This window comes from Nitrospina gracilis 3/211 (assembly GCF_000341545.2).
Lineage (GTDB): Bacteria > Nitrospinota > Nitrospinia > Nitrospinales > Nitrospinaceae > Nitrospina > Nitrospina gracilis.
On record NZ_HG422173.1, the window covers coordinates 1 to 50,323 of the forward strand.

Below are 50,323 nucleotides of genomic sequence, written 5' to 3' on the forward strand. Positions count from 1 at the left end.
ACCATAGAGATTCGAGTCGCCTCCCTCAAACCGGATAGGGTCCTTAATGGTCCATCTGCCCGTCTCCGGATCATAGTCCCGCGCTCCAAATCGCACTAATTTCGTGTCCTGGTCATACAAGCCACCCGCGAACCCAAACGGTTGAAACCCGGGATTCGTGTCTACAGTCACATTTCCCCATTCATCAAAGTCCATTTGTTGGGCAACGGTTCCATCACCCGTGTTTATGACTTGCCGAGGGGAACCAAGATGATCGGAAATCACTCTATATGTGACGCCTCCTTTAATAATATAATCCGGCACGTTTGCTTTGGAGGCATAGACATACCGGGCCGTCACATTGCCCGCACCATCTAGTTCCGCAATGGGATTCAAGGCATCCTTGTACAGCCAACCCTGCTCTAGAGTTCCATTGACTTTCTTTCCAATCCTTCTATTCCTGCCATCGATGACATATTCGACCAATGTACCATCCGGCAAAGTCACGGATATCAGGTTGCCCAAGACATCGTAGCTATATGTAGTTGCTTGACCACCTTCCGTTTTCGACAACAATTCACCGTTATCAGTGTAAGTATAAGTTGCGGTGTTTGTCGAGATCAGACGATCTTGAGCATCGTACATCGCTCCATTATTCAAACGATTTCCATTATCGTCATAGGAATAGCTTGCTGTTACAACAGAATCTTTTTTCACCTCTTTCAGCTTGCCACGTAGATCATAATCATATTCAAAAACATGGGTAACTCCGTTGACCGTTTCCGTCTTTTGAGTGATGCGTCCGATTTTATCCCGGATGAATCCGGTCGTGAAACAGGTGTTGATCGAAAGATGGAGAAAGGAATAGAACGGGTTTCGACCGCACAGTGCCTTGGATTACCGCCCTCCGGCACCGGAGGTCCTTAAACCCAAAACTGAAACTCTAACTTAAAAAGTGGTACAACTTAGAGGGGCGGGTCACCTGTTGATTTTGGAAGGGGCATCGCATGAAGTACGGAACCAAAACCGGAAGCTCATCCTTGAAAACCTTTGCTCTCCAGGCCACCCCTGGACGCTGGTTATCGTCACCGCCGATCCCAACATAAAGGACTTCACTGAAAATCAAATGTCTCTTCCGGAACTCCAGCCACTAAAAACTACCAACCTATGGGGCAAAGCAAACTTGCGACTGAAAAGGAGGGGATAGGGTGCCAGGGTGCCTCTCGGTGGAGAACCCTCAGAAGGTAATAATCGGGAAAGTCCAATTTCCGGCTACAAGCAACGGCTCGAACGCATTCCCGGGCGGGACCGGATTTTCTCGTTGTTGTTTAAAAAATTCGCTATGAATCCTTGGGCGCGAAATGATCCCTTCGAAGCACGCTGGCCTCCAGCACGAAAACCCCTCCGGAGTGACGCTCCAGAAACGGCTTGAGTGCGGAGAGAATGGGATCCAGTTTTTCTTCCGGCACGATGGTGAGGACCATCTGCAAGCTGCTTGTGTCATTGAACATCAGGTGGCCCTCATGAAAGCCGTGATGCCCTTTTCCTGAAATGTTGCTGAAAATCGTATAGCCGCTGGCTTTGATCCGATCCAGGATATCCGTCACAAAATGCAGATGCTCTCCCTCGACAATGATTTTTATTTCTTTCATTGGATGAAGTTCAATACCACTCATGTGCATCAATCCTCCCAAACAAATTAGTTTTTATTGAATTGGCTCCCAATCGTCAGGCGATTGAAAGAGAAAAAACTCCATGCTATCGGGATCCAGAGCAACAAGATGAATCCATTGATTTCTTAACATTTCCTGGAGGAATTCATGTCTCGCCATGACGTCCGTAATTTTTTTCGGAGGAGCCTCAATAATTGCGAACAACCGCATGGGCTCATGGAAAGGTTTGTCTCCATCATATACCGTTTGGATGGGAAGTCCAATACATAGATCACTCTGGGTCCCATACATGACACCCAGACGGCCGACCACGTTGTGATACACCTTGCTTCCGCTCCCATAGACTTCAGGGTCAACGGTGGAAAAGTAATGCTCCATGTTAATCCAGTTTCCGACGACCATCGGAGCGGTCATGATGATCTCCAGATACTTCCCATTTGGGTCCTGACTGGAATCGTAGGAATGCAAAAACGCCCGGCCTTCCAGATTGATTCCCTGAGTCAACAACCGCCGCCCTGCAATGAAAGTGGTATGCTTGGACAGTCCCCATTCCGGCCGGACCTGTGACCAGTCCACGCTCCGTTTTTTGGTGAGCGGCAGGGCCTCGAAATCCCCTTTCCTTTTGGGTTCGTCCGGAAAGCGGGACAGGCGTTCCTTGCTATTGTTTTCACCCGCCGTCTTCAGGTCCTGTTGAAGGCGGAGCAAGTCCTTTCGATGGGTCGCTGGAACATCTTCCAGGTCAAAAAGTTTCACCTCATCCGTGGTCGTGTCGTGCTGACCCGGCAGGAAATGCGTATCGGCCGGGATTATCAGGCCCTTTTGGGCCAGCATTTGCCGGACCTGGGGTTTGTTGGCCATGACCGCCAGAGTCCTCGCGTTGGAGACCCCGTGGTTACCGCCGCAAGCCCCGCAATCCAGGGCGGATTCGTAGGGATTGTTGTCGGAAGTGCTGCCATGCGCACAAAGCAGGACGAGACGGGCAAACGATTTGGTGAATCCCATTATCCGGAGAGCGGTTTCCACAAAATGGGCTTGCTCTGTGACTGTAAAACCGGTCTGGGTGATTCGGTGCATCCGGTGGGCCTCATCCCGCTCCGTAATATCGAAGTCTTTCCTGAGCACTTTAATAAACTGGTCCAGATCGGTTTCGGTCCAACGCAACAACCGGAGCAATTCGGAATTCCCGTTGGATTGAGCTGGGTTTTCCTGCATTGCCAGTTGGCGCAACCGTTCGATCTGGTCATGAGGAACGGCGGCACCCTTGCGACCATACCGCTTTATCAATAATTTGTAGATGGCTGCCCGATGCTGGGACGCGACCATTTCCTGGGCTTCTTCGCGGCTGATTTTGTCAACGGTCAATGTGGTGTTTAAGGGGACGTCAAACGGGTCCTTCACCAGGGAGATAAAAGACTTGAACAGCTTGGGATGCAACGTCTGGCCAAAAAGCTTGAATCCATAAAACCAGCCAATTGCCTCGACCATGACATAAGGCGTGATCACGTTTTCCTTTAATTCCTCGAGAAGTGCATTCCCGGTCTTGGCGAGTTTCTGGCGGACTATATATTTTTCAGCATCCCAGCCTTGATAGGCACGGGGGATTTCCCTGACGATGTGCTTGGGCTTCAGAAGGACCGGGCATTGGTCCGTTTGCTGCTCGCTGGAAAACCCCTGATAACAGATCGGAACCCCAAAAAAGCCGGCGAAACCAAACGTTTCGTTTCCACCCACCTCCTCCAGGTGTCTTCGAAAGCCTTCGGAACGAACATCTATGCAAAAGACCGCCTGGGCCAGCGGGCGCGACTCCGGAGGTTTTTCTTCCGAAGAATCGTCCTTGCGCAATTTCTGAAAGTTGGGGGAAACCTGTTTGACAAACTCCTTGATGTAACTGGATTCAAAAGCCTGGAGCCAGATGGGTCCATGCTGCGATTCCGGAAACTCCTCAACCCAATCGAGCAACGTGGTCAAGGCCTCCGGTGTGCTTTTCAAAAAGTCCTGAACCGGAAGAGCCAGAGATCGTGCCAGGTGCAAAATGACGAGGGCTTGAACATCCGTCTCCTGCTGTTGCCGGATTCGTTCCCATTTTGCAATCAGTTCCGGATCACACCGGTCCAAGGCATCGATTCTCAGTGGATTTTGAATGAACAAGGACGCATTCAGGCTGCCTTCCAATTCATCCGGCAGGCCTCGCAATTGATATTCTTTATAGAGACCGTACCCAATGGAATGATTTTTCAGGTAGGATTGTATCGCTGTATAGTTTCCGGGAATCCCCAGTTTATCTTCACACGCCCGCGCCACAAATTCCCGCTCATAAAACATGCGGACAGCCATGTACTGGACCAGGTCGATGGGATAGGAGCTCTGCCACTCGTAGTCGGTCTGGTCCGCACGCCATTTGATGAACCCGGTCCAGCCGGACATGCGTGTCAACTTCAATGTAAAATAGTTGCTCCACAATTCCTTGGGAAGCTTCATTAAAGACAGGCTTTCCAAAATGGAATCTTCGGGCCGGTCCGGCAGCTCCCGGATTTTGGTCTGCCAGTTTGAAATTCCCAGCATGGCTCCCGCTGATTCCTCCTGAGCCAATTCCTTCCATCCGCCATAAAAAGTTTTTTCGCGACACGGCATGTGCCAGGAAGCATGCCCTTCATCGAGAAACCCCGCGCACCATTTGATGAACTCATTGTTCAACTGATCCTGCACGGTGGTCCCCAAAGATTGATCGCACCATTCTCCCATGGTGTACTTTGTTCCCAGATCCTCCTGCTCCTGACATCCATGCTCTGTGAGGAACGATCCCCGCTGGTTGTTATTCGTCAACTCCTGAATTTTATCTACCAGATTCCTCACCCCCGGCTGGCTCAGGGAAGGCTTTAAAACCGCCGAACTGACATCCGGGGCGATTTTTCCAGTTCCATGAACGAGGATGGCCCTTAAAATTTCCTGATGGGAGAGTTTGCGGTCGCCAATCGCGATCACCGCATCCTGGGACACGTCCTTCAAAGCATCCTTTACCGCCTTCTCAGAAATCCGGCCCTGTTGGAAGTAACTCCGGTACTCTTCATTGCAAAGATAACCGCGACCTCCAAAAACCCGCTCACCTTCTTTTATGGCCTTCTCAAAGGACATTTCCTCCAATCCATGAAGCGGATTGTGGTGGATGAAGGTTTTCATCGGCCAGAAATACGAGATCGTTTCACCCGCCAGATTAACGAGTGAACGCAATTCCATCCGCTGCAATTCACTTGGCGGAACCATTTCTTTGACTTCGAGACGATTCATGGCTTTGCCTTCCTGACCTTCAAATATTCATTTATGAAGAAGAGCACACTAATGGATCAATCCACTGTATGCTGCAAAAATTAACAATGCCGATACCGCGAAAAACTCTCCTTTTCGCAGGTCCGTATAGGGCACGTCCGAACGCACCTGGCCAAAAGCGGTTTGATGAAGCATCCGTGAGAAATACCATCCCCCTCCCAACCAGACCACAAGGAATGTGATCAACAGCATGACCATTCCCCCGCCATGCGTTGCCGTTGTTTCCATGAACCTCAATCCGGAAAAAGTTGAAAACAGCGGGAGAAACATGGCGAAACTCACGAGAAAAACCATGACCATGCCAAACCGGGGCATGGGGGAGGCCAAGCCTGGAAGTTTTCCCAGGATATTCCAGCCGTAACGCTGGCGGACAAAAGAAAACGCGAGGATGACGCCCCCCATCAAAAGGGCCACAGCCACCCCAAAGGAGACTCCCCATTCAGGGAAACTGGAAAACACGTCCAGCAACCCCCAGACCAGAGCCACATGAGCCACGGTTGCGGAGGCCACAAACAAGTTGCTTTTCGGCTGACCAAGACAGGCCATGGAAGCATAAACCGCACTTGCCAAAGCAAGCAGGCCGATCCCGGAAAGCATTTCAGAAGTGAGGAGGGAATGGATTCCGTTCAATTCTGAAAGTCCGATGGCCAGCCACAAGACTATCCAAAAGCTGGACAGGGTCCCTTTCGCATTCTCAATCACTGCGACGAATGGAAGATGAAATGGGGCCAGCGGCAGGAAGGTCACCGCAAGGAAAAGACCCGCAAACAAACCCAGGGGTTCCCCAATAAAGATAGAACTGATAGCCAGGATGATCGCAACGACAAGGTGGGGAAAGACCAGCTTTTCCCTGATCGAATTGCTTTTCCCACGATTGAACGTGGTGAGGACGTATCCCAAAAGGCCGATCAAAAAAAGCCTGCCCAGCAACCCCTGGTGAAACAGGACACCCAGGCCCAGTCCCAAAACAATCAGGATCGAAGCACTCACGTTGGCAGGCTCGGTCGTGTCACCCTGACCCAGAATGGAACAAAATCCGGAGAGCAGCACCGCGCCTGTCAAAAGGAGAACCGGCCGTTCCAGGCCAAATGCAGACTGCATCATGACCATTCCGCCAGCCAGAAAAACAACCACTGCCAGCCCCAGGGTCTTCAGCCTGACGGGTGAAATTCGCGAAACCTGCCACACCGCCCCCAGAATCACCGGGGCCAGTGCCAGTATAATTGAAATGAAATTTTCTAAAATCATCTTGATTTCCGGTTCTATTTTAAAAACGGTGAGCTACCTTTTGAGCCCATCGCAACAGGTTACTGCCACACCGCACATAGAAAAGGTCCAGATAAAACCGATTGACCAAAAGGATGTACATATGATTGCGGATGGAAACCACCCAGCTCTTCATGAAAACAGACTGGCCCCGGGAATTGGTATAGATGACAACCCAGCCAAAAATGATGAGGAGCGTGGCCAGCAATACGAGCATGTCAAAAACTTTTGGATTGAAAGCCGCTGCCTTGAAAAACCCGGCAGCCACACCCGGCTCATGATAAATAAAATGGGTGAACGCCTCGCCGGCCCAAAGATAAACGAACACAATGAAAAACAGGGAGCCGATCATCGCACTGACAACCGCCCATGAACCCACCGGGTGAAGACGATACAAGCTGAACATTGCCTGGGAGGCCGTCACCCATGCGAAAAAGAGGAAGATGACGGCTCCATTGGCATCCTTTAAAGGAACATCCAAAACGTCGTGGGCCACCATCAGAATGATCAGCGGCATGATCAGGGTAAGGATCAAACCCGTATACCAGGACAACTGGTTGGGGGCCCTCACCGGTTCATGCTCCGATTCATGCGGAAACTCGGGTTCATCCCGCGCGTCATGAATGCCCTGCCCTGCCCGTAAAAACAGGGTCGCTTTAAAGAGCCCATGGGCGATCAAATGAAAGATTGCCAGCGCAAAGGCCCCCAGCCCGCATTCCATGATCATGTAGCCCATTTGCCCCATGGTCGAAAAACCCAGAGTTTTCTTGATATCATTTTGAACCAGCATCATGGAAGCCCCGAGCAACACCGTCAGGACCCCAATCAGAAAAACCACATGAAGCGTTGTTGGCGAGAGAGCGTAAAAAGGAGCAAGCCGGTTCAATAAAAATCCGCCCGCATTGACGATACCCGCATGCATGAGGGCGGAAACCGGTGTGGGTGAATCCATGGTATCCGGCAACCATACATGCAGGGGAAACTGCGCCGACTTCGCCATGGCGCCCACAAAAATGAGCAAACTGATTACAGAGACCGCGTTGACATCGAGAATATTTCCGGGCAGCAGGGAAATCGTTTGGGTCTGCCTGGCGGCCCGGAATAACTCGGAAAACTCAAGAGTCCCGAAATACCTGTAGGCCAGAAAGATGCCGAAAAGAAAGCATACGTCGCCGACTCGATGCACGATAAAAGTCTTAAACGCGTTTTTCCTCGCATCCGGATGAGAATAATTAAATACAAGAATAAGGTAGAGCGCCCAGCTCAACAGAGACCAGAACACAAACAACATGAACAGGTTTGAACTGGAAACAAGGGAAAGGATTACAAAAGTTATAAAACTCAACAGGGCGAAAAACCGGATGTAACCGGAGTCGCCTTCCAGATAACGGATCGAGTAAACATGAATGACAGTGCTGACACTGGTGATCAACACCATCATGACAGCCGTCAGGCGATCGATCAGTAGACCCAACTTAAATACCGAGGCTCCACCGGAATCCAAAGGCCACAACATGATATGAACAGGCCCCTGAGTACTCACCTGATAAAGAGTCGAAACTGAGATAAAGAATGCGCTCGCCGTTGCGACAACCCCCACCCTGGCCACATGCGATTTCATGCGCTCGCCGAAGAAACCGATGAGGACTGCCGCCAGAAGCGGGAAGATAATAATAAATAATGGAATTGTCATTGGGTAATTATTGTCCTTGCCCGGTAAAGCCTTCAAATCATGAAAAGCTTTTCAGGTTCAATAATTAATATTATTTGAGCAGGATCCTGCCCTTGTCGACCTCACTAAAAGGATCAGCTACCGGATTAATAATTCGCGTCATGTCATTTATTAATCAACCGGATCAGGTCCTGGACCTTCCGATGCTTTTCTATTGAATGCCGCAAGGGCTTGCGACTGAAAACCTTGTATACGTTCCTTCTTCCATCTCGACGGTGCTCCAGGTATCCGTCCGCCTCCAGTTCCACAATAATGCGTTGAACTGCACGTTCCGTGATTCCAACTTCATCCGCCAGGTCCCGTATGCGTTCAGACGGGTTTTTGGCAAGGCACAATAGAACATGCGCATGATTCGTTAAGAACGTCCACGACGGGGTAGCTATTTTTCTTGTGCTCATCCACCTTCCTATTAGAAATAATCAAATTTTCTAATATTTTAACCTGCGACCATCCGCTAGAGAGATTTCGATTTTACAATAGAGGAAGTACGATACACGAAATTAAATTCGTTAGTCAACACCTAATTGAAAAAATAATTTTCAATTCGTTTTTTCTGATTTGAGTTGTAGGAGAAAGGAGGAACGCGTTGTGGTTTCACCAACTACATGGATGCATGATCAATGATTTTTCTTTCCAGGTCATACAGGGCAAAAGGAATTCCGAGGAGGGACCACCACAAATAAACAAAAAAAGCCGCTGAACCCGAGCATGATTCTCATGCCGGGTCCAGCGGCACTCCTTGCAGGGGGACGGAATTCATCCCCCGCCTTTCAGAAATAAAAAAGCGGCTGGAACACAACTTTCCTAAACATTGCGTCCAGCCGCAGGCTGGTGGAGCTGAGGGGGATCGAACCCCTGACCTCTTGAATGCCATTCAAGCGCGCTCCCAGCTGCGCCACAGCCCCAAATTCCAGTTTTTGCGTTCTTTTTCCCCGATCTTACCAGAACTTTCCTTTCCTGCAAGCCCAATTTTTTCGGGACCTTGCCCCCTTCTCCTTCCCGCTTGCCAAGCCACTCGCCGCCTCTATATAATGAAGACCGTACCGCCTTCCGGATTCCACCCTCCGGGGGAACGTCATCCCGGCCCGCCGGCCGTCCGATATTTTTCAGGAATTCCGTGATTACCGACTTCAAACGGCGACTTCGCAACATCTTCATCACCGGGCTGCTCGTCACACTGCCCATCGCGTTCACCGTCTTCATCCTGAACTTCCTGTTCAAGACGCTGGACAACTGGCTGTCGCCGATGTTCACCAAACTGCTCATCTTCGCCGGCGCGCCCATTCCGCCGGACTTCCGCCTGCCCGGCCTCGGCGTCATCATGACGCTGTTGTTTATTTTCCTGATCGGCATCTTCACCAAAAACATCTTCGGCGCGAAACTCGTGCAGGTGTGGGAAACCATCGTCGAGAAAATTCCCGTCGTGCGCAGCATCTACACCGGCGCCAAACAGGTGGTGACCACCATCGCGCAGACCGACACCAAAGCCTTCAGCAAGGTGGTGATGGTCGAGTTCCCGCGCAAGGGCATCTATTCGCTGGGCTTCGTCACCAACGAAACCCGCGGCGAGGTGCAGGCGCTCACCGACGAAGACCTCATCAACGTGTTCGTGCCCACCACGCCCAATCCCACCTCCGGCTTCCTCGTCTTCGTGCCGAAGGAGGACGTCACCGTGCTCTCCATGACCGTCGAGGAAGGCCTGAAATTCATCATATCCTGCGGCATCGTCACCCCGCCGTACATTCCGGGTAAGGAAGCGGAAGCAAAACGGAACCTGCCGGTGTGAAGGATTCCGCCACGCCCGGCCTCACCATCCTTTACGTGGACAACCACCTCATCGCCGTGGACAAACCGGCAGGCGTACTGACGCAATCGGATGCCCCCGGCGCGCCCAACCTGCTCGATCAAACCCGCGACTGGATCAAAAACGAATACGGCAAACCGGGTAAGGTGTACCTGGGACTGGTGCACCGGCTGGACCGGCCCGTCTCCGGCGTCGTCCTGTTCGCGCGCACCTCGAAAGGCGCATCGCGCCTGTCGGAACAGTTCCGCAACCACACCGCGCGCAAGTTTTATCTGGCCCGGGTCGAAGGCGCGCCGGAAAAAGAATCCGACCGCCTCGTGCATTATTTAAGGAAAGAGAGATCGATGAAAGCCACGGTGTTCCCGCGCCCCACGCCGGAAGCGAAACAAGCCGAACTCACTTATACCGTGCTGGAGAAACGGGGCGAGACCTCTTTAGTCGAGGTGGAGTTGCACACCGGACGCTTCCACCAGATCCGCGCGCAGTTGGCGTTTCTCGGCCATCCGCTGGTGGGCGACGCCAAGTACCGCGCCCAATCGACTTTGCCGGAAGGCCGCATCGCCCTCCACGCTCACAAACTAATCGTCACCCACCCCACCACCGGCGAAACCATCGCTCTCGAAAGTCCCGCCCCCGAAGACTGGCCGCTCGCCTCTGCCTGAATTGACAACCCCGGCGCAGGCCTTATACTTTTTATAAGCCCTGAAACTTGGAGAGTCACCGGCCATGCATTCCCGAAACGGCACCCCCCAGCCTGACCGCTCAATCCCCCGCTGCCTTTCGCCGCGTCTGTTTTTTAAATCCTTTCTCATTTTCCTTTTGGTTGGCTTTCTTGCGGCCTGCGGCGGCACCATCGACTCCGAACTCACCCATCACAAATACCCGGCTGAAAAAACGCTCCCCGAAACCCGGTACGTTCTCACCGCCCTGCTTCTCATTCCCCCGGAGATGGAGTCCAAGGTGTTCAATGAACTGGAAATCGGCGACGGTCTCACCCACCTGCTCCGGGAAACGCTGGAGGAGGTATTCATGGAAGTGAGCGTGCAGGATGCGGAGCAGGAATTCACGGCTTCGGGTTACGGCATCCTGCTCTATCCCGAATTCGTGGGCGAAACCCAATATTTCAAACTCAAGCTGACGGGCAAGGACCCTTTAACGCAGGAAACCATCTTTCAGGTCGAAACCCATGGGCGCTCGACGCTCAATGAACGCACCCTGAACCCGGCGATGGACGTTGCCGCCGCGCTCCGCACGCTGGGACTTTCCACGCCGTCGAGCATCGACGACTACCGCGAGGCCAAGTACCGCACCAAGATCAGCCTGGAGCGATCCATCATCGCCGCCGCCATCAAGCTCGCCAACGCTGTCTCGACGCACCCCAGCCTGGCGCAAAACACACGCGTCCAACCGGAGGACACGCAGGTCGTGTCCCAACAGAAAAACAAAACGCATATTGCACCCGGAAATCTTTCCCACGCCGGTCGCTTTTCGAACGATCCCCGCGAGCAGATCCCCATCGGCAAATCGGCGGGGCGGGATGACATCGCCCTCCTCATCGGCAACCGGACGTATCTGAAAAAAGGAATCCCGAAGGTGGAGCACGCGCACCGCGACCTGGAGATGGTCAAGACCTATCTCATCCGCACCATGGGGTTTTACCCGGACAACATCATCACCTATGAAGACGCCACCAAGGGCGATTTCGCCACGCTGTTCGGCACGGCGCGCGACCATCGCGGCAAACTGTTCCGCTGGGTGAACCCCGGCGTGAGCCGCGTGTTCATTTACTATACGGGGCATGGCATCCCCGGTGTAACGGGCGAGGAGTTGTACTTCGTGCCGGTGGACGCCGACCTCGACTACATTTCGCAGTCCGGCTTTTCGGTTTCGCTGTTCTACGAGAACCTGAAAAAGATACCGGCGCAGGAAACGGTGATCGTGCTCGACACCTGTTTCTCCGGCAGGACCCCCGGCGGCGTTTTGTTCAGTCGGGCAAGCGCCATCGTCCCCGTTCCGCAATCCCACCCTCTGCCGCTTTCCAACACGGCGGTGCTCACCAGTGCGCAGAACGACCAGGTCAGCACCTGGCTGGACAAGGAAGGCCACAGTCTGTTCACGTATTTTTTTCTGCTGGGATTGAAGGGGCAGGCCGATCTCAATCAGGACCGCATCATCACCACCGGCGAGATGAACGAATACCTCGTTCAGGAAGTGCCGTACATGGCCCGCCGGGTGGCGGACAAGGAACAGCTTCCCAAGCTCGAAGGCCGCAAAGACCTTGTGCTGGCCATTTTGGAAGATTGAAGAGGGGGGTGGACCCTCGCCGCAATCACTGCGCCGGTTGCTGGGCGGTGGGGGGAGTCGAGTCTTCCAGCGAATCTTTGACGAGGTCTTCTTTACGCGTATGGATGCCGAGGTCGGCCATCAGTGAAATGAGCACGGGCACGAGGAACAGCGTGAAGAACGTCGAGAACACCAGCCCGCCGATGAGCGCCGTGCCCATGCCGCGGTAGAGTTCCGTCCCCGCGCCTTCCCCGAACGCCAGCGGCATCATGCCCGACACGGAGGAGATGACCGTCATCATGATGGGCCTGAGGCGCGTCTGGCACGAGGTCGCCAGCGCTTCGCGTTCGTCCATCCCGGCGCGCACGTTGTTCAGCATTTGGTGCACGATGAGAATCGCGTTGTTCACCACGATGCCGGCGAGGATGATCACGCCCAACTGCGTCAGGATGTCAAAGGTGATCCAGTTCCAATCCTCCAGCATGGCCGCCGGGTTTTCCACGTTGAACTCTTTTAAATATTCGCGGATGTTGGTTTTCTGGTATTCGTTGTTCAAGACGATGCCGAAGAACGACCCCGACACCGCCAGCACCACGGTGAGCAGAACGATGAACGGACGGATGAACGATTTGAACAGCGCCACCAGCAGTAAATAAATGAACCCCACCGCGTAATAGAAACTGTTGAGCAGGGAGGACTCCGTCGCCGCGAGGTCGTCCGCCGAACCGCCGACGCGCAGGCCGTAATCCGAAGACAACGTCTGCCGTGTCGGTTTCAGTACTTCGTTTTCGATGCTGTCGATGACCTGTTGCATGGGCGAGGATTTTTTCACCTGCACCATCAGTTTGATGGAACGTTCCTTTTCGATGTGGTCGATGCGTGCAGGTCCTGCGGCGACGTCGATGTCCGCCAGATGCCCGAGATTGGTCATCAGGCCGTTTTTGGTCCACACCGGCAGGGCCTTGTAGTCGTTCAGCCCCAGCGTGCCCTGATCGCGTTGCACCAGGACGAAATCGATGGGCTCGCCCTGGTCGTTGAATTCGCCCAGGTACGTTCCCGCATTCAGCGATTCGATGATATCGCCGATTTCCGGCACGCCCATGTCCAGCCGCGCGTCGTTGGCGCGGCGCGGGATGAAGCGCAACTCCGGGTTGCCGAATTTAAATTCCGGTCGCACCGAATGCACACCGGTCATGCCGGAGATTTTGCCGATCATCTGCAGGGCCACGTCTTTCAGCTTGAACATGTCGGGACCGGTGATTTCCAGATCGAACTGCTTCGACGCCGACTGAAAGATGGGCCGCTGGACGGCGAAGGCGAACCGGTACCCCGGAATGGCGAAGATGCGTTTTCCCATTTCATCCGATTTCACCGCCATCTTCACCTCGCCGCGCTGACCGCGCGCAAGCTCTTCCTTGATGATGGCGCCACCGCCGTTGAATCCGGTGGAAAACACGAGGAAGTTGTTTTCCACGTCGTCCATCTGCACGATTTCCTTTTCGTAGTCGGCGATGTATTTCATGTTTTCATCCACTCGCGTCCCCGCCACCGGTTCAATGAACATGAACACCATGTTGTTGTTGCCGTACGGCATGTAGTCGCGTTGCGGCAGGATGGTGACACTCCAGATGAGAAGCACGACGACCCCGGCCACGACGCCGAACTTCAGCACCGTCTTTCCCGGACCGTAAGCCAGCAGTCGGTGCATGATGCGTCCGTACGACCAGTGCACGCCTTTACCGAACTGCACCACCGGCCACAACACCTTGCGGTGAAAAAATCCCGGTTTGTATTCCTCACCCGGTTTGAGGCGGATGAGGAGCGTGGTCAACGTCGGGATGACGGTGATCGAAACCAGGAGCGACAACGCAATGCTGGCGCTGATGGTGATGGCGATGTCGCGGAACAACTGGCCCGCCTCTTCCTCGATGAACACGATCGGCAGGAACACCGCGAGCGTCGTCAGCGTCGATGACAGCACCGCGCCCCACACCTCCACCGTGCCGTCGTACGCCGCTTTCAACACGCCCTTTTTCATCGTGAGGTGACGGTAGATGTTTTCCAGCACGACGATGGAGTTGTCCACCACCATGCCCACAGCGAACGCCATGCCCGCAAGGGAAATGATGTTGATACTGCGGTCCAGCAGTTTGAGGATGATGAACACGGCCACCAGGCTGGTGGGAATGCTGATGGCGACGATCAGCACCGAGCGGAGCGATCCCAGGAACAGCAGCAGAACCACCACCGCCAGAGTCGCGCCCAATGCGAGATTGGACTTCACCAGGTACATCGCCTCATTGATATAGGTGACGTCCTGGTACACGATTTTGAGCCGCATGGGAATACCGCGGTTGAGCAATTCCTGATTCAGTTCCTCAACCGCCTCGGCGGACAGGTTGCAGGTCTGCACCACATTCGCCCCCGGCTGGCGGATGATTCCGAAGGCGTTGGACAGCCGGCCGTTGATACGCACCAGCGAGGTGGTCCTCTTGAACCCGTCCACCACCGTGGCGAAGTCGCTCACCTTGATGGTTTTGTCGCCGTCGCGCTTGATGACGGTTTTCATGATGTCGTCTGGGCTGGTGAACTCGCCCAGCGTGCGCACCGTGTATTCGCGGTGCGTCTCATCGTGGAACCCGGCGCGGGTGTTCTGGTTTTCGTCGGAGAGACGCTTGATGATGTCGTCGTACGTCAGGTGCAGGCGCGCCACCGCGTAGGGATCGAACTCGACACGCATCTCCCGCTCTTCGCCGCCGAAATGCCACACCTCGGACACCCCGTCCACCCGTTGCAGGAAAGGCACGATGATGTCCTCACCCACTTTGTACATGTAGTTCTGGCTGATGTCCGGCATGGCGGGATCCGGTTTCTCGACGATGATCCACATGATGGGATTGGAATTGTCCGTCGAAACCGATTTCATCACCGGTTTTTCGGCGAGCACCGGCAGGTCTTTCACCTGTTGCAGTTTGTTGTTGACGTCGATGGTCGCGGTGTTTTTGTCCACCCCCCAGTCGAACTCAAGCGTGATGGTGCTCTCGCCGTGCTTGCTGACGGAGGTCATTTTCTTGAGACCTTCGACGTTTTCCAGTTCGTCTTCGATGCGGCGGGTGATGTTGCGTTCCACTTCATTGGGAGACAGGCCGCGGTATTCGGTCGTCACCTCGATCAGCGGCTTGTCCACGGTGGGGGTCAGCTGGCGCGGCAGGATGTTGTAACAGATGGCGCCAATCACCGCCACCAGGGCCACGGCGACGGTCACCGTGTGGTAGTTGCGTATGGAATGGTCGACCAGCTTCATCAGGTTTCCGAGTCCTGGGAAGGTTTCGGCGCCTTGTTGGTCTCCGCAGAATTAAAGGGCGGCTCCGCCTTCGGTTCCGGATTGGTGAGGAACACCTTTGCACCCGGGAACACAGCACCGGAACCGCGCATGATCAAATCCGCCTGCGGCGTCAACTGGTGAGTGAAGTCATCAATTTCGACCAATCCCTCGTGCTCCTTGAAGGCGCGCACGGGAACCAGCTTGGCTTTCCCTTCCTCCACGATGTACACCACCGTCCCCTGCTCTCCGATGACCAGTGAAATGGACGGCACGTGCTTGATGTTTTTGCGCGTATCGAAACGTATCATCGCCTCCAGCGTGAGACCGGGAAACAGCGCGGGGTTGGCATCGGGCAGGTCGATCTGCACCTGGATGTTGCCCGAAAAAATGTTGGCGTCGGGGATCACGCGCACCGTATTGCGAAGGTTGCGATTGAGCTCAAAACGGAGACCGAGGTCCACCACATGAAACTCGGCGGAAGAAATGTTCCGCAATTTGTTGCGGTAGCTTTGCGGCAACTCCAAAACGGCTTTCAACTTGGACGACCCGATCATCTCGATCACAGCCGTGCCAGGCGAGGCGAACGCACCGACCTCGATGCGCTTGGCGATCACCACGCCGTCGAACGGAGCAAGAATTTTCGTTTTCGACAAATCCAGTTTGGCCAGCCGCAACTGCTGGGTGACGCTGTCGAGATTCGACTTCGCCTGCAGGATGTCCTCATCGCGGGAACGCGTACCCGCCTTCAACGCCGCACCGCTGGACCGGAGTTGTTCCCGCGCGCGCTGGACTCGGTCCACCGCCTCGTCCAGAGACGACTGCGGCACCACGCCGTCTTCCACCAGCTTGCGGAAACGCCTTTCTTCTTTAATGGCAAGCTCAAGCGCGCTTTCATCGGCTTTTAACTGCGCTCCCAGCTTTTCTTTATCTTCCGGACGCGCACCCGTGAGCGTCTTTTCGTATTCCTTCTGCGCTGTGCGCTGCTCCGCCTCCAGCCGCTGGACTTCCAGCTCGTACTGGCGGGAATCGATCGACGCGATCAAATTGCCGGCGCGGATGGTCTGCCCTTCTTCAACAGGCAGGCGACGGACCCGTCCCTCCACTTCGGCGGTGATGAGCACCCGCTGCTCGGCGGCGATGTTCCCAACGGTGCGGATTTCATCAACCACATCCTTGATGATCACATGGCCCACCTGCACCGGCAGTTGCAACTCCCGCCGTTGCGGACGGACCTCTTCCGATTGAGGTTGCGGGCAGGCGGAGACAAACAGAACACCCCCAGCACGGCAACCAGAAAAAGAAGGGGAATCCAGCGCTTCGGCTTTTGGTTGTCGTCGTCCAATTCAAATCCTGAACAATAAGTGATTGATTTTATTATTAGCTACTGGAACACCAAATACAAAAATTTCGCCGCAACCGCACCCTGAAATGTTTGTGTTGCCATTCAAAAATGCGGAGTTGATGTGTTAAATCGGGATGGACCGGTAATGAGACGCGGGAAAACCTGGTTCGGGCACCCTGAAATCTTATCGGAGCCACCGCACCTTTCTTTACCGCGCGCCTTTTCCGTTTTTTGGATCGACACCTGGCCACATGAAGGGCGCTCCGATCAGACTATCCTGCTAATAATTTAGCATTCGTTAAAAATATATGCTACCCTTCTCCTGAAGTCAATTCATATATTTCTAATAACCGATCAAGAATCACCATGACACGGGGACGTCCCAGAAATTTCGATAAGACCCAGGCGCTGGACACCGCCCTGCACCTGTTCTGGCGGCACGGCTACGAAGGCACCTCCATTGCCCTGCTGGCGGAGGCCATCGGCGTGAAAGCTCCCAGCCTCTATGCCGCTTTCGGAAACAAGGAGGATTTGTTTCTTCAGGCGATCGAGCGTTACGCGGAGGTCAACGGCCACATTTACCACGACGCTCTTCAAAAAGAGACCGTCCATGAGGTGGTAGAAAGCATTCTGGCGGGAGAAGTGGAATTGATCACCCGCCGCGGGTCGCCAAACGGGTGTCTCATGATCCAGGGAGCCCTGGTGACGAGTCCGGAATCGGAAAAAATCTGCAAGATGATGGCCAAGATGCGCGGCATGGCGGAGGGATGGATTGCAAAACGCTTCGAGCGGGCAAAACAGGAGGGCGACCTCCCGCCCGACTGCGATCCCAAATCGCTGGCGTGTTACCTGATGACCATCAACTCCGGCTTGGCCGTACAGGCAAAAAGCGGCGCAAGCAAGAAACAGCTTTTGAAAGTGGTGGACCTCATATTGAAAAGCTGGCCTGAGCCCGGAAAAAAAATTCCCTCCACCGTTCGGCAGGCGTCCTGATTGACCGCAGTTCCCTTCCCTTTCGTTTGATGTGATATCATTCTCCGCATGAACCGCCTGTCATCCACTCTCCTTTCCTACACGGAACGCTATCCCATTGACGGATTCGATTACCGTCTCCTCGATTCCGGCAACGGGCGCAAGCTGGAACAGTTCGGCGAACACCGCTTCATTCGGCCCGCACCGCAGGCCATCTGGCCCGCCACCCTGCCGAAAGGAGAATGGAACGAAGCCGTCTCCGAGTACACCTATTCCAAGGGAAAGGACTACGGCGGAGAATGGCACAACCGGCCCGGCCTGCCGAAAGACGCGTGGCGGTTGACCTGCCAGGACCTGATCTTCGAAATCAAGCCCACAGGGTTCGGCCACATGGGATTGTTCCCGGAACAGGCGGCGCACTGGTTGTGGATTCGCGATTTTCTCAAATCCCTGCCGGACGACAGCCCCAAAAACGTGCTCAACATTTTCGGTTACACAGGAGCCAGCACACTGGCCGCCGCCGCGGGCGGCGCAAGCGTGGCGCATGTGGATTCGTCCAAAGCCTCCGTCAATTGGGCGCGCAAGAACCTGGAGTTGTCCGGACTGGGCGACCGCACGGTGCGCTGGTACGTGGACGATGTGCTGAAGTTTTTAAAACGGGAACACAACCGCGAACGGTTTTACGAGGGGATCATTCTGGACCCGCCCACATTCGGGCGCGGCGCCAAGGGGGAAGTCTGGAAAATCGAAAAGGACCTGCCGCAACTTTTGCAACGGTGCCGCAACGTGCTGAGCCGCGAACCGCGCTTCATCCTGTTCACCACGCACTCGCCGGGTTTCTCCGCGCTCACGCTCAAGAACATGATGTTGAATTATCTCGTGGAGCCGAACCGGGGACAGTTCGACGCGGGCGAGATGTACCTGCATAACGAAGAGCAGGGCTACCACATCCCGAGCGGATTCTACAGCCTGTGGTGGCGGGACTGAGCCCGCCCCACACCCGGCTTCATTTCATTGGCTTTACACAGCGGAAGCCAACACCCGGATTGCGGAAGTCCGGCAGGAACGCCGCGCGGTTGGAACTGCGCAGGAACCCTGCCGTGGTGTTCCATGCGCCGCCGCGCACCACCTTGTTGTCCAGCGGACGCGGGCCTTTCGGGTTGTCCTTGGGGCTCGACCGGTAGTAGTTTTCGTCCATCCAGTCGGCGGTCCATTCCGCGACGTTGCCCGCCATGTCGTGCAGGCCGTAGGAATTCGGTTTGAACTGGCCGACCGGTGCGGTGGTGCGAAAGCCGTCGTCGATGGCCGCGACCCGGATGTTGAGCTCGCAGGCCTTGTCGCAGAAGTTCGCTTCGTTGCCCTTCACCGTGTCGCCCCAGTAAAAATGCGTCTGCGTGCCGCCGCGCGCGGCGTATTCCCATTCCGCTTCCGTCGGCAGGCGCTTGCCCTGCTTCTCGCAATACTGGCTGGCTTCATTCCAGGTGATGCTCTCCACTGGCAGGTTGGCGCCGATGTGATCTGAAGGATTCCGATCCATCACCGCCTGAAACCGGGCCTGCGTCACCTCATACTTGTCCATCTGGAAGGAATCCACGCACACCTCGTGAACCGGCTGCTCGGCGGGCGTTCCCTGCTTGCTTCCCATCTGGAAACACCCCCCTTTAATGGTCACCATTTCTCCTTCACCGGAAGAACCTGCCTTTGCAATCATGGCTTTCTGGACCTGAGTCTTGAGCAGCGCCACCTGCTGGTACACCGCACGCAGGACCCCTTTGTACTTGAGGGTCACCACCGACTGCGGCACCAGCTCCATGCGGTTCTTTTCCTTGAAGAACAGGCGGTAGTGCGGAATGGGGTCATTGCCCTTGATGTCCACGTAATTACGCATATTGCTGTTGGTGCGTTGCGGGGGAAGCACGATTTCATCCACCAGTTCCGCTTCCTCTCCCTCCGACGATCCCTTGCGGTACACAACCACCGTGCGGCCGCCGGAGATGGGCATGGCCAGCACCTTATTCACCAGTTGGAGCGCCTCGTCGTACTTCTTGAAAATGGTTTTGACCTGGGCCAGCGAGTGCATGACCCGCGGGTTGTCCGGGTCCAGCTCAAGCGCCTGGGTATAGAGCTTTTCCGCCACCGGGTATTCTTTTTTGTCAAAGGCCGCATCGCCCTCCCGGATCAACGCTTCCACGCTATCCGTGGAAGCCTGAGACACAATAGGAAAACCCAGAAGCCACAGCGCGGCTCCAGCTAACATCAGACATCGCAAAAAGGAGAATGAACAGTCTTTCCTGTTGAACCACATGGGAGGCTCCAAAGCTTGTGAATGGATATTCGGTTTTTGAGTTCAGAGAAGTATATACCATCGCCATAACAGCGACAACCAAGACAGGGTAAAAAACAACCGCCAGATGGAACAAAACTCATTGATTCAGCTTGGATTATTTCTCCGGCGGGGAGTCCGGGGTGGCGGGGGGAGGATTTTTTTTCAGACTTTTTTGCGCGCGTCCTGCCGGGCCCGTTTTTTTTTCAACTCGTTCCAGTCGTCTTCCGGCTTTTTCTTTTTCTGAAAACGGTCGCGCTTGGGAAAGTAATTGATTTCGTCGATCATAACAAAGGCCTCCGGGATTCCTTCCCGTTTTAACCACGGTGCGTGGTACAATTTTCGGCTTGAATAACCATTGTGCCATGTCCACGGCACATCCACAAACCCTTTACCAGGCACTTCTCGCCATGCAATTTCTTCTGTTCGACGATTACGTCATTCACGCGGTGCAAAATCAGGACACCCAGGTGCTGGAGCGGTGCAACCGGCGCGACATGCAGGCCTGGGTGATGGCTTCTTCCGTGCCGCTCATCCTGGAACGGCTGTCGGCCACCGGCAAGGCGGATGAATCGCGAAAAGCCCTGGGCGATTTCCTCTCCGCCGTCACCCTGATGCCCGTGACCGGGGAAGAATTGAAGTCCGGCCTGAAATCCGACGCCCCGGCCTATTCCCACGCGCTTGCGTTGGAACTCGCCGCACGTCACAAATTGCAGGGCATCGTCACCACGCAACCGGCGGCGTTCCCAAAATCGGACATTCCCGTAGTCACGCCAGAACAACTGGATGGCGTTCTCGCCCAGGCTCAGCAACCTGAACCGGCGGTGCCGCTCCTCAACATCCTCGCTACCTACCCGCAGATCATGGAAGGCGCGGAGGCGGCATGGATGTCAGTCATCCGGTCGGGATATTTCATCCTCGGCCCGCAGGTGGAACAACTGGAAAAGGAAATGGCGGCCTACTGCGGCGTGACCAATGCGGTGGGAGTGTCTTCAGGAACCGACGCTCTTCTGCTCGCGCTGATGACAGCCGATATCGGCGAAGGCGACGAGGTCATCACCACTCCCTTCACCTTCTTCGCCACGGCGGGGTCGATCTCCCGCACCGGTGCGAAACCGGTGTTCGTGGACATCGAGCCGGACTCGTTCAACATCGATCCGAAAAAAATCGAATCGGCGATCACGCCAAACACGCGCGCCATCATGCCGGTACACCTGTACGGTCAGTGCGCGGACATGGATGCCATCAATGCCATCGCCCAAAAGCACAACCTGCTGGTCTTCGAGGACGCGGCGCAAGCGAGCGGCGCGACGTATAAAGGAAAACAGGCCGGATCGATGGGCGACTTCGGTTGCTACAGCTTCTTCCCGACGAAGAACCTGGGCAGTTTCGGCGACGGCGGCATGGTGACGGTGCGCGATGCGGATTTGTTCGAAAAATGCAAGATCCTGCGCGTCCACGGTGGCGCACCCAAGTACTACCACAAACTGATCGGCGGCAACTTCCGCATCGACGCCCTGCAGGCGGCGGTGCTTCGAGCCAAACTTCCCTTCCTCGACACCTGGCTGGGATTCCGCCGCGCCAACGCCCAGCGTTACACAAAACTGTTCACGGAAGCGGGGCTGGATTCGGTCATCGGCCTCCCGCCGGAAGTGGTGCCGGGCCACACGTTCAACCAGTACTGCATCCGCGTGAAGGACGGCAAACGCGACGCCCTGCGCGCAGCCCTGGCCGAAAAGAAAATCATGACGGAGATTTACTACCCCGTGCCCCTGCACCTGCAGGAATGCTTCGCCGATCTCGGTCACAAGAAAGGCGACTTCCCCGTCTCGGAACAGGCGGCCGACGAGGTGCTGGCGCTCCCCGCCGCCAACGAGGTCACGGAGACCCAGCAGAAACACGTGGTCGCCACCATCCGCGCCTTCTTCAAATAGTCATAATATAAGGAATCAAACTCATTCGCCGGGGCGGTACCGCTGGGCGATGGGCAGGCGGCGTCCACTGCCGAAGGCTTTGGACGTGACGCGCAGGCCCGGTGCGGCCTGCTTGCGTTTGTACTCATTGTTGTCCACCTTGCGGATGATCTCCCGCACCAACTCCGCGTCGAACCCTTTCTTCACCAATTCCTGCAGCGACAGGTAGCCTTCTATGTACCCTTCGAGGATGGGGTCGAGGACCTCGTACGGCGGCAGGCTGTCCTGATCGGTCTGGTTGGGGCGCAGCTCCGCTGTCGGCGGACGCTCCAGAATGTTCGCCGGAATCACCTCGCGGTTGCGGTTGATCCACCGCGCCAGTTGATACACCTTCATCTTGGGCACATCTGAGATCACAGCAAGCCCTCCCGCCATATCGCCGTACAACGTGCAGTAACCGACCGCCATCTCGCTTTTATTGCCGGTGGAAAGCACCATGCTTCCCGTGCGGTTCGACACGGCCATCAGGATGTTGCCGCGAATGCGCGCCTGGATGTTCTCTTCCGTGACGTCCTCCGGACCTTCTCCCAACAACGGCGCGAGGATATTCTTGTAGGTGTCGAACAATTCGCGGATCGGCACCACCGAATACGCGATGCCAAGGTTGGCCGCCAGTTGTTCGGCGTCGGTCACACTCACCGGGGCGGTGTAATGCGACGGCATGCTCACGCCCTGAACGTTGTCCGCACCCAGCGCGTGCACGGCCAGCACGGCGACCACGGCGGAGTCGATGCCGCCAGACAGACCGATCACCGCTTTCGCGTAGCCGCACTTGTTCAGGTAATCGCGCACGCCGAGCACCAGCGCGTGGAACATCTCTTCCTCTTCCGACTCGTACGCCGGATGCACCGTGCCTTCGCCCGTCTTCCAATCCACCGTGACCAGGTCCTCCTCAAAACCCTTGGCCTGCGCGAGGACGTTGCCCCTGTTGTCGAGGGCGAAGCTGTGTCCGTCGAACACCAGGTCGTCGTTGCCGCCGACCTGGTTGACCAGCACCAGCGGCACACCGGTTTCCTTCACAATGTGCCGGGCGAGTTCCCGCCGCGTGTGCCAGCGCCTGGTGCGGTAAGGCGATGCGGAAATGTTGATCAACGCCTGCATGCCCGCATCGGCCAGCTCCTGCACCGGGTTGCGGTGGTAGGGGCCGTGATCGTAGAAGCCCGCGTAGTTCCACATGTCTTCGCACACGGTGATGCCAACCTTCGTACCGTTCCAGTCGAGAAGCTGAACGCACTCGCCGCGCGAGAAGTACCGCGACTCGTCGAACACGTCGTAGTCGGGAAGCAACAGCTTGTCGGTACGCAAAAGTGTTTTTCCATTCTGAAACACCGTGGCGGTGTTGGTCAGGCGTTTACCGACGGCGCCGTTGTTCTCGCCGACGTGACCCAGCACTACGGCAGGTCCGGTGAGCGTCTGCACCAGCGCGTCCAGCGCACGCCGGTTCTGGATGAGGAAATCGGTTTTGTTGAGCAGGTCCTTAGGCGGGTAGCCGGAGAGCACCAGCTCGGAGAACACCACCATCTCCGCTCCTGTTTCCTTCGCCCGTTCGTGCGCCTGGCGGATATTGCGCACGTTTCCCTCGAGGTCGCCAATGGTGGGATTGATTTGCGCCAGCGCGATTTTCAAAAAAGCTTTCCTTATATAGGGGGAGGCCCAGCCATGTCCGGCCTGCCTGATTCAGACCATATATAGCTTTGTTTATCATAACTTGCCCCGTGGTACAATGTGACCGGGAATTCCGGGTTTTGGCTTCACAAATCTAATGTAGAAACCAATATTTTCCGAAAAGAAACATATCGGGTGCACTCACTGGGAATTTCATGAAAACCTACCTCATCACCGGCGGCGCGGGCTTCATCGGCGGCAACTTCGTGCTGGGATTGCTGCGCCGCGACGACGTGAAGGTGGTCAACCTCGACGCGCTGACCTACGCCGGCAACCTGGACACGCTGGTGGAAGTGATGGACCATCCCCGCCATGTATTCGTTCACGGCGACATCCGCGACCGCGCGCTCCTCAATCAACTGTTCGCCGAGCATCGGCCGCAGGCCGTGGTGAACTTTGCCGCCGAGTCACACGTGGACCGCTCCATCGACGCCCCCGGCGATTTCATCCAGACCAACGTCGTCGGCGCCTTCGAACTGCTGGAGGCGGCGCGTGGCTATTGGAACGCACTGTCCGCACCGAATCAGAACGCATTCCGCTTTCTGCACGTCTCCACCGACGAGGTGTACGGATCGCTCGGCCCGACAGGTGCGTTCACCGAAACCACGCCCTACACGCCGAACTCGCCCTACTCGGCATCCAAGGCGGCGGCGGACCACCTGGTGCGCGCATACTGCCATACCTACAACCTGCCGACGCTCACCACCAATTGTTCGAACAACTACGGCCCGTACCAGTTTCCAGAAAAACTGATCCCGCTCGCCATGCAGAAAGCTTTGCGAGGCGAACCAATCCCCGTGTACGGCGACGGCAAACAGGTGCGCGACTGGCTGTACGTGGAGGATCATTGCAAGGCAGTGGAGTGCGTCCTGCAAAAAGGCAAACCCGGCGAGGTGTACAACATCGGCGGCCAAGGCGAAAAAACAAATCTCGAAGTGGTGCAGACGCTCTGCCGTCTGCTGGACGATATGGTTCCCGGTTCACCGCACACACCACACGCGAAGCTCATTACCTTCGTCGAAGACCGGCCGGGTCACGACCGGCGTTACGCCATCGATCCCACGAAGGTTCAAACCGAACTCGGCTGGAAGCCGGACGAGAGTTTCGATTCCGGCCTGCGCAAAACCGTGCAGTGGTACCTGGACCACACCGAATGGGTCGAACGCGTGACCAGCGGTGCTTATCGCGGCGAACGGCTCGGACTCTCCAAATCCTGAGGTTCAAAAGATGATCACCAAAGGCATCATCCTGGCGGGCGGAACGGGATCCCGGCTGTATCCCCTGACCCTCGCAGTCAGCAAACAACTGCTTCCGCTCTACGACAAGCCGATGATCTATTACCCGCTGTCCACCCTCATGCTGGCGGGCATCCGCGACATCCTCGTCATCACCACGCCGCACGACCAGCCCCAGTTTCAGAATCTCCTGAAAGACGGCAGTCAGTGGGGACTCAATCTCCAATACGCGGTGCAACCGGAACCGAAAGGACTGGCGCAGGCGTTCGTCATCGGCAAGGATTTCATCGGCAAAGACGGATGCAGTCTCATCCTCGGCGATAATTTTTATTACGGACATGGTTTCAGCGAGACCGTACGGCAGGCCGCAAGGCAGAAAACCGGGGCGACCATATTCGGCTATTGGGTTCGCAACCCGCAGGATTACGGCGTCGTGGAATTCGACCCAGACGGTTGTGCGGTGAGCCTGGAGGAAAAGCCGAACCAGCCGCGCTCGAATTACGCCGTCACCGGCCTTTATTTTTACGACAACGAAGTGGTGAACATTGCCCAGAACCTCAAACCCTCGGCGCGCGGCGAGTTGGAGATCACCGATATCAACAAACATTACCTAAAACGGCAGGCGCTTCAGGTACAGATCATGGGACGCGGTTTCGCGTGGCTCGACACGGGTTCGCACGACGCTCTCCTCGAAGCCAACACGTTTGTCGAGACCATCGAACGGCGGCAGGGATTGAAAATCGCCTGTCCGGAAGAAATCGCCTACAAAATGAAATACATTGACAAAAGACAACTGGAGACTCTGGCCCGGCAATACAACAACAATGATTACGGAAAATACCTGTTCAACCTTCTCGATGAAAGCAATCTTCCCATATACGTAGACGGTCTGTCCCCTGTTGATCCCTTGATGCCATGACTGCTTCCAGCGCAAATCTCCCGCGACGCATTCTCTTGACCGGGAAAACCGGGCAGATCGGACGCGAGTTGTGGTCCTTTCTGGATACCTTCGGTGACGTGCGTGCCCCTTCTTCCGCGGAACTCGACCTCGCCTTTCCCGATGCCTTGAAGCAATACCTGACGGAGTGGCGGCCGCACCTCATCGTCAACGCCGCCGCCTACACGCAGGTGGACCGTGCCGAGGAGGAGCGCGACCGCGCCATGGCCATCAACGGCACTGGGCCGAAAGTCATGGCCGAATGCGCGGCCGAACTGGGCGCAGCGATGGTGCACTTCTCCACCGACTACGTGTTCGACGGAAGCAAACACGGTTTTTACAAGGAAGCCGACGAACCCAATCCCAAAAACGTATACGGCATCACCAAGGCCGCGGGCGACGCCGCCATCCAGAAGGCTGGCATCCCGCATTTGATTTTCCGCACCAGCTGGGTGTACGGTCTCAATGGCCGCAATTTTCTTCTGACCATGCAGCGCCTCGCCCGCGAGACGGATGAAATCCGCGTCGTGAACGACCAGGTGGGCTCCCCCACATGGAGCCGCCTGATCGCGCAAACCACCGCAAACATCCTCGGCCATGTGTTGAGTGACCGCGAGGCGGAAGACATGAGCGGAATCGAAAAGGCTTCCGGCATTTACAATCTCACCTGCACCGGCTGGACAAGCTGGTACGGTTTTGCCAAAGCCATCTTCGACATTCTTCCCGAGGACGAGCGGCCGCGGCTGAGGCCCATCCCGACCAGCGACTACCCCACCCCCGCCCCGCGCCCGGCCAATTCCGTGCTGTCCGTCGAAAAACTGCGCCAGCAGTTCGGCATCACCCTGCCCGACTGGCAGGGTGCGCTGACCTTTTGCCTGAACAACCAGACCACGCCCGACCCCGCCGCCTGAGCTGCCACTTCAAGAATCATTTGTCAGATGGCCGATCCGCCGTTAACCTGTTTTTATGGAATATCAAACCCGTACACCCGCAACCGCATAAAGAAATATGGCGCGCATCCTTGTGTTCACCGCCACCTACAACGAGGCGGACAACATTGAAGAGTTGATCAAGAGCATTCACCGCTACGTCACCGATGCCGAAATCCTGGTGGTGGACGACGCCTCGCCCGACGGCACCGGCGACCTGCTGGACCGGATCGCTGAACGCGAGAAAGGCCTGCACATCGTACATCGTCCGGGAAAGCTCGGTCTCGGTACGGCGCACTTGTTCGCCATGCAGTTTGCGATCCAGCATAATTACGACATCCTCATCACGATGGACGCCGACTTCTCGCATAATCCGCAATACCTGCCGACGCTGTTGAAGCTGATGGAGGAAAACGACTTCGTCATTGGTTCGCGTTACATGCCGGGCGGCCGGTGCGATTACGGGTTCGTGCGCACCTTTGTAAGCAGAACCGCCAACACGCTGGTGCGCCTGCTTCTCAACATTCCCACGCACGAAACCACCACCTCTTACCGCGGTTTTCATGTGACCCTGCTGAAACGCATGAACCTGAATTCACTGCGATCCGAAGGCTATTCGTTCTTCATGGAAACGATATTCCTCGTCCACCGGGCAACCAAAAAATGACGGAGTTCCCAATTCATTTCGAAGACCGGCGGGCGGGTCAATCCAAGATTTCGAAACGAGAAATCCTGAAAGCCATGTTGAACCTGCTGCGGGTGGCATTCCGCCGGTGTTTCGTTCTGCCGTGGTCCGGGAAATACCGCCAGATCGTGAATCCCCTTGCCGCCGCCGAGTGCAAGCATTGCCAGTCACTCCACTCCATGGAACTGGCACGGAATGACACCCTCACCCGGCGAAAATGTCTGCACTGCGGGTACCAGTTTGACCAAAAGCTGGAGGCGGCATGAAGACGGCGTTCATCACCGGCATTTCCGGCCAGGATGGCAGCTATCTAGCGGAGTACCTGCTGGATAGAGGTTATGCTGTGCAGGGACTGGTACGCCCCGGCCCAGCGGAAGAAGTAGAACCGTCATTGTGGCGATTGCACGCCGTGCGAAACCGCATCACCCTGCACGCCTCCCCCCTTCTCAACACGCAGGCTTTGACCGAAATTTTGAGGGAAGTGAATCCCGATGAGTGTTATCACCTCGCCGCGCAGAGTTTCGCCGGAGACTCACCGCATTCGGAAATGGAAACCATCCAGACCAACGTGGATGGGACGCACAGCGTATTGCTCGCCATCCGCAATGCCGCACCCCATTGCCGCGTTTTTTTCGCCGGGTCGGCGCAGATGTTCGGCGATGCGCCGCACTCGCCGCAGACGGAGGCGACCCCGTTTCGCCCCATCAATCTTTACGGCGTCTCCAAGGTCGCGGCATACGACCTGGTGAAGTATTACATGCGGCATCACAACCTCTTCGTCAGCACCGGGTTGCTGTACAACCACGAATCGCCGCGTCGCAGTTTCGAGTTCGTGACCCGCAAGATCACCGCTTCCGCGGCGCGCATCAAGCTCGGTTTGCAGAAGGAGCTCCGCCTGGGAAACCTGGACAGCGTGCGAGACTGGGGCTACGCTGGCGACTATGTTGTCGCCATGCACGCCGCACTCAATGTGGATGCGCCAGATGATTATGTCATCGCGACCGGCGAGACCCACCGCATCCGCGATTTCCTCGAACGCGTGTTTGCCGAGCTGGAACTGGAAGTCGAGCCCTACGTCGTACAGGATGAAGAGTTTTTCCGCCCCACTGAAAAAGTTCCTCTGGTTGGCAACGCCGCGCTTGCGCGCGAGCGGTTGGGTTGGGAACCGAAGATGCCGTTCGAGGACTGGGTGCGGCAGATGGTGTGGGCGGACATGGACTACTTTCAGAAGCTGGCGGCAGGCGGAAAACTCTCCGAAAAATAAAATTCGCCTTTATACTGAAATCATCAAAAATATTTGGAATGAGACCATGAAACAGGCCCTCATCACCGGCATCACGGGACAGGACGGCAGTTACCTGGCAGAGTTCCTGCTGGAAAAGGGTTACCACGTGCACGGCATCGTGCGCCGCTCCAGCACGTTCAACCGCGGGCGCATCGAACACCTGCGGGAAGGGCGGATCGGTGCAGGTAAACTGTCATTGCATTATGCCGACCTAACCGACTCCTCCAGCCTGAACAAGCTGATGGTGCAGATCCGCCCGGACGAGGTTTACAATCTGGCCGCACAGAGCCACGTCGGTATCAGTTTCCAGATGCCGGAATATACAAGTGAAGTGGTGGGAATCGGCGCCATGCGCCTTCTCGACGCCATTCACGGCACCGGACAAACCGACCGGGTCCGCTTTTACCAGGCCTCGACCAGCGAGCTCTACGGCCACGCACTGGAGACGCCGCAGACGGAGTCCACTCCCTTTTACCCGCGCAGTCCCTACGGATGCGCCAAGCTGTACGCACACTGGATCACCGTCAACTACCGCGAAGCCTACGGCATGTACGCGTGTTGCGGCATCCTGTTCAACCACGAATCCCCGCGGCGCGGCGAGAACTTCGTGACACGCAAGATCACGTTGTCCCTGGCGCAGATGCTGGCGGGCAAACTGGACGTGTTGTCGCTCGGCAACCTGGACGCGAAACGCGACTGGGGGTTTGCAGGCGATTACGTGGAAGGCATGTGGAGGATGCTCCAGCAGGACAAGCCGGACGACTACATCCTTGCCACCGGGCAACAACACAGCGTGCGCGATTTCGTGGAAACGGCGTTCGCGCACTGTGGCATGGAGCTGAAATGGGAGGGAGAGGGAACGGAAGAAGTCGGGCTCGACAAAGCAAGCGGCCGGGTGAAGGTAAAAATCGATCCCAAATTTTACCGCCCCGCGGAAGTGCACTCCCTGATCGGTGACGCCACCAAGGCCAAAACCCGGCTGGGATGGAAAACCAATACTCCGTTCGAGCAGTTGGTGCGGGATATGGTGGAAAGCGATCTCGCTCACTACGGCTTGAAGCGGGCGGATATTCTCAGCCCCACCAAGGCGTGATCCGCATCACCCCAGCCAAGCCCGTTCCACTTTCACCAGAATGCGATTGACCCCGGCGCGGCCGAGTACCCAACCGGCAACCACCCCCAGCACGTTCGCGCCCATGTCCCAGAGATCAAACATGCGGTAACCGATCATCCCCTGCACCACCTCAAGAGCCAAGCCCAACTTGATGAACATTCGCATCCAGAACCCGTAGCGGTCCGGCGGATTGATCTGCACGAACCACAGCATCAGGACAAAATAAGCGGCGAAGTGAAGGAACTTGTCGAGCCAGTCGATACCGAGGTCCGGCAGCTCCGGTGCGGGTATCAACGATACGACCACGATCAGGCCGATTTGCAGATAGCCCAGTCCCCACCAAAGGCGTGATCGTTGCAACGGTTCCATGAAACGGAAACCTCAAGCAGATTGCATGAAGTGGAACCCGGACAGCAAATCGGGCCAACCGGCCCACCGGGGCCCGGAACCACGGGGTTTTGGGGTCGCACCCTTCCCATTGCCCAATTTAACTCAAATCCCATTACAGGAACAGGCCTTAATCCGAATAGACAGCGCTTTCTTTAAGACGCCAAACTCAACTCTTTTTAATCAATCCTTTTGGCATGGTTTTAATCAGAAACCCCTTAAAAATAAGGGATTGCTCCCTTTTTTTGGTTGGCTTCATACTAAAACCTGTTAAACTTTAAAAACACTCAACAATTCTAACGGATGGGATTTCTATGACCCCCAGTGTGCCTGCGTTCCGGGCCGCAGAGGAAAAGAAACTTTTCCTCAAGCGCATTGATTTGATGACCTTCTTTTCGGAGGACACCCTCGATGAGCTGGCCGCCGATTGCAGTGAGATTGTGCTGGACGCCAACACCGTCCTGTTTGAAAAGGGCGACACGGGAAAGTCCATGTACATCCTGCTCGAAGGCGAGGTGTTGATCTATATCGAGAAAAAAAACCTCGCCACGCTGAAACCCGGGGCGTATTTCGGCGAGATGTCGCTGATCGAATCCCAGCCACGCACGGCCAGCGCCAAAACGCTGGTGCCTTCCACCCTGATCGAAATCAATGAAGAGTTGTTCGAACGCTACTTTGCCAACCAGCCTCGCGCGCTGATGGCGATGATGCGGAACCTGTCCGCGCGCTCGCGGAAAATTTCCTCGGACCTGGCGGCGTCCTTGCCGTCGATGGACGAGGAATCCGGCGTGGATCCCATCGCATTCATGAACGACACTTATCTGGATGTGCTGCTGTTCGATCTGGAAACGTTCAAATTCACCCAGGCCAATGCCCCCGCCTGCCGGGAGGTGGGTTACTCACCTGAAGATCTTTTCAAAATGCATTTTCTCGATCTGGCCATCAGCCTGGACCAGGAAGACATCGACCGTCTGTTCGAGCCGCTCATCCAGAACATCCGCCCGATGACGGTCTTCGAAGCCGTGTATCGCAGGAAAAACGGGTCCACCTATCCGGTGGAGTGCCGCTGCCAGCTGGTGAAGAATCTCGGCACCCATCCGCAGGTGATGGTGTGGTCGCAGGACATCACCGAGCGCAAGCAACTGGAGGAACAAATCCGGCAGATGGCCTACTACGACCCCCTGACGGGCCTGTCGAACCGCAACCTGTTGAATGACCGGCTGGAGGTGGCCCTGACCGCGGCGTCCGTAGCGAATGAAAAGGTAGGGATCCTGTTTCTCGACCTGGATCATTTTCAAAACCATCAACGACACACTGGGTCACGACCTGGGGGACCTGCTTCTCAAGCAGGTGGCGGACCGGCTGAAAAAGGTGGTGCGGCAGGAAGACACGGTGGCCCGCATGGGGGGGGACGAGTTCGTCATCGTGGTGCCCAACCTCACAAAAGAAGATGAAATTGTCGACCGCGCACAGAAGGTGCTTGAAGTCCTCGCGCCCATTTACCGTATCCAGAACCACGAGTTGTACATCACATGCAGTATCGGCATCTCCGTGTTTCCGGATGACGGGCAGGAGATCGACACCCTTCTCAAGCACTCCGACCTCGCCATGTACCGCGCCAAGGAACGCGGGCGCAACACGTTCCAGTTCTTCGCGCAGTCCATGAACACCCTCGCCGTCGAACGCATGGTCATCGAGAAAAACATGCGCAAGGCGATGGGCGGCACGGAGTTCCAACTGTATTATCAGCCCAAGGTCTGCCTGCGCTCCGGCAAGGTGGTGGGTATGGAAGCGCTGTTGAGATGGGATAATCCTGAGCTCGGCTTCGTCAACCCGCAAAAAAGCATCCCCATCGCGGAGGAGACACGGCTCATCATTCAGATCGGTCACTGGATCATCGAAAGCGCCTGCCAGCAGATCAAGCGGTTGGAAAAGATCAACCCGGATATCAATATCGCCGTCAACCTGTCGGTCATCCAGTTCAACTCGCCGGACCTCGTTTCCGAGATCAAGGGCGTCATCCGCGACACCGGCATCGACCCGCAGAAGCTCCAGGTGGAGGTGACGGAGTCGATCCTCATTCAGGACAGCACGCTGGCCATCAACATCCTGAAGAATCTCAACGATCTCGGCATCAAAATCTGCATCGACGATTTCGGCACCGGTTACTCGTCATTGAGCTACCTCAAAAACATGCCGATCGATTACCTCAAGGTCGATCAATCCTTCATCCGCGATCTGACCGATCCCACAAACGAGGCCATCACACGGGCGGTGGTCGCGCTGGCACAAAGCCTGGGAATGAAAACCATTGCGGAAGGCGTGGAAACAATAGAACAGAAAAGTTTTCTTGAGACGATCGACTGCGATGAAGGGCAGGGTTACCTGTTCAGCAAACCGCTGGAAGCCCACCGGGCGGAAGAATTGTTGCTGAAGGGATTGCAGGTCACTTGAAGCGGGAAGTCAACTGCTTGATGACTTTGTCCCAATCCGTACTGTCAGCCTCGCTACCGGTAATGGGACCCATGTGCTGAAACTTTTCGCGCTCATCCCCGGTCAACTCCAGATCCTCCTCGAACAACGCCACATCCTCCTCCTGCAACATTTCTTCGGCGTCGTCCATTTCCAGAAGGGACTCGAATTCTTCCTGTGACAGGGTTTCGTGGTTGACCGATTCCATTTCCTCTTTTCGGTGGCGGGCTCCTTCGTGCAGGGCATCCAGGTACTCCCGCCGCACGTTGTAATGCGCGAAGCGATAAGTACTGATTTCACTCGCCTGTACGAAGTCTTCCGAAGCGAGGCGGAACTGCTTTTCGCGCAGGTAAATCCGGCCGCGATACACGCGTGCCAGGAAATGGTCCGGTTTGAGGCTGAGGACCATGTTCAGGTTCATCAGGCCCCCGGCCAGGTTGTGCCGTTCCAGGTTCTTGATGGCCTGCTCGAAGTGCCGGCGGACCTGCGGGCGCAGGTTTTCCATCAGGATGCAGATCGGCTCCACCACCGGAAACACCCACCTTCCCAGGTGAAACCGAACGGCTCTCACGAATTCCAGGGTCCTTTCCATGTGCGACCTCTGCGGACCCTCTGCCTTCCAGAGTCCGGGGGACATACGGGCATTGTCTGCCCTCAAATTTTTCTCAAACGGATACTCAATCATAACCAAATTCCCCCATACCGTCAAACACAAAGCCCGTTCGCGGTTCTCCGTGAAAACCCCGTGCAAATACCAATAATTAAAGGTCTTATCCGAAACGCGTCAAAGCGCCCGGAAGCCCGCTGGCAAACGCCTTTCTTGACCTCTTGAGTGTAAGTCTTTATCGTTAACTTTTTTCAATACTTGAGCCTCAGGCCGCAGGCTTTTACAGGCCCCGGCGGAGGGCTCCTTCAACCGGAGGAAACGAGCGCATGGCCCGATTCATCGACAAACCCACCCTGGTGGAAGCCGCCGGCACCAAGCCGAAAGTCATCAAGGAATACATCGGCAACGTCAATTCGAAGACATCGGATGTGAGCATCGCCTACATGACCAGTCCCGAGGGCTGGGAAGAGCCGGGGCAGACGCCGGAGTTCGACGAATACACCCTCGTCCTGCAGGGCATGCTGAAGGTGGAAACCAAAGAAGAGACATTTGAGGTGAGCGCAGGCCAGGCGGTCATCACCCCGAAAGGCGAATGGGTGCGTTACAGCACGCCGCGTTCCGGCGGAGCCCAGTACATCGCCGTGTGCCTTCCCGCATTTTCTCCGGACACCGTACACCGCGACGAGTGAGGATTTATCTGCCTGCCTTGCGATTCCGGCGGAGAAGGCGGTTCCCACACAAAATAAAAAAGGGCGGGGCGAAACGCCCCACCCTCTTTCGTATCTGAGTCCGGTTCCAGCACTCAACGCTTTTTGGAAAACGCATCCGAAGCCTGATCGAAGGCTTTGCCCAGCCGCGAGGTGGCGTCGGAGAAACCGTCGGTGATGTCTCCCCACGCGTCCTTGGAACTGCGTTTCATCTCACCCAGCCACTTCTGCACCTCGTCGCGTTCGCGTTTCAGCGCCTTCAGCTTTTCATTCAATTCCTTTTTCGCCTCGGCGCTCATCGATCCCATTTTGCGGTCCGCTTTGTTCTGCAGGGCGTCGATGCGGCGGTCGAGATAATCGAGATTGCTCTCCACCTCAGCGACCGCTTCGTCTTTCTCCTGTGCGGAGTAGTTTTTGATCGACTCCGTCAGCGCGTCGAACCTTTTGCCGATGTCCTCGGTGGTGGTTTTGTCTTTCGCTTTGGACTCAGCAAGCGAGGGCGCGGCGACACCCAGCGCAAGAAACAGAACGGAGAGAATGGCTATATAGGAAATGCGGGTTGCAAACAGCTTGGACATGAATTGCTCCTTTCTCTTTTACGGGTTCCGCGTTGCACGAGACAGAACCCTCGATTCAAAAGAAGTCCCCTTCGATATTAAGAATCGCTCTTTATATTGAGACAGGAGAAAAACGGAATCGATTCATTATCCGGCGCATAAAAATCGGGCACTGCCTGTAAGTGGGGAGCTGGGAGGGGTTTTTAAGATGAACGAAAAAATAAGAGGAGGGAGAAAACTTGGCGTCCCCAGGGGGATTCGAACCCCCGTCGCCGGCGTGAAAGGCCGGTGTCCTGGGCCTGGCTAGACGATGGGGACGCCCTGTTTATTCTTTGTGGACAAAAAGTGAGCCGCGAAGGGCTCGAACCTTCGACCCACGGCTTAAAAGGCCGTTGCTCTACCAACTGAGCTAGCGGCTCCCGTTCACAAAGCGTTAAGATGTATCAAATGCATTGTATCATGTCAATTGATTTTATTAGGCTTGATTTTGAACGGGGGCCTACATACAATTACTTCCTTTATTCATCCCCCTTTATCAGGCAGGCAAGACGTGGAAAAATCGGAACAAATCTGGATGGACGGCAGGCTGGTCCCGTGGGCGGAGGCCAATGTTCACGTCCTCACGCACACGCTCCACTACGGCTATGGCGTCTTCGAAGGCATCCGCTGTTACCGTTCGGGCAAAAAAAATCCGCCATCTTCCGTCTGCCGGAACACGTGAAACGGCTGTTTGACGGCGCGAAAATCCTCGGCATCGAAATCCCGTACAGCGAGAAACAGATCACGCAGGCCATTGTCCAGACGGTACAGGCCAACAAGCTCGAGGAATGCTACATCCGCCCCATCGTCTTTCTGGGCGACAACAAGATGGGATTGAACCCGACCGGCGTTCACGTTCGCGTCGCCATCGCCGCCTGGCCGTGGGGCACGTACCTGGGCGACGACGGCCTGGAAAAGGGGATCCGCGTCCGCGTTTCGTCGTTCAACCGCCACCACGTCAATGTCACCATGACCAAGGCCAAGGCCTGCGGCTACTACATCAATTCCATCTTCGCCAAGGCGGAGGCGGTGCGCGACGGTTACGACGAAGCCATCATGCTGGACACCAACGGGTATGTCACCGAAGGTTCCGGCGAGAACATCTTCCTCTACCACAAAGGCACGCTGATGACGCCGCCGCTATCGACGGGCATCCTCGACGGCATCACGCGCAACGCCGTGGTGCAGATCGCGAAACATCTCAAGATCCCCCTGGAGGAGGCCGTCCTCACCCGCGACGAGTTGTACATTGCCGACGAAATCTTCCTCACCGGCACCGCGGCGGAGATCACCCCGGTGCGCGAGGTGGACAACCGCACCATCGGCGACGGCAAACGCGGCAAGATCACCCACCAGATCCAGGACCTGTTCTTCCAGATCGTCGGCGGCAAGCAGGCCAAGTTCCAACACTGGCTCACCGAAGTCTAGCTCACCACGTGAGCAGGGAACTGGGTACTGCTCTCCCGGCGAATCGAGGGTCCCCGGGCCCAATTCCAGAGCCACTCCATTGCTTCCGGTGTATGCCCAGTGAGCGCACGGTGGTCCATGGACCCCATTCTGAATCCACGACATTGCCCCCGGGCTCAACCCGGACCGAAATCGACGAAAAAATCACGGACGAAAACCCATTAAACAAATTGGATTTACCGGAAAAATGCATTAAAATGCGGCATACAACTTGCCAAGCGCAAACGGGCATCTTATTCCTGAACAGGTTTTGCCGCCACGGCGGCGGGGAGGCGGCCTCCCCCATCCGGTCAGGCTTAGATCCCATATATTTCAAGGAGTTAGGATAAATGCCCATTTACGAATACGAATGTGAATCCTGTGGCACCACGTTTGAGTTGATGCAGTCCATAAACGCCAAGGCACCCAAACAGTGCGAGACGCCGAAATGCCAAGGCAAGCCCCGGCGCAAAATTTCCGCTTCGGGCTTCATTTTGAAAGGCAGTGGCTGGTACGCAACAGACTACCCGTCCGAATCCCGCAAAAAGGGTTGGGAAGCGGAAAGCAAACAGGGGAATGGAAACGGCGCGGCGGCTCCGTCCGGCGAAAGCTGTTCGAGTCCCGGTTGCTCCAACCCGGCCACCACCACCGCGCCCAAACCCAAGTCCAACCCGATCGCGGAAGCCAATAAAAATCCGTACTCCGGGAGCAAGAAAAAAGCTAAAAAGTCCGGGGCCAAATCCACAAACTGAGGTCCCGCGTTTTTATGGGGGAAGCAAACCCTGTTTTTAAAAACATCATCGCGTCCATCGTCGACGGCATCATCCTGATATCCCGGGAGGGAACCATCCTCCACGCCAACCTGGCCACGGAGGAGATGTTCCAGCAATCCCGGGATCATTTTTTGAACCGGCCGGCGGGCGACCTGTTTCCCGGCCAGCCGGAATTGCAGAACAAGATTGAAGACACCCTGCAAAACGGGGTGGCCTATCACCAGATTGAAGGACAAGGTCACCGACGCGCCCATTCCACGACGTTTCCCGTGAGCATCACCGTATCGCCTTACATCAACGACCAGAACCAGCCGGAAGGGGCGGTGCTGTACGTTCGCGACTGCACGCTGGCCCAGGAACTGGAGGAGATCAGCCGCCCCTTCGACGCCATCTCCCACCTGGGCACGTTGTCGCTCGGCATGGCGCACGAAATCAAGAACCCGCTCGTGTCCATTTCGGGTTCCGCACAGTTGCTCCGCAGAAAGCTACCGGAAGAACACCACAAGTTTCTCGACGTGGTCATCAAGGAATCGGAGCGCATCAACCGCATGATCGACCGCATGCTGAATTTCGCGCGCCCCCTGGACCTCGATCTCGAGACCATCAACATCCACCAGATTCTGGAAGAAATCCTCCTGCTGGAAAAGCAGTCGCATGAAGCGGCCATCCAGTTCGAGTCCGTCTACGATCCCAGCCTGCCACAGATAGAAGGCGACGGCGACCGGTTGAAGCAGGTGTTCCTGAACCTCATCCAGAATGCCATCGAAGCCATGCCGGACGGCGGCACATTGAAAGTCCTGACGCGTTATCACACGGATTATGCCGTGCGCTCCCAGGTTCACCCCGACCGGCGGAAGACCATCCTGGTCGAGATCGTGGACACGGGTCTGGGGATCACGCCTGAAAACATGAAGCACCTGTTCACGCCCTTTCACACCACCAAAAGTCAGGGAAACGGGTTGGGGCTTCCGCTTTCCCTCAAGATTGTCGAAAACCACCACGGTAAGATAAAAGTCATTTCCCAACCCGGTTCCGGCACCCGGGTGCAGGTGTACCTGCCGGTCAAACAGGAGAATGCATGAACGGTTCGAAAGACATTCTGATCGTGGACGACGAGGAGAACATCCGCTGGCTGTTCACCCAGGCGCTGGAGGATTCGCCTTACAGAGTGGACACGGCCTGCAGTGGCGAGGAAGCACTGCAAAAGATCCGCAGCCAGTCCTACTTCATGGTGTTCACCGACATCTTCATGGAGGGCATCAGTGGCCTCGAACTTTTACAGAAAGTGCGGGACACGGATCACCGCCCGCACATCGTCGTCATGACGGCGCAGGACACGATGAACAACACCATCGAGGCCATGCGCCACGGAGCGTACGATTACATCAGCAAACCGTTTGACTTCGACGAGATATTCAAACTCATCGACCGGGTGGAAAAAAGCCGCGGGGTCGAGGCGCCGGAACCGAGGGCAGAGCAAAAACAGGATGACTTTTCGCTGGAAGCCATCATTGGCAAGAACCGGCGCATGCAGGATATCTTCAAGGTCATCGGCAAGGCCGCATCCACCCAGTTTCCCGTGCTCATCACCGGCGAGAGCGGCACCGGCAAGGAACTTGTCGCACGCGCCCTGCATCACTATTCCGACCGTTCGCACAAGCCGTTCATCTTCATAAACTGCGCTGCCATCTCCCGCGAATTGCTGGAAAGCGAACTGTTCGGCCATGAAAAAGGATCGTTCACCGGCGCGGTGGAATCCAAAAAGGGAAAATTCGAACTCGCCGACGGCGGTACGCTGATGCTCGACGAAATCGGCGATATGGAACTGCCGCTTCAGGCAAAAATCCTGCGGGTCCTGCAGAACAACGAATTTTACCGTGTCGGCGGTAAGGACTCGATCCGGGTGGATGTGCGCATCATCGCCGCCACCAACCAGCGCCTTCCCGACCTCATGAAAGCCGACCGGTTCCGGGAAGACCTGTACCACCGCCTGAACGTCATCAACATCCACCTGCCCCCGCTGCGCGACCGCGCGGAGGACATTCCCCTGCTTGCCGAATTCTTCCTGAAAAAATACGGCAAGGTATCGACGCAGGACCGCATTTACCTCGCGCCGGAGACGGCGGAGCTTCTTATGCTCTACCCGTGGCCGGGCAACATCCGCGAACTGGAAAACATCATAAAGCGCTGCCTGGTGCTGGTGAACCGGGGCCCGGTGTTGCCGGAACATCTGCCCGACCCGCTCCTCACAGAAGCACGCCAAACGCCGAAGTCCAGTAAATCATGGGAAACGCACCTGGACAACGTGGTGCGCGACTTCCTCGCCAAAAACCAGGAAAACGCCGACGGCCAGCTTTATGACCTGCTCATACAGGCGGTGGAAAAGCACCTCTTCGAACAACTCTTGGAAAGCAAGCGCGGAAACCAGGTGGCCACGTCGAAATCGCTGGGGATCAACCGCAATACCCTCAAGCGCAAGATCGACGCCATGGGCATCGAGCCCAAAAAGAAAAACAACGACTCCAACCCACATTCCAACTAGGAAGTCCGCGCCGTGAATACGGAAGCCATCGTATCCATAAAAAATGCCATGGGCGGGCGTCTGGAAATCGTCCGTCAAACCTTCCCGGCGCACAACGGCAAACCCACCCGGCGTATTTCGTTCGTCGCGGGGCTGCACGGTGACGAACTGGCGGGGCTCTACCTGTGTCACCGGCTCATACGCGCGCTCCGCGAATTGCAGGACACGCGGCCGGAGGTGTTTCTCGGCCAGATCAATATTTATCCCGCAGCCAACCCGGCAGGCATCCACAGTTCCAACCGTCTGTGGCCGTATTACGGACTGGACATGAACCGGGTCATCGGCCAGGAAAACGGTCATACCGTGGGGACCCGTGCCGCCTCCCTGCTTTACAAGGACATCCTGAACCACAGCGAGTATGCGGTGGATATTCACGCCAGCAACCTGCACCTTTTGGAGTTGCCGCAGATCCGGGTCATCGAGGAATTCGCAGTCGACCTTTTACCCCTGGCAAGCGAGGCAAACGCCGACCTGGTCTGGGTGCACCCGATGGCGGGATTGTTCGAGTCGACACTCGGTTACAACCTCAACCAGGAAAAAATCCCGACCCTCGTCATTGAAACCGGCATCTGCCAGAGAATCCATGCCCATCTTATCGACCCCCTGTTCGAGGGAATGATGCACTACCTGCTCCACCTGGGGATTCTCGACGCCAACTACCTGTCACCGGAAAAGGTCCGGCCCCCACGCGTGCTGTACCCGAAACAGGTCATGCAGGCGACGGCAAAAAACTCCGGACTGTTCGTCGGTTCGGTACAGCCGGGGGAGACCGTCTGTCGGGGCCAGCGTCTGGGACAGGTGTTGGACGTGGTGGAAGGAGAAGTGCTGGAAGACGTCAACGCTCCCGCCGCGGGGCTGCTGTTCACCCTGCGCGAGCATCCGCTGGTCCACTCCGGCGCTTTGCTGGCGCGCATTGCGCTGGATCCGGAATCGTGAAGCAGGCAATCTATTCCACCACCACGCCGCTCGGCGACACGCTCGCCCTCTACAAAAACATGTGGGAGGGATCGGAGAGCGGACAGAAGCTGTCCATCGTTGCGGGTATCCAGGGCGACCGGTTGAACGGCCTTCTCGCCGCGGGCCGGATTGCGAACTTTCTCCAGAACGTCGCCGACGGCAACGAGCCCGGCCTGAAGCTTTCCGGCACCGTGCAGGTGTTCCCGGTCGTCAACCACCGCGCTCTGGAATCCGGAACCGCTACATGGTGGTACGACAACCTGGACGCCGACCTCGCCTTCCCCGGCAGCGAGGAAGGCGACCTCACCGAAACGTTGTGCAACCGTCTGCTTCACGAGACCGCCGGGTCGGACTTCGGGATCATTCTTCAAACCGGATCGGCCCATTTTGAGGATGCACCGCATGTGAGGGTCTACCGTCCGAGCCTCGCCATGCGCAAGGCCAGCCGCCAGTTCAACCTGTCGGTGATCCGCGAGGTTCCGGATATCCCATCGGTCAACCTGCAACTTAGCCGCCAATGGCACGAAATGGACATCCAGACCTTCACCCTGTCCGCCGGGCGCCCGCAGGTGTGCGATCCCTCTGCCATCGACGCCTTATTCGGAGCGATGATGCATTTCCTGCGCGAGATGGAATTCCTTTCCTGTGATGAACCGGACGGGGAAACGGTCGGGACGGAGGCAATGTTCTACAAATCCAAAAATGAAGTGTGGGTGAATACCGAAGGGGCAGGATTGTATCTGCCCTGCGGCAGAGTGGGAGAAACGGTGGCGGCAGGCCAGAAACTGGGAGAGGTGTTCGAGTTGTATGGAGGACAGTTGCTGGAAACAGTGGTCGCACCGCAGGGGGGGGTTCTCGTAAGCCAGCGTGTTCACCCATTGGCCCATGAAAAAGAGGCGGTGGCGATCCTTCTCACCGGAGGCCATTCCAAGTGGTTCTGGCCTTTCTAAATCGAGGTCACTCCAATGAGGAGAAGTGGATGACCAGAATGACGAATCCCCAAAGTGAAAATCCCGCTCCCGCCAGGGCCATGAGTGTGCCGCGGATCGAGCGCTTTTTCATCTCATCTTTTTTTTGACCATCCAGGAACCCCCATTTTTCGCGGGGATCGGTGCGGGCCATGTATTCCTTGTGTTCAATCCGGTTGCACAAGTTCAACAAGCCGATTCCCAGAAGCATGATGACCGCGCCCATGATCGACTGCTCAGTAATGATGCCGTCCAAGGGTCCCCCTCCTTATATAAAGAGAATCCGTTTTCTTTGATTTACAACAAATGTGTAAATAAAGTATAACAGATTGTACTTTAAAAAACAATAAGATCGATCTGAATTAAGGTCTCGGAACCTTGCCGGGAAGGCCCCTTTGGGATAGACTGGAACCGTTTTAAAAACGACTTGGGTGGCGGAGTCCGATGTCCCATTCCTTATCAATCGAGCAAAACCCAACAGGTTACCGCTATTCGGTGGAACCGTTCCTGCTGGCGCATTTCGTAGAACCTGAACCGGCCCAGCGGGTGCTGGAAGTGGGAACCGGATGCGGCATTCTGCCTCTGCTCCTCACCTCACGCGAACCGAAATTAGACATCTCCGCCGTCGAAATTCAGGAATCCCTGGTCCGTATCGCCATCCGCAATGTGGCGCAGAGCGGCCGGACGGGCATCTGCATTCACCACGCGGATTTTCTGGAAATGGCGCGGGATCTGCCACCGTCTTCGTTCGACTGGATAATCAGCAACCCGCCCTACCGCAAGCGCAAGAGCGGCCGTATCAACCCGGATCCGGAAAAAGCCATCGCACGCCATGAGTTGAAACTCTCTTTGCCCACACTCATCGCCGCCGCCGCGCCGCTATTGAAACCGCATGGCAAACTGGTGCTGGCCTACCCGCCCCTTCGGCGGGAGGAATGGGCGACAGAATTGAAATGCAACGGACTCGCCCCGCGGCGGCGCCTCATCATTCACGGACATCACGACACCGAGCCGCGCATACTTATTATGGAGGCGATGCGGGCGGAACTCTGCGGCCGGTGCGAAGACCAGACACTGGTCATGTACAACCCCGACGGCTCGTACACCGAGCCGATGCAGGCCATTTATGAACGCTTTGATTATTCTGGCCGGTCCCACCGCCTCCGGGAAAAGTGATACGGCGCTCGCTCTGGCCGGTCACATGGATGTGGAAATCGTCAGTGCCGACTCCATGCAGGTGTACCGCCACTTCGACATCGGCACCGCCAAGCCGTCCCATGAAGTCCGCGCCCAAGTGCCGCATCATTTGATCGACATTCTCGACCCGCACGAGCCATTCACCGCATTCGACTTCAAACAGCGGGCGCAGGAAGTCGTGCGGGATATCCTCGCGCGTAACAGAATCCCCGTCATGGTGGGCGGCACCGGGTTGTACCTCAAAACATTCATCGAAAACTACGAGTGCGCCGTGGAGCCGGATCCGGAAATCCGCGAACAGGTTCAACGCGAAATTGAAGAACGCGGCCCGGCGGCCCTGCACGATGAGTTAAAAAAGGTCGATCCCGAATACGCAGCCCAGATCGAACCCAACGACCCCATCCGGATCGAACGCGCACTCACCGTTTTCCGCCAAAGCGGGCGGGGCCTGTCCTCCTTTCACCAGACCGACATGGATAATAGAGAAACCGGATACAATTTCGACATCCACCTGTTTCTTCTCGAACGGGAGAGGCAGGATCTCTACACCCACATCAATCGCCGGGTCGAAAGAATGATCGACGACGGGTTGAAAGAAGAGGTCGAACGGCTCATGGAGCGGGGTTACAAAAAGGAATGGAAACCGTTTTCCTCCATCGGCTACGCGCAGATGGTGCGTCACCTCGAAGGCGAGATTTCTCTCGACCGCGCGTGTTACGAAATCCAACGCGAAACCCGCCACTTCGCCAAAAGGCAGATCACCTGGTTCAAAAAAATGGAGGCCACCCGCCCCGTCCCGGTCCACGCTGCGGACACGGGTTCCACCCTGGCGGAAAAAGTTCTGCGCCTCCTGCCCAGCACCGTGGCCCTGCTCCTGGCTTTCTGTTTGACCCTGTTGCCCGGGAACGTGAAGGCCGGCGAGGTACAGGAGGAGTACCGCCAGGCGGTGGAAATGATGCAATCCGGAAAGTGGGACCAGGCGCTCCAGCTCCTCCAGCCGCTCGAACAGCAAACGCTGGAAACCGCCACCCGCAAACGCCTCACGTATCTCCTCGCCCGCGTTCATTCAAACCGGCAGGACCACAAACAGGCGCTCAAGTTTTTTGATAAAAGCCTCACCCTGTACCCGGAGGTGGAAGACGACATCCGCTACCAACGCGCCCGCTCCCAGACCGCGCTGGGCCAATACGCGGAAGCGCTGGCGGAACTGGACCGCCTGGCGGTGCGTATTCCCTCCTCACTCTTGTTGCCACGCGTGCATCTGTTGAAAGCGGACATCCATCGTTTGCAGAATCATCCGGAGCCCGCGCTGCGCCACCTGAAGGAAGCCTACCGGCTGATCCACTTCCGCGTCAGTATGGAAGATTACATGGAAACCCTTCCGGAAATCGTGACTCAACAGATCGCGTTGTACGAAAAGACCGGTGACCTGCAAGGTGAATACGATGCCTGGCGCACGCTGTATGCGGTCTATCCCGACCACCCCAAAGCCGAGGAGGCCGAGGCTGCGCTGACCCGGCTCGCCTCGCAGGACGGGGTCACACCAAAACCATTGTCGCTCCGTGAACGCTCGCGCCGGCTGCGCAAGCTTCTCGGTCAGGCGCGGTTCGAAACTGTCATTCAGGAAGTGCGGTCCCTGATGAACACTTCCAACCGCATTCTGCCCGGCCGTTTTTACTTCATTCTGGCCGACGCGCACCAGGGACTGCGCGACCGCGCCGCGGCCAACGAAGTATTGAACGAATTCATGCGTCGTTATCCCCTTCACGACAAGGTACCGAAGGCGGCGTTCATTGTCGGGCGCAACCTGTGGAACCTGGGCGACCGCGACAGCGCGCTGGAACATTTCCAAAAAGTGGTGGAGGTTGCCAAGCGGCGGGACCTGAAAACCGAGGCGGCATTCATCGTCGGGAAAATTCATGAAGAAGCAAAAAATGAAGAGGCCGCGTTGACCGCTTACCGCACGCTCGTGAAGGACCACGAAAAAACAGAGTTCGGTCAGCAGGCGGCGTGGCAGATCGGCTGGGTCCATTACCGCGCCGAACGCTGGGATGCGGCGGCAGACCAGTTCCGCACCAACCTCCAGCGGCTGCCGCAAGGAGACTTTGCCGACAAGAATGCCTTCTGGCTGGCAAAATCCCTGGGGAAACAGAACAAAACCGACGAGGTCCGGCAGGTGTACGAGGAACTGGCACGTCAGTATCCCTACACCTATTACGGCCTGCAGGCACAAAACAAGCTGGACGCGGCGGACGATCCCCACACCCTCACTCCCATCGCCACCACTGCCGTCGTCAAAACCAGCCTGCCTTCGGAGACCGAATCTCCCACTGACCCCGGCCGTCCACTGAACGACAGCGAATGGTTTCATTTTTCCCGCGCGGTGGAATTGATCGAACTGGGGCTCCACCGCCGCGCCCGCGAGGAAATGCGCCAGGTCACCGGGACGGTACGCAAGGACTACGACGGGGTGATGTGGTTGTCGCACTGGTTCAACCGCGCGCACGCCTTCTCCGATTCTCAACGCGTGCTGGGTTTGTACCGCAGTTTCAAATCACTCCACGGTGAAAAGGAACTGCCGGAAGCGTTTTGGAAAAATTATTATCCACCGGCGTATTTTCAAAAAGTGCGCAACTGGGCCGAGACGTTTGATGTGGACCCGTTTCTTGTTATCAGCCTCATGCGGCAGGAAAGCCTGTACGACCGGTGGTCAGTTTCCCCGGCTGGGGCACGGGGGCTCATGCAATTGATGCCGAAGACGGCCTCACTCATGCACCGGCAGACGGGGAATGCCGAGGACCTGGACATCGAGGAACTGTTCGATCCCAACCTGAACATTCGCCTCGGCGTGCGTTACTTGAGCCACCTCATGCAGGAACACGCAGGAAACCGCATTCACATCCTCATCGCATACAATGCCGGGCCTCACGTGCTGGATGCCTGGAGGAGACGGTTTGGAAACCTGGACGATCCCGACGCATTCATCGAATCCATTCCCTACCCCGAAACACGCAAATATGTCAAGCGCGTGTCGCGAAACCACGACCTGTACAAACGTCTGTATGCGGGAGCGACCCAAACCGAAACGGAAAGCAACAAGACCTTTTAGGTTTGGCTCATGAGCATGCAGGCGGGTATAATGCGTATTCCTGCTGTAAAAGCGGCAAGGGAATCCTATTCGAAGGTGATCGAACAGCATCCCAGGTCCAGCCCCAATTCATTTTTTTTCAGCATGGAACGGACTTCGGGATCGATGAAATTGATGATGCGGTTGCCTTCCCTGCGGGTGCTCACCAGGCCGCACCCGCGCAGGATGGCAAGGTGATGCGAGACCTGGGGTTGGGCCATGTTGAGCGACTGCACCACCTTCGAAACATTGCATTCTCCCTGCAACAGCAACTGGACGATTTTAAGGCGGGATTCGTCGCCCAGGGATTTCAGAATGCGCGCGCATTCGGCTGTATCGAGGGTCTTGTCCATACCGGCAGTATAGGGAATCCGGCGGAACGAAGTCAACTTGGAGCGTAAACGGAAGCATGGGGTGGCGTGGATAGCAAACCGAATATCGACAGCGAGCAATGGGTGGACAGGTACGGCGATACCATGTACCGATATACCCTTGTCCGGGTAAAAGACCCGATGGTCGCTCATGACATCATCCAGACCACCCTGCTCGCGGCCCTGCAGGCACAACATACTTTTGCCGGAAAATCGTCGGAAAAAGCTGGCTGTTCGGTATTCTCAAGCACAAGATCATGGACCATTTCCGCAGTCAGAAAAGTCAACGGACGTACGAGTTGACCCCCGATGACGATGCCGATCCGTATGAAAATGCATATAATGAAACTGGCCATTGGATTTCCCCGCCGCGAAACTGGGAAATCAACCCGGAAAAAGCGGTGGAGAACACCCAGCTGCTGGAAGCACTCAACCACTGCATGGACGGGCTGTCCGACAAGTTCCGTGACATCTTTGTAATGAAAGAAATTGAGGGGATGTCGTCAGAGGATATCTGCAAGGAAATGGGGATCAAACCGACCAACCTGTGGGTGATTCTGCACCGGGCCCGGAACCAGTTGAAAAAGTGCCTGGAAACCCACTTTGGGCGGTAAACCCGGCAGCAGGATGACGGTCTTTTTTTGGAATGCCATTGAATGAGTACCTTGATGCGATTCATGAAAATTCGGTGTGAAGACACCTCTCCGCTCATTTCGGAGATGATGGACCATACCCTGCCCCTGTCCAAGCGGCTGCGTGTGGCCCTGCACCTGGCTCTTTGCAGGATGTGCCGCGCTTACCAGCGCCAACTGAAAACGGTGCGCGTGCTGGCGCAGGGGTTGGGACGGGAGGACACACCTTTGGGCCCGCAGGTCACGATGTCCGAAGACTGCCGGGAAAGCCTCAAGGCTGCACTACAAAAACACCAGGGACTGTGAGCGAAGGCGAAAACCCCGGCTCAATTTGGAAAGGATGATGCGAATGAACGAACGGCGATCGGAAATGGACACGGAAGCGAAAGTCTCCCACGACGATGTGCGGGAGTTTTACTCCAAAGCCGCGGCGGCCACCCAGGAAAACCTGTGCTGCCCGGTCAAGTACGACCCCGGCGACCTCTCCCACATTCCCGAAGAGGTGCTGGGCATTTCCTACGGGTGCGGCAGCCCGGTGAGCCGCGCCGATATCCAGCCCGGTGAAACCATGGTGGACCTTGGCTGCGGCGGCGGCATCGACTGCTTCATCGCCGCCCGGGGCGTCGGCGAAACGGGCCGCGTCATCGGCGTGGACATGACCGAAGAGATGCTGAACGTCGCCCGCAAAAACGCCGGTCGCGTGGCGGAAAACCTGGGCTACAAAAACCTGGAATTCCACCACGGCTTTCTGGAAGCGATACCGGTGGAGGACGACCGCGCCGACGTGATCACTTCCAACTGCGTGGTCAACCTGTCGCCCAGCAAGCGCGAGGTGTTTCAGGAAATCCGCCGTATCCTCAAACCGGGAGGACGCTTCGTCATCGCCGACATTGTCTCCGACCAGCCGGTCCCGGCCGCCATGCGCGAGAACCGCGAGCTGTGGGGAGAGTGCGTCTCCGGCGCGCTCACCCTCGACGAGTTTCTCGACTATGCCCGCCAGGCGGGGTTCCACGGATTTCGGGTCACCAAGGACTATCTGTGGAAAGAGGTCGAAGGCATCCGGTTTTATTCATACCTGCTCGCCGGCTACAAGCCATTGAACATCGAGGAGTCCTGTTGCAGCGGCAATGTGCTTGCCATTTACGCGGGCCCCTTCAACGAAGTCACCTGCGAAGGCGTCACGTTTCCTGTTGGCCGCGCGGTGGAAATCAAGGAAGAACTGGGTGAGATCTTGAACCACGGGCCCTACCGCGGTCTGTTCAACATCATCGACCCGGAAACCGAACAGGTGGAGGACAGCGGCGACGATTCCTGTTGCGGTTGACCCGGTCCGATTAGAAATCGTCCCGCCGGGACCTTTCCTGCCCCGGTCCCATTTGCAAAGGGGCGCAGGAGTTTTTCTCCTAGGAGGAATCATGCGGAATCCAAGCCCGTCCACCTCATTTCCAGCACGGTTAATGGGAATGAGCCTGTTGCTCCTTATCGCCTTCACGTCCACCGCACAGGCGGAAAACTGGAAGACCTTCAAGCATCCTGCCGGAATCCAGTTCGACTACCCCGGCGACTGGCTGCTGAAAGAAGACGAGTCCGGCATCTACGTCATCCCGCAGCCGGTCCAGTTCAACCAACAGGGCATTCCGGAAGAGTTCCTTCTCTTCCAGAGCGTTGCCGCGGAAGGCATCACCGACCCTAAGGACCCGCGCGTGGCGCAGTTCTTTGACCAGATCTGGACGGCCAATTTCCCCGGCATGAAACGCTCCGGCCAGCCGAAGGCGTTCACCACCAAACTCGGCGCGGCGACGGTGATGACCTTCGAGGGCAAGCTCCCCGCCGGCGTGACGCACAGGCACGTGGTGTTCCTCACCATTCATCAGGACCAGGGCATCTACATGATCCACCTCGCGCCGAAAAACAGCAAACGGGTTCTGGAGAACACAGCGCAGAAGGTGTTCGCCAGCCTCGCCTCCACGCCGCCATCCATCGACTCCGCCCTGCTCCGCAGCTGGTCGAAAAGCACAACCGAAGGCAGTGTGGGCGTTGGAGCCTCGGTGTTTGCCAATTCGACAATCACGTGGACGTTCAAGCAGGACGGTACGGTGTTGTATGGATCGAAAACGCGCGTGGACGGACACACCACAGGACTCGGCGTGAACGCGCATTCGGAAGGAAGCCCGAATGTAACGACCGGACGCTACTCCGCCGCCAACGGCCAGTTGTTCATTTACTGGGAAGGTGGGGCCACCGAGCGATATACGTACAAAGTCTTTCTCGACCACGAAGGCACGCCTTCTCTCAAGCTGGTACCCTTCGGCGAAAAGAAAGCGCAGTACTACCAGTAACCCGCCGGGATGACTTTCGCGCCATGACCCGCAGTGCTTTTTTACGAATCATGTTGGCGTCGCTCACGCTGTGCCTGGTTGCGCCCTTTAGCTCGCTGGCGCGTCCCTGGAAATCCACGCACTCTCAAGCGCGTCGAGGATCGGTCCTGCACGTCTCCGGAATGACGCCGGACATCGCCCGCCCTCCCGGCAAATTGCCGCCCATCACGCCCGTCACACAGTTTTACGTGGAGGACATCTCCGGTCCCCCGGACTCGCTCCCGCGCGAGGCCTCATCGTGGACCCTCCGCATCGCGGGCGACATCGCCAGACCGCAGTCCCTGGATTATGACGATATCGTGAAACGGCCGTCGGTCACGCGCATCATCACGCTCAACTGCATCGGCAATCCCATCGGCGGTTACGCGATAGGAAATGCGAAATGGACGGGATTGCCGCTGGCGCAACTGATTGAAGAAGCCGACCCGGATTTCCTCGCCGACACGATGGTGTTGAAAGGCGCAGACGGTTACCACGACAGCCTTCCCTTGCGTGCGGCCAAACATCCCGGTGCACTTCTGGTGCACGGCATGAACGGAAAACCGCTGACACGCGATCACGGGTTTCCCCTGCGCGTGCTGGTTCCGGGATATTACGGGATCAAACAGGTGAAATGGCTGAAGGAAATCCGCATCCAGAACGGACCGCACAAGGGATACTGGCAGAAACTCAACTGGACCCAAAGCGGCAAGGTAAAGATCTTCAGCCGCATCGACCACCCACAACAGGGGCAGTGGCTGGAAGCCCGGCGCACCACCCTGCGCGGCGTGGCGTTTGCAGGTGACCGCGGCATCCAGTACGTGCAGGTGTCGCTGGACGGAGAAAAAAGCTGGTCGCTGGCGAAACTCGACAAACCGTTGTCGCCTTACTCCTGGGTGTTCTGGTCGTATCCCGTCACCTTTCCGCGCTCCGGACGCTACCGTATTGCCGTGCGCGCGGCGGACCAGTTCAGCGGTATCCAACGCGACGATCACCGCAACCCGTTTCCCGCCGGCGTTTCGGGTATTCACCGGGTCGATGTCAACGTGATGTGATCGGATGCGGCAGGTTCCCCCGTAAAGGATTGCTATCCCACCCCCCTGACGGCAGCGGAATCCACCCACCACTCGACCCGCTCCGGGTCCACACGCGCGGCGGGGTAACGTTCCTTTCGGTCGGGGGCGTGGTGCACCGACGCCAGTCGTTCCGCTTTACTTTCGCCCGTCACCAGAAACGACACGCACGCGGCGGCATTCAACACCGGAAACGTCAACGTGATGCGCGCCTGTTTGCTCTCCG

General features: G+C 56.6%; 45 protein-coding genes, 3 tRNA genes and 2 pseudogenes. 30 read left to right on the plus strand and 20 right to left on the minus strand.

Going from position 1 to position 50,323, the window contains the following annotated elements; all coding sequences use genetic code 11:
• Positions 1-825 (minus strand): RHS repeat domain-containing protein (locus TX82_RS00005; RefSeq protein WP_442939870.1); only part of this gene is annotated, 825 nt, incomplete at its 3' end.
• Here TX82_RS00005 and TX82_RS17290 point away from each other — a divergent pair.
• Positions 815-931 (plus strand): annotated as a pseudogene (locus tag TX82_RS17290) (integrase core domain-containing protein); the annotation flags it as partial. The gene TX82_RS00005 and the pseudogene TX82_RS17290 overlap by 11 nt on opposite strands.
• Positions 932-1,319: 388 nt before the next feature.
• Here the strand turns inward: TX82_RS17290 and TX82_RS00015 are convergent.
• The 6 genes from TX82_RS00015 to TX82_RS00040 form a co-directional block, all read right to left on the minus strand.
• On the minus strand, positions 1,320-1,655 hold the full coding sequence (locus TX82_RS00015; protein WP_042250145.1) for a P-II family nitrogen regulator: 336 nt from the start codon (positions 1,653-1,655) through the stop codon (positions 1,320-1,322).
• A 30-nt stretch (positions 1,656-1,685) separates the two neighbouring features.
• Positions 1,686-4,937 carry a DUF2309 domain-containing protein gene (locus TX82_RS00020; protein WP_005005277.1) on the minus strand — a complete coding sequence of 1,084 codons (3,252 nt, stop codon included), beginning with the start codon at positions 4,935-4,937 and terminating at the stop codon, positions 1,686-1,688.
• Between the two features lie 48 nt (positions 4,938-4,985).
• A complete protein-coding gene (locus TX82_RS00025) occupies positions 4,986-6,110 on the minus strand; it encodes a hypothetical protein (RefSeq protein WP_187291873.1) in 1,125 nt (374 codons plus the stop codon).
• A 133-nt stretch (positions 6,111-6,243) separates the two neighbouring features.
• Positions 6,244-7,971, minus strand: a complete 1,728-nt coding sequence (locus tag TX82_RS00030) for an NADH-quinone oxidoreductase subunit 5 family protein (protein WP_222822904.1) — start codon at positions 7,969-7,971, stop codon at positions 6,244-6,246.
• 107 nt (positions 7,972-8,078) lie between these two features.
• A complete protein-coding gene (locus TX82_RS00035) occupies positions 8,079-8,372 on the minus strand; it encodes a helix-turn-helix transcriptional regulator (RefSeq protein WP_005005280.1) in 294 nt (97 codons plus the stop codon).
• A gap of 431 nt (positions 8,373-8,803) precedes the next feature.
• Positions 8,804-8,879, minus strand: a tRNA-Ala gene (locus TX82_RS00040).
• Between the two features lie 212 nt (positions 8,880-9,091).
• On the opposite strand from TX82_RS00040, the gene TX82_RS00045 reads away from it, so the two are divergent.
• From TX82_RS00045 to TX82_RS00055, 3 genes are all read left to right on the plus strand, one after another.
• Entirely contained in the window at positions 9,092-9,760 is a 669-nt protein-coding gene (locus tag TX82_RS00045; RefSeq protein WP_005005281.1) for a DUF502 domain-containing protein, read from the plus strand.
• Positions 9,757-10,440 carry an RluA family pseudouridine synthase gene (locus TX82_RS00050; protein ID WP_005005282.1) on the plus strand — a complete coding sequence of 228 codons (684 nt, stop codon included), beginning with the start codon at positions 9,757-9,759 and terminating at the stop codon, positions 10,438-10,440. Before TX82_RS00045 ends, TX82_RS00050 begins: the two co-directional genes overlap by 4 nt.
• A 64-nt stretch (positions 10,441-10,504) precedes the next feature.
• Positions 10,505-12,082, plus strand: a complete 1,578-nt coding sequence (locus TX82_RS00055) for a caspase family protein (RefSeq protein WP_005005283.1) — start codon at positions 10,505-10,507, stop codon at positions 12,080-12,082.
• A gap of 25 nt (positions 12,083-12,107) precedes the next feature.
• On the opposite strand, the gene TX82_RS00060 is transcribed toward TX82_RS00055, so the two are convergent.
• Positions 12,108-15,365: an efflux RND transporter permease subunit gene (locus TX82_RS00060; protein ID WP_005005284.1), complete on the minus strand. Its 3,258-nt coding sequence runs from the start codon at positions 15,363-15,365 to the stop codon at positions 12,108-12,110.
• A complete protein-coding gene (locus TX82_RS00065) occupies positions 15,365-16,570 on the minus strand; it encodes an efflux RND transporter periplasmic adaptor subunit (RefSeq protein ID WP_187291874.1) in 1,206 nt (401 codons plus the stop codon). The genes TX82_RS00060 and TX82_RS00065 overlap by 1 nt, the downstream gene beginning before the upstream one ends.
• Before the next feature lie 524 nt (positions 16,571-17,094).
• Here TX82_RS00065 and TX82_RS00070 point away from each other — a divergent pair.
• Together TX82_RS00070 and TX82_RS00075 are read left to right on the plus strand one after the other, a co-directional pair.
• Positions 17,095-17,721: a TetR/AcrR family transcriptional regulator gene (locus TX82_RS00070; RefSeq protein WP_005005286.1), complete on the plus strand. Its 627-nt coding sequence runs from the start codon at positions 17,095-17,097 to the stop codon at positions 17,719-17,721.
• A 48-nt stretch (positions 17,722-17,769) separates the two neighbouring features.
• Positions 17,770-18,687, plus strand: a complete 918-nt coding sequence (locus TX82_RS00075) for a class I SAM-dependent methyltransferase (protein WP_005005288.1) — start codon at positions 17,770-17,772, stop codon at positions 18,685-18,687.
• A 19-nt stretch (positions 18,688-18,706) separates the two neighbouring features.
• Here TX82_RS00075 and TX82_RS14835 read toward each other — a convergent pair whose 3' ends face one another.
• Both TX82_RS14835 and TX82_RS16935 read right to left on the minus strand, forming a co-directional pair.
• Complete coding sequence (locus tag TX82_RS14835) at positions 18,707-19,915, minus strand: formylglycine-generating enzyme family protein (RefSeq protein WP_222822914.1); 1,209 nt, start codon at positions 19,913-19,915, stop codon at positions 18,707-18,709.
• A 273-nt stretch (positions 19,916-20,188) separates the two neighbouring features.
• Positions 20,189-20,311 carry a hypothetical protein gene (locus TX82_RS16935; protein WP_005005293.1) on the minus strand — a complete coding sequence of 41 codons (123 nt, stop codon included), beginning with the start codon at positions 20,309-20,311 and terminating at the stop codon, positions 20,189-20,191.
• Positions 20,312-20,388: 77 nt separating this feature from the next.
• Here TX82_RS16935 and TX82_RS00085 point away from each other — a divergent pair, with 77 nt between their 5' ends.
• On the plus strand, positions 20,389-21,957 hold the full coding sequence (locus tag TX82_RS00085) for a DegT/DnrJ/EryC1/StrS family aminotransferase (RefSeq protein ID WP_005005295.1): 1,569 nt from the start codon (positions 20,389-20,391) through the stop codon (positions 21,955-21,957).
• A gap of 21 nt (positions 21,958-21,978) precedes the next feature.
• Here the strand turns inward: TX82_RS00085 and TX82_RS00090 are convergent, their stop codons facing one another.
• Entirely contained in the window at positions 21,979-23,622 is a 1,644-nt protein-coding gene (locus TX82_RS00090; RefSeq protein ID WP_005005297.1) for an NAD+ synthase, read from the minus strand.
• A 194-nt stretch (positions 23,623-23,816) separates the two neighbouring features.
• Between TX82_RS00090 and rfbB the strand changes: the two genes are divergently transcribed.
• The 7 genes from rfbB (at position 23,817) to gmd (ending at position 29,825) form a co-directional block, all read left to right on the plus strand.
• Positions 23,817-24,878, plus strand: coding sequence for a dTDP-glucose 4,6-dehydratase (gene rfbB, locus TX82_RS00095; RefSeq protein ID WP_005005298.1), 1,062 nt, complete (start codon positions 23,817-23,819; stop codon positions 24,876-24,878).
• 10 nt (positions 24,879-24,888) lie between these two features.
• Entirely contained in the window at positions 24,889-25,815 is a 927-nt protein-coding gene (rfbA, locus tag TX82_RS00100; RefSeq protein WP_005005299.1) for a glucose-1-phosphate thymidylyltransferase RfbA, read from the plus strand.
• Complete coding sequence (rfbD, locus tag TX82_RS00105) at positions 25,812-26,744, plus strand: dTDP-4-dehydrorhamnose reductase (RefSeq protein WP_005005300.1); 933 nt, start codon at positions 25,812-25,814, stop codon at positions 26,742-26,744. Before rfbA ends, rfbD begins: the two co-directional genes overlap by 4 nt.
• A gap of 97 nt (positions 26,745-26,841) precedes the next feature.
• Positions 26,842-27,429, plus strand: a complete 588-nt coding sequence (locus tag TX82_RS00110; protein WP_052338148.1) for a glycosyltransferase — start codon at positions 26,842-26,844, stop codon at positions 27,427-27,429.
• A complete protein-coding gene (locus TX82_RS14840; protein ID WP_052338149.1) occupies positions 27,426-27,713 on the plus strand; it encodes a hypothetical protein in 288 nt (95 codons plus the stop codon). The genes TX82_RS00110 and TX82_RS14840 overlap by 4 nt, the downstream gene beginning before the upstream one ends.
• On the plus strand, positions 27,710-28,711 hold the full coding sequence (locus TX82_RS00115; RefSeq protein ID WP_005005303.1) for a GDP-mannose 4,6-dehydratase: 1,002 nt from the start codon (positions 27,710-27,712) through the stop codon (positions 28,709-28,711). Before TX82_RS14840 ends, TX82_RS00115 begins: the two co-directional genes overlap by 4 nt.
• Before the next feature lie 46 nt (positions 28,712-28,757).
• On the plus strand, positions 28,758-29,825 hold the full coding sequence (gene gmd, locus TX82_RS00120; protein ID WP_005005305.1) for a GDP-mannose 4,6-dehydratase: 1,068 nt from the start codon (positions 28,758-28,760) through the stop codon (positions 29,823-29,825).
• A 6-nt stretch (positions 29,826-29,831) separates the two neighbouring features.
• On the opposite strand, the gene TX82_RS00125 is transcribed toward gmd, so the two are convergent.
• On the minus strand, positions 29,832-30,215 hold the full coding sequence (locus TX82_RS00125; protein ID WP_005005309.1) for a VanZ family protein: 384 nt from the start codon (positions 30,213-30,215) through the stop codon (positions 29,832-29,834).
• A 332-nt stretch (positions 30,216-30,547) separates the two neighbouring features.
• Here TX82_RS00125 and TX82_RS14845 point away from each other — a divergent pair, with 332 nt between their 5' ends.
• Positions 30,548-31,687 carry a cyclic nucleotide-binding domain-containing protein gene (locus TX82_RS14845; RefSeq protein ID WP_005005312.1) on the plus strand — a complete coding sequence of 380 codons (1,140 nt, stop codon included), beginning with the start codon at positions 30,548-30,550 and terminating at the stop codon, positions 31,685-31,687.
• Positions 31,584-32,687, plus strand: a complete 1,104-nt coding sequence (locus TX82_RS00130) for a putative bifunctional diguanylate cyclase/phosphodiesterase (RefSeq protein ID WP_084603869.1) — start codon at positions 31,584-31,586, stop codon at positions 32,685-32,687. Before TX82_RS14845 ends, TX82_RS00130 begins: the two co-directional genes overlap by 104 nt.
• Here TX82_RS00130 and TX82_RS00135 read toward each other — a convergent pair.
• Positions 32,680-33,297, minus strand: coding sequence for a tetratricopeptide repeat protein (locus tag TX82_RS00135; protein WP_042250151.1), 618 nt, complete (start codon positions 33,295-33,297; stop codon positions 32,680-32,682). The genes TX82_RS00130 and TX82_RS00135 overlap by 8 nt on opposite strands.
• A 341-nt stretch (positions 33,298-33,638) precedes the next feature.
• Here TX82_RS00135 and TX82_RS00140 point away from each other — a divergent pair, with 341 nt between their 5' ends.
• Positions 33,639-34,001: a cupin domain-containing protein gene (locus tag TX82_RS00140; RefSeq protein ID WP_005005318.1), complete on the plus strand. Its 363-nt coding sequence runs from the start codon at positions 33,639-33,641 to the stop codon at positions 33,999-34,001.
• 113 nt (positions 34,002-34,114) lie between these two features.
• On the opposite strand, the gene TX82_RS00145 is transcribed toward TX82_RS00140, so the two are convergent.
• The 3 genes from TX82_RS00145 to TX82_RS00155 all read right to left on the minus strand — a co-directional run bounded on the left by TX82_RS00145 (position 34,115) and on the right by TX82_RS00155 (position 34,995).
• On the minus strand, positions 34,115-34,597 hold the full coding sequence (locus TX82_RS00145; protein WP_005005319.1) for a sll1863 family stress response protein: 483 nt from the start codon (positions 34,595-34,597) through the stop codon (positions 34,115-34,117).
• A gap of 219 nt (positions 34,598-34,816) precedes the next feature.
• Positions 34,817-34,894: transfer RNA gene (locus TX82_RS00150), tRNA-Glu, on the minus strand.
• A gap of 28 nt (positions 34,895-34,922) precedes the next feature.
• Positions 34,923-34,995 (minus strand) — tRNA-Lys (locus tag TX82_RS00155).
• 155 nt (positions 34,996-35,150) lie between these two features.
• On the opposite strand from TX82_RS00155, the pseudogene TX82_RS00160 reads away from it, so the two are divergent.
• From TX82_RS00160 to TX82_RS00185, 6 genes and pseudogenes are all read left to right on the plus strand, one after another.
• Positions 35,151-36,043, plus strand: a pseudogene (locus TX82_RS00160) (branched-chain amino acid transaminase).
• Positions 36,044-36,411: 368 nt separating this feature from the next.
• Positions 36,412-36,813 (plus strand): FmdB family zinc ribbon protein, encoded by a 402-nt coding sequence (locus TX82_RS15515; protein WP_005005322.1) that lies wholly within the window; start codon positions 36,412-36,414, stop codon positions 36,811-36,813.
• 14 nt (positions 36,814-36,827) lie between these two features.
• Positions 36,828-37,916 carry a two-component system sensor histidine kinase NtrB gene (locus TX82_RS00170; RefSeq protein ID WP_005005324.1) on the plus strand — a complete coding sequence of 363 codons (1,089 nt, stop codon included), beginning with the start codon at positions 36,828-36,830 and terminating at the stop codon, positions 37,914-37,916.
• Positions 37,913-39,376, plus strand: coding sequence for a sigma-54-dependent transcriptional regulator (locus tag TX82_RS00175; protein ID WP_005005326.1), 1,464 nt, complete (start codon positions 37,913-37,915; stop codon positions 39,374-39,376). The genes TX82_RS00170 and TX82_RS00175 overlap by 4 nt, the downstream gene beginning before the upstream one ends.
• A gap of 12 nt (positions 39,377-39,388) precedes the next feature.
• Positions 39,389-40,351 carry a M14 family metallopeptidase gene (locus TX82_RS00180; protein ID WP_005005328.1) on the plus strand — a complete coding sequence of 321 codons (963 nt, stop codon included), beginning with the start codon at positions 39,389-39,391 and terminating at the stop codon, positions 40,349-40,351.
• On the plus strand, positions 40,348-41,322 hold the full coding sequence (locus tag TX82_RS00185) for a succinylglutamate desuccinylase/aspartoacylase family protein (protein WP_005005330.1): 975 nt from the start codon (positions 40,348-40,350) through the stop codon (positions 41,320-41,322). Before TX82_RS00180 ends, TX82_RS00185 begins: the two co-directional genes overlap by 4 nt.
• Positions 41,323-41,329: 7 nt before the next feature.
• On the opposite strand, the gene TX82_RS00190 is transcribed toward TX82_RS00185, so the two are convergent.
• Positions 41,330-41,596 (minus strand): hypothetical protein, encoded by a 267-nt coding sequence (locus TX82_RS00190; protein WP_005005332.1) that lies wholly within the window; start codon positions 41,594-41,596, stop codon positions 41,330-41,332.
• A gap of 188 nt (positions 41,597-41,784) precedes the next feature.
• On the opposite strand from TX82_RS00190, the gene TX82_RS00195 reads away from it, so the two are divergent.
• Entirely contained in the window at positions 41,785-42,516 is a 732-nt protein-coding gene (locus TX82_RS00195) for a tRNA1(Val) (adenine(37)-N6)-methyltransferase (RefSeq protein ID WP_005005333.1), read from the plus strand.
• The gene (gene miaA, locus TX82_RS14850; RefSeq protein ID WP_005005335.1) at positions 42,467-45,646 is read left to right on the plus strand and encodes a tRNA (adenosine(37)-N6)-dimethylallyltransferase MiaA; all 3,180 of its coding nucleotides are present in this window, start codon (positions 42,467-42,469) and stop codon (positions 45,644-45,646) included. The genes TX82_RS00195 and miaA overlap by 50 nt, the downstream gene beginning before the upstream one ends.
• Positions 45,647-45,711: 65 nt before the next feature.
• On the opposite strand, the gene TX82_RS16595 is transcribed toward miaA, so the two are convergent.
• A complete protein-coding gene (locus tag TX82_RS16595) occupies positions 45,712-46,188 on the minus strand; it encodes an ArsR/SmtB family transcription factor (protein WP_244874994.1) in 477 nt (158 codons plus the stop codon).
• Positions 46,189-46,265: 77 nt separating this feature from the next.
• Here TX82_RS16595 and TX82_RS14855 point away from each other — a divergent pair, with 77 nt between their 5' ends.
• The 5 genes from TX82_RS14855 (at position 46,266) to TX82_RS00230 (ending at position 50,079) form a co-directional block, all read left to right on the plus strand.
• Positions 46,266-46,649: a sigma-70 family RNA polymerase sigma factor gene (locus TX82_RS14855; protein ID WP_275450591.1), complete on the plus strand. Its 384-nt coding sequence runs from the start codon at positions 46,266-46,268 to the stop codon at positions 46,647-46,649.
• Positions 46,650-46,712: 63 nt separating this feature from the next.
• Positions 46,713-46,973: an anti-sigma factor family protein gene (locus tag TX82_RS00215; protein ID WP_144079034.1), complete on the plus strand. Its 261-nt coding sequence runs from the start codon at positions 46,713-46,715 to the stop codon at positions 46,971-46,973.
• Positions 46,974-47,016: 43 nt separating this feature from the next.
• Positions 47,017-47,991, plus strand: coding sequence for a methyltransferase domain-containing protein (locus TX82_RS00220; RefSeq protein WP_005005341.1), 975 nt, complete (start codon positions 47,017-47,019; stop codon positions 47,989-47,991).
• Positions 47,992-48,130: 139 nt separating this feature from the next.
• Positions 48,131-49,006: a hypothetical protein gene (locus TX82_RS00225; protein ID WP_144079036.1), complete on the plus strand. Its 876-nt coding sequence runs from the start codon at positions 48,131-48,133 to the stop codon at positions 49,004-49,006.
• Positions 49,007-49,029: 23 nt separating this feature from the next.
• A complete protein-coding gene (locus TX82_RS00230) occupies positions 49,030-50,079 on the plus strand; it encodes a molybdopterin-dependent oxidoreductase (protein WP_005005346.1) in 1,050 nt (349 codons plus the stop codon).
• A 32-nt stretch (positions 50,080-50,111) separates the two neighbouring features.
• Here the strand turns inward: TX82_RS00230 and TX82_RS00235 are convergent.
• The coding region (locus TX82_RS00235; RefSeq protein ID WP_042250159.1) for a 6-phosphogluconolactonase at positions 50,112-50,323 on the minus strand (212 nt) is incomplete at its 5' end.

Coding starts and splice junctions, on each gene's coding strand:
- TX82_RS00215 (WP_144079034.1), top strand. CDS start 46,713: ATGAAAATTCGGTGTGAAGACACCTCTCCGCTCATTTCGGAGATGATG.
- TX82_RS00055 (WP_005005283.1), top strand. CDS start 10,505: ATGCATTCCCGAAACGGCACCCCCCAGCCTGACCGCTCAATCCCCCGC.
- TX82_RS00110 (WP_052338148.1), top strand. CDS start 26,842: ATGGCGCGCATCCTTGTGTTCACCGCCACCTACAACGAGGCGGACAAC.
- TX82_RS00060 (WP_005005284.1), bottom strand. CDS start 15,365: ATGAAGCTGGTCGACCATTCCATACGCAACTACCACACGGTGACCGTC.
- TX82_RS15515 (WP_005005322.1), top strand. CDS start 36,412: ATGCCCATTTACGAATACGAATGTGAATCCTGTGGCACCACGTTTGAG.
- TX82_RS16935 (WP_005005293.1), bottom strand. CDS start 20,311: ATGATCGACGAAATCAATTACTTTCCCAAGCGCGACCGTTTTCAGAAA.
- TX82_RS00145 (WP_005005319.1), bottom strand. CDS start 34,597: ATGTCCAAGCTGTTTGCAACCCGCATTTCCTATATAGCCATTCTCTCC.
- miaA (WP_005005335.1), top strand. CDS start 42,467: ATGAACGCTTTGATTATTCTGGCCGGTCCCACCGCCTCCGGGAAAAGT.
- TX82_RS14845 (WP_005005312.1), top strand. CDS start 30,548: ATGACCCCCAGTGTGCCTGCGTTCCGGGCCGCAGAGGAAAAGAAACTT.
- TX82_RS00225 (WP_144079036.1), top strand. CDS start 48,131: ATGAGCCTGTTGCTCCTTATCGCCTTCACGTCCACCGCACAGGCGGAA.
- TX82_RS00075 (WP_005005288.1), top strand. CDS start 17,770: ATGAACCGCCTGTCATCCACTCTCCTTTCCTACACGGAACGCTATCCC.
- rfbB (WP_005005298.1), top strand. CDS start 23,817: ATGAAAACCTACCTCATCACCGGCGGCGCGGGCTTCATCGGCGGCAAC.
- TX82_RS00175 (WP_005005326.1), top strand. CDS start 37,913: ATGAACGGTTCGAAAGACATTCTGATCGTGGACGACGAGGAGAACATC.
- gmd (WP_005005305.1), top strand. CDS start 28,758: ATGAAACAGGCCCTCATCACCGGCATCACGGGACAGGACGGCAGTTAC.
- TX82_RS14840 (WP_052338149.1), top strand. CDS start 27,426: ATGACGGAGTTCCCAATTCATTTCGAAGACCGGCGGGCGGGTCAATCC.
- TX82_RS00135 (WP_042250151.1), bottom strand. CDS start 33,297: ATGGAAAGGACCCTGGAATTCGTGAGAGCCGTTCGGTTTCACCTGGGA.
- TX82_RS00125 (WP_005005309.1), bottom strand. CDS start 30,215: ATGGAACCGTTGCAACGATCACGCCTTTGGTGGGGACTGGGCTATCTG.
- TX82_RS00015 (WP_042250145.1), bottom strand. CDS start 1,655: ATGAGTGGTATTGAACTTCATCCAATGAAAGAAATAAAAATCATTGTC.
- TX82_RS00020 (WP_005005277.1), bottom strand. CDS start 4,937: ATGAATCGTCTCGAAGTCAAAGAAATGGTTCCGCCAAGTGAATTGCAG.
- TX82_RS00070 (WP_005005286.1), top strand. CDS start 17,095: ATGACACGGGGACGTCCCAGAAATTTCGATAAGACCCAGGCGCTGGAC.
- TX82_RS00035 (WP_005005280.1), bottom strand. CDS start 8,372: ATGAGCACAAGAAAAATAGCTACCCCGTCGTGGACGTTCTTAACGAAT.
- TX82_RS00220 (WP_005005341.1), top strand. CDS start 47,017: ATGAACGAACGGCGATCGGAAATGGACACGGAAGCGAAAGTCTCCCAC.
- TX82_RS00170 (WP_005005324.1), top strand. CDS start 36,828: ATGGGGGAAGCAAACCCTGTTTTTAAAAACATCATCGCGTCCATCGTC.
- TX82_RS00085 (WP_005005295.1), top strand. CDS start 20,389: ATGTCCACGGCACATCCACAAACCCTTTACCAGGCACTTCTCGCCATG.
- TX82_RS00115 (WP_005005303.1), top strand. CDS start 27,710: ATGAAGACGGCGTTCATCACCGGCATTTCCGGCCAGGATGGCAGCTAT.
- TX82_RS16595 (WP_244874994.1), bottom strand. CDS start 46,188: ATGAGCGACCATCGGGTCTTTTACCCGGACAAGGGTATATCGGTACAT.
- rfbA (WP_005005299.1), top strand. CDS start 24,889: ATGATCACCAAAGGCATCATCCTGGCGGGCGGAACGGGATCCCGGCTG.
- TX82_RS00140 (WP_005005318.1), top strand. CDS start 33,639: ATGGCCCGATTCATCGACAAACCCACCCTGGTGGAAGCCGCCGGCACC.
- TX82_RS00195 (WP_005005333.1), top strand. CDS start 41,785: ATGTCCCATTCCTTATCAATCGAGCAAAACCCAACAGGTTACCGCTAT.
- rfbD (WP_005005300.1), top strand. CDS start 25,812: ATGACTGCTTCCAGCGCAAATCTCCCGCGACGCATTCTCTTGACCGGG.
- TX82_RS00230 (WP_005005346.1), top strand. CDS start 49,030: ATGACCCGCAGTGCTTTTTTACGAATCATGTTGGCGTCGCTCACGCTG.